The 56,392-nt window shown below is 60.0% G+C and carries 54 protein-coding genes, 1 tRNA gene and 1 pseudogene (2 of these 56 cut by a window edge); 43 read left to right on the top strand and 13 right to left on the bottom strand.

Going from position 1 to position 56,392, the window contains the following annotated elements:
• From fdhF to ACR0LZ_RS00800, 4 genes are all read left to right on the top strand, one after another.
• On the top strand, positions 1–593 hold the 3' portion of the coding sequence (gene fdhF / locus ACR0LZ_RS00815; protein ID WP_480747862.1) for a formate dehydrogenase subunit alpha. Its footprint begins 2,188 nt before the window's first position; only the last 593 of its 2,781 coding nucleotides appear in the window; its start codon lies beyond the left edge, outside the window; its stop codon occupies positions 591–593.
• A gap of 355 nt (positions 594–948) precedes the next feature.
• Positions 949–1,095, top strand: coding sequence for a DUF3489 domain-containing protein (locus tag ACR0LZ_RS00810; protein WP_480747861.1), 147 nt, complete (start codon positions 949–951; stop codon positions 1,093–1,095).
• Between the two features lie 711 nt (positions 1,096–1,806).
• Positions 1,807–2,655: a 3-methyl-2-oxobutanoate hydroxymethyltransferase gene (locus tag ACR0LZ_RS00805; protein ID WP_480747860.1), complete on the top strand. Its 849-nt coding sequence runs from the start codon at positions 1,807–1,809 to the stop codon at positions 2,653–2,655.
• Between the two features lie 4 nt (positions 2,656–2,659).
• Entirely contained in the window at positions 2,660–3,337 is a 678-nt protein-coding gene (locus ACR0LZ_RS00800; RefSeq protein ID WP_480747859.1) for a class I SAM-dependent methyltransferase, read from the top strand.
• A gap of 2 nt (positions 3,338–3,339) precedes the next feature.
• Here ACR0LZ_RS00800 and ACR0LZ_RS00795 read toward each other — a convergent pair whose 3' ends face one another.
• Entirely contained in the window at positions 3,340–3,789 is a 450-nt protein-coding gene (locus ACR0LZ_RS00795) for a MerR family transcriptional regulator (protein WP_480747858.1), read from the bottom strand.
• An 879-nt stretch (positions 3,790–4,668) separates the two neighbouring features.
• On the opposite strand from ACR0LZ_RS00795, the gene ACR0LZ_RS00790 reads away from it, so the two are divergent.
• From ACR0LZ_RS00790 to ACR0LZ_RS00745, 10 genes are all read left to right on the top strand, one after another.
• Positions 4,669–6,030: an FAD-dependent oxidoreductase gene (locus tag ACR0LZ_RS00790; RefSeq protein ID WP_480747857.1), complete on the top strand. Its 1,362-nt coding sequence runs from the start codon at positions 4,669–4,671 to the stop codon at positions 6,028–6,030.
• Between the two features lie 50 nt (positions 6,031–6,080).
• The gene (gene dctP, locus ACR0LZ_RS00785; RefSeq protein ID WP_480747856.1) at positions 6,081–7,097 is read left to right on the top strand and encodes a TRAP transporter substrate-binding protein DctP; all 1,017 of its coding nucleotides are present in this window, start codon (positions 6,081–6,083) and stop codon (positions 7,095–7,097) included.
• A 54-nt stretch (positions 7,098–7,151) separates the two neighbouring features.
• Positions 7,152–7,655, top strand: coding sequence for a TRAP transporter small permease subunit (locus ACR0LZ_RS00780; RefSeq protein ID WP_480747855.1), 504 nt, complete (start codon positions 7,152–7,154; stop codon positions 7,653–7,655).
• A gap of 4 nt (positions 7,656–7,659) precedes the next feature.
• Complete coding sequence (locus tag ACR0LZ_RS00775) at positions 7,660–8,973, top strand: TRAP transporter large permease (protein ID WP_480747854.1); 1,314 nt, start codon at positions 7,660–7,662, stop codon at positions 8,971–8,973.
• A 7-nt stretch (positions 8,974–8,980) separates the two neighbouring features.
• Complete coding sequence (locus ACR0LZ_RS00770) at positions 8,981–10,546, top strand: CoA-transferase (protein WP_480747853.1); 1,566 nt, start codon at positions 8,981–8,983, stop codon at positions 10,544–10,546.
• 12 nt (positions 10,547–10,558) lie between these two features.
• Positions 10,559–11,299: an enoyl-CoA hydratase/isomerase family protein gene (locus ACR0LZ_RS00765; RefSeq protein WP_480747852.1), complete on the top strand. Its 741-nt coding sequence runs from the start codon at positions 10,559–10,561 to the stop codon at positions 11,297–11,299.
• The gene (locus ACR0LZ_RS00760; RefSeq protein WP_480747851.1) at positions 11,299–12,045 is read left to right on the top strand and encodes an enoyl-CoA hydratase/isomerase family protein; all 747 of its coding nucleotides are present in this window, start codon (positions 11,299–11,301) and stop codon (positions 12,043–12,045) included. Before ACR0LZ_RS00765 ends, ACR0LZ_RS00760 begins: the two co-directional genes overlap by 1 nt.
• A 21-nt stretch (positions 12,046–12,066) precedes the next feature.
• Positions 12,067–13,611, top strand: a complete 1,545-nt coding sequence (locus tag ACR0LZ_RS00755; protein ID WP_480747850.1) for an AMP-binding protein — start codon at positions 12,067–12,069, stop codon at positions 13,609–13,611.
• A 22-nt stretch (positions 13,612–13,633) separates the two neighbouring features.
• A complete protein-coding gene (locus ACR0LZ_RS00750) occupies positions 13,634–14,737 on the top strand; it encodes a glycine cleavage T C-terminal barrel domain-containing protein (RefSeq protein ID WP_480747849.1) in 1,104 nt (367 codons plus the stop codon).
• A 65-nt stretch (positions 14,738–14,802) separates the two neighbouring features.
• On the top strand, positions 14,803–15,450 hold the full coding sequence (locus ACR0LZ_RS00745; RefSeq protein WP_480747848.1) for a GntR family transcriptional regulator: 648 nt from the start codon (positions 14,803–14,805) through the stop codon (positions 15,448–15,450).
• Between the two features lie 540 nt (positions 15,451–15,990).
• Here ACR0LZ_RS00745 and ACR0LZ_RS00740 read toward each other — a convergent pair.
• Entirely contained in the window at positions 15,991–17,040 is a 1,050-nt protein-coding gene (locus ACR0LZ_RS00740) for a helix-turn-helix domain-containing protein (protein WP_480747847.1), read from the bottom strand.
• A gap of 114 nt (positions 17,041–17,154) precedes the next feature.
• On the opposite strand from ACR0LZ_RS00740, the gene ACR0LZ_RS00735 reads away from it, so the two are divergent.
• The 4 genes from ACR0LZ_RS00735 (at position 17,155) to ACR0LZ_RS00720 (ending at position 22,745) form a co-directional block, all read left to right on the top strand.
• The gene (locus ACR0LZ_RS00735) at positions 17,155–18,555 is read left to right on the top strand and encodes a DUF1254 domain-containing protein (protein ID WP_480747846.1); all 1,401 of its coding nucleotides are present in this window, start codon (positions 17,155–17,157) and stop codon (positions 18,553–18,555) included.
• Positions 18,556–18,572: 17 nt separating this feature from the next.
• Entirely contained in the window at positions 18,573–20,069 is a 1,497-nt protein-coding gene (locus ACR0LZ_RS00730) for a DUF1254 domain-containing protein (RefSeq protein WP_480747845.1), read from the top strand.
• 531 nt (positions 20,070–20,600) lie between these two features.
• Positions 20,601–21,452 carry a helix-hairpin-helix domain-containing protein gene (locus ACR0LZ_RS00725; protein WP_480747844.1) on the top strand — a complete coding sequence of 284 codons (852 nt, stop codon included), beginning with the start codon at positions 20,601–20,603 and terminating at the stop codon, positions 21,450–21,452.
• A gap of 177 nt (positions 21,453–21,629) precedes the next feature.
• The gene (locus ACR0LZ_RS00720) at positions 21,630–22,745 is read left to right on the top strand and encodes an NADH:flavin oxidoreductase/NADH oxidase (protein ID WP_480747843.1); all 1,116 of its coding nucleotides are present in this window, start codon (positions 21,630–21,632) and stop codon (positions 22,743–22,745) included.
• A 321-nt stretch (positions 22,746–23,066) separates the two neighbouring features.
• On the opposite strand, the gene ACR0LZ_RS00715 is transcribed toward ACR0LZ_RS00720, so the two are convergent.
• On the bottom strand, positions 23,067–23,213 hold the full coding sequence (locus ACR0LZ_RS00715; RefSeq protein WP_480747842.1) for a hypothetical protein: 147 nt from the start codon (positions 23,211–23,213) through the stop codon (positions 23,067–23,069).
• A gap of 239 nt (positions 23,214–23,452) precedes the next feature.
• Between ACR0LZ_RS00715 and ACR0LZ_RS00710 the strand changes: the two genes are divergently transcribed.
• The 6 genes from ACR0LZ_RS00710 to ACR0LZ_RS00685 all read left to right on the top strand — a co-directional run bounded on the left by ACR0LZ_RS00710 (position 23,453) and on the right by ACR0LZ_RS00685 (position 27,553).
• Positions 23,453–23,836 carry a DUF6339 family protein gene (locus ACR0LZ_RS00710; protein WP_480747841.1) on the top strand — a complete coding sequence of 128 codons (384 nt, stop codon included), beginning with the start codon at positions 23,453–23,455 and terminating at the stop codon, positions 23,834–23,836.
• Between the two features lie 451 nt (positions 23,837–24,287).
• Positions 24,288–24,740, top strand: coding sequence for a ParB N-terminal domain-containing protein (locus ACR0LZ_RS00705; RefSeq protein ID WP_480747840.1), 453 nt, complete (start codon positions 24,288–24,290; stop codon positions 24,738–24,740).
• Positions 24,741–24,950: 210 nt separating this feature from the next.
• Complete coding sequence (locus ACR0LZ_RS00700; protein WP_480747839.1) at positions 24,951–26,330, top strand: site-specific DNA-methyltransferase; 1,380 nt, start codon at positions 24,951–24,953, stop codon at positions 26,328–26,330.
• Positions 26,327–26,713: a DUF5681 domain-containing protein gene (locus tag ACR0LZ_RS00695; protein WP_480747838.1), complete on the top strand. Its 387-nt coding sequence runs from the start codon at positions 26,327–26,329 to the stop codon at positions 26,711–26,713. Before ACR0LZ_RS00700 ends, ACR0LZ_RS00695 begins: the two co-directional genes overlap by 4 nt.
• A complete protein-coding gene (locus tag ACR0LZ_RS00690; protein WP_480747837.1) occupies positions 26,703–27,095 on the top strand; it encodes a DUF5681 domain-containing protein in 393 nt (130 codons plus the stop codon). Before ACR0LZ_RS00695 ends, ACR0LZ_RS00690 begins: the two co-directional genes overlap by 11 nt.
• Before the next feature lie 26 nt (positions 27,096–27,121).
• Positions 27,122–27,553: a hypothetical protein gene (locus ACR0LZ_RS00685; protein ID WP_480747836.1), complete on the top strand. Its 432-nt coding sequence runs from the start codon at positions 27,122–27,124 to the stop codon at positions 27,551–27,553.
• Positions 27,554–27,720: 167 nt separating this feature from the next.
• Here the strand turns inward: ACR0LZ_RS00685 and ACR0LZ_RS00680 are convergent, their stop codons facing one another.
• From ACR0LZ_RS00680 to ACR0LZ_RS00655, 6 genes are read right to left on the bottom strand one after another with little or no spacing between them, the layout of a single operon-like run.
• Positions 27,721–29,094 carry an FAD-dependent oxidoreductase gene (locus tag ACR0LZ_RS00680; RefSeq protein ID WP_480747835.1) on the bottom strand — a complete coding sequence of 458 codons (1,374 nt, stop codon included), beginning with the start codon at positions 29,092–29,094 and terminating at the stop codon, positions 27,721–27,723.
• The gene (locus tag ACR0LZ_RS00675; protein ID WP_480747834.1) at positions 29,075–29,941 is read right to left on the bottom strand and encodes an isocitrate lyase/PEP mutase family protein; all 867 of its coding nucleotides are present in this window, start codon (positions 29,939–29,941) and stop codon (positions 29,075–29,077) included. Before ACR0LZ_RS00675 ends, ACR0LZ_RS00680 begins: the two co-directional genes overlap by 20 nt.
• On the bottom strand, positions 29,938–30,558 hold the full coding sequence (locus tag ACR0LZ_RS00670; RefSeq protein WP_480747833.1) for a cysteine hydrolase family protein: 621 nt from the start codon (positions 30,556–30,558) through the stop codon (positions 29,938–29,940). Before ACR0LZ_RS00670 ends, ACR0LZ_RS00675 begins: the two co-directional genes overlap by 4 nt.
• Positions 30,555–32,618: a hydantoinase/oxoprolinase family protein gene (locus ACR0LZ_RS00665; RefSeq protein WP_480747832.1), complete on the bottom strand. Its 2,064-nt coding sequence runs from the start codon at positions 32,616–32,618 to the stop codon at positions 30,555–30,557. The genes ACR0LZ_RS00670 and ACR0LZ_RS00665 overlap by 4 nt, the downstream gene beginning before the upstream one ends.
• Positions 32,615–34,309: a hydantoinase B/oxoprolinase family protein gene (locus tag ACR0LZ_RS00660; protein ID WP_480747831.1), complete on the bottom strand. Its 1,695-nt coding sequence runs from the start codon at positions 34,307–34,309 to the stop codon at positions 32,615–32,617. Before ACR0LZ_RS00660 ends, ACR0LZ_RS00665 begins: the two co-directional genes overlap by 4 nt.
• A complete protein-coding gene (locus ACR0LZ_RS00655) occupies positions 34,306–34,872 on the bottom strand; it encodes a tautomerase family protein (protein ID WP_480747830.1) in 567 nt (188 codons plus the stop codon). Before ACR0LZ_RS00655 ends, ACR0LZ_RS00660 begins: the two co-directional genes overlap by 4 nt.
• Before the next feature lie 144 nt (positions 34,873–35,016).
• On the opposite strand from ACR0LZ_RS00655, the gene ACR0LZ_RS00650 reads away from it, so the two are divergent.
• The 8 genes and pseudogenes from ACR0LZ_RS00650 to ACR0LZ_RS00615 all read left to right on the top strand — a co-directional run bounded on the left by ACR0LZ_RS00650 (position 35,017) and on the right by ACR0LZ_RS00615 (position 42,297).
• Positions 35,017–35,817: a GntR family transcriptional regulator gene (locus ACR0LZ_RS00650; protein WP_480747829.1), complete on the top strand. Its 801-nt coding sequence runs from the start codon at positions 35,017–35,019 to the stop codon at positions 35,815–35,817.
• Positions 35,817–37,223 (top strand): 3-isopropylmalate dehydratase large subunit, encoded by a 1,407-nt coding sequence (gene leuC / locus ACR0LZ_RS00645; protein ID WP_480747828.1) that lies wholly within the window; start codon positions 35,817–35,819, stop codon positions 37,221–37,223. The genes ACR0LZ_RS00650 and leuC overlap by 1 nt, the downstream gene beginning before the upstream one ends.
• Positions 37,223–37,834 carry a 3-isopropylmalate dehydratase small subunit gene (leuD, locus tag ACR0LZ_RS00640; protein WP_480747827.1) on the top strand — a complete coding sequence of 204 codons (612 nt, stop codon included), beginning with the start codon at positions 37,223–37,225 and terminating at the stop codon, positions 37,832–37,834. The genes leuC and leuD overlap by 1 nt, the downstream gene beginning before the upstream one ends.
• A gap of 84 nt (positions 37,835–37,918) precedes the next feature.
• On the top strand, positions 37,919–38,932 hold the full coding sequence (dctP, locus tag ACR0LZ_RS00635) for a TRAP transporter substrate-binding protein DctP (protein ID WP_480747826.1): 1,014 nt from the start codon (positions 37,919–37,921) through the stop codon (positions 38,930–38,932).
• Between the two features lie 57 nt (positions 38,933–38,989).
• Positions 38,990–39,490: a TRAP transporter small permease gene (locus ACR0LZ_RS00630; RefSeq protein ID WP_480747825.1), complete on the top strand. Its 501-nt coding sequence runs from the start codon at positions 38,990–38,992 to the stop codon at positions 39,488–39,490.
• Positions 39,490–40,797 carry a TRAP transporter large permease gene (locus ACR0LZ_RS00625; RefSeq protein WP_480747824.1) on the top strand — a complete coding sequence of 436 codons (1,308 nt, stop codon included), beginning with the start codon at positions 39,490–39,492 and terminating at the stop codon, positions 40,795–40,797. Before ACR0LZ_RS00630 ends, ACR0LZ_RS00625 begins: the two co-directional genes overlap by 1 nt.
• A 63-nt stretch (positions 40,798–40,860) precedes the next feature.
• Positions 40,861–41,130 (top strand): annotated as a pseudogene (locus ACR0LZ_RS00620) (recombinase family protein); the annotation flags it as partial.
• Between the two features lie 15 nt (positions 41,131–41,145).
• Positions 41,146–42,297 (top strand): recombinase family protein, encoded by a 1,152-nt coding sequence (locus tag ACR0LZ_RS00615; protein WP_480748084.1) that lies wholly within the window; start codon positions 41,146–41,148, stop codon positions 42,295–42,297.
• 728 nt (positions 42,298–43,025) lie between these two features.
• Here ACR0LZ_RS00615 and ACR0LZ_RS00610 read toward each other — a convergent pair.
• Entirely contained in the window at positions 43,026–43,910 is an 885-nt protein-coding gene (locus tag ACR0LZ_RS00610; protein ID WP_480747823.1) for an HAD-IIA family hydrolase, read from the bottom strand.
• Positions 43,911–44,225: 315 nt separating this feature from the next.
• Here ACR0LZ_RS00610 and ACR0LZ_RS00605 point away from each other — a divergent pair, with 315 nt between their 5' ends.
• The 10 genes from ACR0LZ_RS00605 to ACR0LZ_RS00560 all read left to right on the top strand — a co-directional run bounded on the left by ACR0LZ_RS00605 (position 44,226) and on the right by ACR0LZ_RS00560 (position 54,202).
• Entirely contained in the window at positions 44,226–45,002 is a 777-nt protein-coding gene (locus ACR0LZ_RS00605) for a DeoR/GlpR family DNA-binding transcription regulator (RefSeq protein ID WP_480747822.1), read from the top strand.
• The gene (locus ACR0LZ_RS00600) at positions 44,999–46,039 is read left to right on the top strand and encodes an ABC transporter ATP-binding protein (protein ID WP_480747821.1); all 1,041 of its coding nucleotides are present in this window, start codon (positions 44,999–45,001) and stop codon (positions 46,037–46,039) included. The genes ACR0LZ_RS00605 and ACR0LZ_RS00600 overlap by 4 nt, the downstream gene beginning before the upstream one ends.
• Before the next feature lie 41 nt (positions 46,040–46,080).
• Positions 46,081–47,337, top strand: coding sequence for an ABC transporter substrate-binding protein (locus tag ACR0LZ_RS00595; protein WP_480747820.1), 1,257 nt, complete (start codon positions 46,081–46,083; stop codon positions 47,335–47,337).
• 64 nt (positions 47,338–47,401) lie between these two features.
• Positions 47,402–48,295, top strand: a complete 894-nt coding sequence (locus tag ACR0LZ_RS00590) for a carbohydrate ABC transporter permease (protein ID WP_480747819.1) — start codon at positions 47,402–47,404, stop codon at positions 48,293–48,295.
• Positions 48,292–49,101 carry a carbohydrate ABC transporter permease gene (locus ACR0LZ_RS00585; protein ID WP_480747818.1) on the top strand — a complete coding sequence of 270 codons (810 nt, stop codon included), beginning with the start codon at positions 48,292–48,294 and terminating at the stop codon, positions 49,099–49,101. The genes ACR0LZ_RS00590 and ACR0LZ_RS00585 overlap by 4 nt, the downstream gene beginning before the upstream one ends.
• 3 nt (positions 49,102–49,104) lie before the next feature.
• On the top strand, positions 49,105–49,899 hold the full coding sequence (locus ACR0LZ_RS00580; RefSeq protein WP_480747817.1) for a phosphodiesterase: 795 nt from the start codon (positions 49,105–49,107) through the stop codon (positions 49,897–49,899).
• A gap of 156 nt (positions 49,900–50,055) precedes the next feature.
• Positions 50,056–51,603, top strand: coding sequence for a Na/Pi cotransporter family protein (locus tag ACR0LZ_RS00575; RefSeq protein ID WP_480747816.1), 1,548 nt, complete (start codon positions 50,056–50,058; stop codon positions 51,601–51,603).
• Positions 51,604–51,858: 255 nt separating this feature from the next.
• Complete coding sequence (locus ACR0LZ_RS00570; protein WP_480747815.1) at positions 51,859–52,092, top strand: DUF3489 domain-containing protein; 234 nt, start codon at positions 51,859–51,861, stop codon at positions 52,090–52,092.
• Positions 52,092–52,529, top strand: a complete 438-nt coding sequence (locus ACR0LZ_RS00565; RefSeq protein WP_480747814.1) for a DUF2924 domain-containing protein — start codon at positions 52,092–52,094, stop codon at positions 52,527–52,529. Before ACR0LZ_RS00570 ends, ACR0LZ_RS00565 begins: the two co-directional genes overlap by 1 nt.
• Positions 52,526–54,202, top strand: coding sequence for a recombinase family protein (locus ACR0LZ_RS00560; protein WP_480747813.1), 1,677 nt, complete (start codon positions 52,526–52,528; stop codon positions 54,200–54,202). Before ACR0LZ_RS00565 ends, ACR0LZ_RS00560 begins: the two co-directional genes overlap by 4 nt.
• Before the next feature lie 280 nt (positions 54,203–54,482).
• Here ACR0LZ_RS00560 and ACR0LZ_RS00555 read toward each other — a convergent pair.
• The 3 genes from ACR0LZ_RS00555 to ACR0LZ_RS00545 form a co-directional block, all read right to left on the bottom strand.
• Positions 54,483–54,557, bottom strand: a tRNA-Gln gene (locus ACR0LZ_RS00555).
• A gap of 90 nt (positions 54,558–54,647) precedes the next feature.
• A complete protein-coding gene (locus tag ACR0LZ_RS00550) occupies positions 54,648–55,640 on the bottom strand; it encodes an NADPH:quinone reductase (protein WP_480747812.1) in 993 nt (330 codons plus the stop codon).
• A gap of 83 nt (positions 55,641–55,723) precedes the next feature.
• On the bottom strand, positions 55,724–56,212 hold the full coding sequence (locus ACR0LZ_RS00545) for an SH3 domain-containing protein (RefSeq protein WP_480748083.1): 489 nt from the start codon (positions 56,210–56,212) through the stop codon (positions 55,724–55,726).
• Positions 56,213–56,384: 172 nt separating this feature from the next.
• Between ACR0LZ_RS00545 and ACR0LZ_RS00540 the strand changes: the two genes are divergently transcribed.
• Positions 56,385–56,392, top strand: partial view of a 2-hydroxyacid dehydrogenase gene (locus ACR0LZ_RS00540; protein ID WP_480748082.1) — the 5' portion only. 979 nt of this gene lie beyond the right edge of the window; the window shows 8 of its 987 coding nt (coding positions 1–8); its start codon is at positions 56,385–56,387; the stop codon falls past the right edge of the window.

Below are 56,392 nucleotides of genomic sequence, written 5' to 3'. Positions count from 1 at the left end.
ATTACACCGACGTGTCGCAGGTGTTCGACGAGATGAAGCTGACGATGAAGTCGCTCAACAACATCACTTGGGAGCGACTGAAGACCGAAACCATCACCTATCCGTCGCTCAGCGAGACCGATCCGGGTCAGGCGATCGTGTTCGGCGACGGCTTCCCGCGCCCCGAGGGCCGCGCCCGGTTCACACCCGCCAGTGTGATCCCGCCCGACGAGGCGCCGGACGCGGATTATCCGATGATCGCCACGACGGGGCGCCAGCTGGAACATTGGCACACCGGGTCGATGACCCGCCGGTCGCTGGTGCTGGACGCGGTCGAGCCCGAGGCCAACTGTTCGATGAACCCGCGTACGCTCAAGCTGATGGGGATCGAGCCGGGCGAGATGGTGCGCCTGACCACCCGGCGCGGATCCATCGAGATCATGGTGCGCGCCGACCGGGCCATTGCCGAGGACATGGTGTTCATCCCCTTCGCCTATGTCGAGGCGGCGGCGAACATCCTGACCAACCCGGCCATCGACCCCTATGGCAAGATCCCCGAGTTCAAGTTCTCGGCGATCCGGGTCGAAAAGATCGAGGCTATCGCGGCGGAATAACTCTCCTCCTCCTGCCGCGTGACGGGCGGTCCCTTCGGGGGCCGTCCTTTTTTGTTCGGCCATGTGCCGACTTTCAGGTTTGCGGTTTTCTGGTTCGTCAAACCAACGCGGTTTTCCCCCTTGGCGCTTTATGCGGGCATCGGTCAGGAGCGCGTCGGGAATCCAGCAACGAGTCAGATGCCCACAAAGCACGGCCGAAGCCATCCGCAAACACGTGCGGGGCGTTTGTTCTGAGGTAAAAACAGGAACTCGGCAGGACACCTGTGAGGTCGCCCAACCTTCACTTTGCCCAAAGATGAGGATGATAACGATGGCAATTGCATCCGGAACAAAAACTAAAACGTGACCTGGCAAATTGGCCCGGAACAGCCCCGGGGGTCAGCAACAATTACAGAGACTGCTGTCCCGCAAGACCGGCGCCACAACTGCGCAGATTCAGAACGCCTTTGGCTGGCAGCCACATTCTGCGCGCGCGGCGATTTCGATGATGTGCAGGATGTGACAAACCGTTGAGCGATCAGGATATGACAAAGGAACGGTCTACCAGATCCCTGAACGGGAAGAGTGTATCCCACCTTGTATCTCATCTGTCGGACGACTGAGATACACAGCCGGAGAAAGGGGAGGATTTCCCCTTGTTTTGCGGGTCTTTCAGAGAAAGTGGCTGTGCACCCAGTCCTGAGCCAACCAGTCTCGGCTGTATTTTCCCTGTTAACAGGGAAAATACAGGGAAAAAGTGCCAATCCTGCGAAGATTTGAGCTCGTCTCCTTGATTTCCAGTAAGAAAACAGTGGCTTAGGCGTGATTTCCCTAAGTCCATTAACAGGGAATTTCCGCTCCGATAACAGTGAATTTGATGGAACGAACAGGGAAGCGATACCGAGCCCGATCTAAGCGGCATAACGATCTAGCTGCCCAAAATTCCAAGAGCCGACGTTCGAGCGAAGTGCAGCGAACGACTGGAACGAGCCCAACCCGGCCATTGTGTTTTCATGCTGCACGCGCTCGCAGCGCGGGGGGTTTCTGCGGTAGCTGAATTTTCGGCTGCCGCAACGCGGCGAGAAAACTGGCCATTCGATCAGAGCGCAGCAAAATTCTCTGTACGAAAACCAAGACACGGGACCAGGTGGTAGTTCGAAAAGGTTTGCGAATCTTACATATATGTCAGATAGTGGATCTCATCCAACAAAACTCAACCGGATGGGAGGAATTTATGACAAAACGCAGAAAGACTCGGCTCAAGCACCTTGCCGAAAAGGTACAAAAGGGCGAGCGCATCGTTGGCATGGAGTGCCATGACACCCCCAGCGCGATTATGGCCGAGGAATTAGGCATGGATCTGCTCTGCTGTGGCAGCCCCGGCCCGATGGGCATGATGGGTCACAAATCCATGGCCACCGTGGATTTCGAGGAACAGCTCTACATGCTCGAAGGTGTGCTGCGTGGAGCATCGTCGCCGTTCATCATCTGCAACATGCCAAACACGACGGCCTGCATCTCGGTTGAGGAATCGGTTCGCAATGCCGCAAAGGTCGTCAAGTTAGGCGCCGATGGCGTGCATATCGAACCCTCGCTTGGCACCGTTGGTCATATCAAAGCCATCGTCGATGCCGGTATTCCCGTCGTGGGGCATTTTGGAGTTCAGGGCGAACGTGCGGTGATGAACTCGGGCCATGCGCCGGCCGGACGCACCGCAGAAGAGGCATCGGCCATTGTCGAACTGGTCAAGGCATCGATTGATGCGGGTATTTTCGCGGCTCTCTTCGAGCACACGTCGGTTGAGCTGACGAAATGGTGCTACGAAAACTTGCCCGTTGCAGTGGCCAGCCTTGGCTCCGGTCCACACGCGCATGGAATTTTTCATGTATCCAGCGACATCATCGGGTGTTCGGTCTTTCCCATTCCCCCCAAACGCGAAGTGTTCGGTGACGTCTGGGGCGAAATGCAAAGAGCCTACTCAGCCTATTTCGAAGCAGCCACGAGTGGGCAGTTCCCCAAGCCGGAGCTCAGCCATGAAATGCACGCTGGCGAGTTTGAGAAATTCGTCAGTACGGTGCATTGAGCCCATGAAGGGCGCCAAGCGGCTTGATCCACGTGGATTGATGCAATGGTTGGCGACCCTCCCCGAAAAGAACGGGGCCTGCGTCGAATGTGGCGCAGGTCTTGGAGAGCTGTCGGCATTCCTAAAACCCTACTTTACCACTGTGGTGGCGACGGACGTGGCGCCACCCCGATTGCAACAGACGCCGGTCAAGGTTGTTAAGGCAGCTGCCGAGAAGCTTCCGGTGAGAGAGCAGAGTGTCGATTTGCTGTTTTCCATGCAGGCGCTACACCACTTTGATCTTTCGGCACATCTTGCCGAAGCTCAACGAGTTGTGCGAACGGGTGGCGTTTTCGCAGCATTGGCGTGGGGCGAGATTTCACTGCCTCCGCGTGTACGGGCTGCATACCAAACTCTTTTCGAAGTCATTGGCCCCCATTGGGAATGCGCGCGCGAATGGGTGATTTCAGGATATGAGGGGTTGTCGCTTCCGGGCACCGTGATCGAGGTGCCTGCTGCAATGATGCGGCGCCAGATGACTTTACCTGCCCTTGAAGCAGAGTTTGCAAAATGGAGCGCAGTGCAGAATGCACTGCGAGCAGGAGTTTCGCTTGAGGAACCTGACTACGACGAGATGCCTTTCTCCGACGACGCCGAATTCGATGTGTTTTGGCCGATCGTTGGACAGGTCTTCCGCCTCTAAACCTAATCCCAGATCAAGGCGGCCACTGGGTTTTCTTCTGCCATGCGGTTCATGGGACAGTCCGGGCAGGTCTTGGAGCTAGGGACATTCTCACAGCCCTTGCACTCCTGAACTGATTTCTCGGCATCCATTATTGTCCGCCGGAGTGAAAGTGCCCGCTCGGCCTTTCGGCTCAACTGCTCAGCCAGGTCTTCGAGCAAGGCGCCAACGGAGAGACAAGAAGAATTCCCGGTTGAATGCTTTGATCGTTCCTGCGCGATCTCCGCGACGGTTTCCAACGGAATATCGAGCGCACGCAACTGTCGCATGAGCTGTGCAACCGCGAGGTCCTCTTCATCATATTGACGCGTACCGCCTTCAGATCTGCCAGGCGTAATGATCCCAAGCTGCTCGTAGTGGCGCAGCATTCGCTCGGTTAGACCAGTTGCTTGTACCAATTCGCCAATTTTCATGCATCGGTCTCGTCTAGTTTTTTCCTGGATCTGGCATCGGCGTCAGATAAGCAACAATATAGATGTGGACTATGTAAGGTCAAATAGGGCTCAGAACCGCCTAACGCCCGCGTGGCAATGCCGGTGCAACAGGCTGATCGAGACCGGTCATCCGGGGGATCGGGCCAAGTCTTTGATCTTGTATCATGTTGCTCAATGCGTGGTCATAGGCAAGTCAGGAGCCGTAGTTCGCGCATGGGCGGCAAAACCGAAGTGTGAGCCCATCCTGTGAATTTGATTTTCTCGCTGCGCGCGCTCGCAGCACAGATTTTGCCGCGCGCGCATCATCTTTAGTACGACAATGCAGCGAGAAGAGCGGCCATTCGTGCCAGGCGCAGCGAGACTTCTTCAGGCAAGGAACGAGTCGCGGACTGAGCGAGCATCTAGTTAATTGACTGCAGTGTCTGGTTTGCTTTGCATTGCGGTATTTCGCTTCAAGAGAAATGGCACAAGGAAGGTCCTCTCCTTTGTCGCCGACACACCGTCGCAACGTCCCCGCAGCGGCCATTCGATATCTCGTTGCGCAATCTCAATCTGTCTGAAGTTTCACAGTGTGTTCTATCGCAAAGGATAGTTCCGAACGCCAAGGACATCCGTCCTGGAACCGAGGGAATCAACTGGCCACTTTCCGGCGTTGGCATCTGAAAGCAGAAACCGTGAGCCTGGAAATGTGCTGAAGGGTCGTTCCTTACAGAAGTTCCTTGTTCGATTATTCTTCATGTTTTCAAACCCATAGAGACTGCCTTGCGCTGGTAATTAGGAGCGCTGCCAGATTCATTGACCGAACTATATCTAATGATATATCAGATGAGGTATCAATAATTCGAACAGGGCGACGCCATGCTTTCCGACGATTACGCGATTCAAGGAGTGCTTAACGAAGCAGCGATCCCAAGCCTGGGCCAGTTTGACGTGATCGTTGCCGGTGGTGGCGCTGCGGGTGTCTCGGCAGCAACGAACATCGCCCGAAAAGGGCATCAGGTTCTCATGATCGAGCGCTACGGTTTCTGCGGCGGTGGAGCGGTTGCCGGTATGTCGGGCACGATTTGCGGTCTCTACATGTCCAGCGATCGGAACGCCAATCGTGCCGAGCAAGTCGTGTTCGGTTTTGCCGACGAGTTCCGCAAGCGGTTGATCGCGCGTGGCGGTCTTACGGAACCGCAGCGCTATGGCAAGACCTGGACGGTCACGCATGACCCGCACATGTGGCGCGAAAACGCGGACGACTTTTTGTCCGATGCAGGCGTGAACATTCTCTACCATTCCCGCGTCGTGGGCGTGCTGCGAGATGGGGCTGCCGTGCGTGGCGTGATAGTTGACACGAAATCCGGCCTGGCCAGGATTGAAGCCAAGCTGGTTGTTGATGCCAGTGGCGACGCCGATGTCGTGCACCGCGCCGGCTGGGCGACCACCAAGGGGCAGGACGGCACCATCCAGAACCCGACGATGATCTTCCGGTTGGGCAATGTCGATGTGGGCGCTTACCTGGAGTACTGGGGCGATAACACGATCAGCCCGGCACACGTCGTCGAGGCGTTGATCGAGGCCGAGAACAGCGGCAATTACCATCTTCCGCGCAAGAAGATCTGGATCTTTCCGACCTCGCGCCCGAACGAGCTCATGGTCAACGCCACCCGCATCCTGGGCCGTGACGGGCGCGATCTGGATGTGACCAACCCGGTTGATCACACAGAAGCAGAAATCGTCGCCCGCCATCAGGTTCGGGAATATGCGCGGTTCCTAAAGGACAAGGTGCCGGGCTGTGCTGACAGCTATGTCGTCGATACCGGGGTCGAGGTCGGTATTCGCCAGACCCGCTCGATTGTCGGGGTCAAACGTCTGACCAACCAGGACGTGGTGGGGCGCCACAAACATGCCGATGGTGTCGTGCGCTGCCCCTGGCCGATCGAGTTGCATTCCGGCCAGAAGCCCAAGGTCGAATGGCTGCTGGACGACTATTACGAAATTCCTTTCGGCACGCTCATTCCCGAGATTGGCGAGAACATCATCGTCGCCGGGCGCTGTCTTTCCGCTGAACACGAGGCCTTGGCCTCTGCCAGGGTCACTGCACAATGCTTTGGTTATGGCCACGCGGCGGCTGTGGCAGCGGACATCGCGCTGCGTGACGGCGTCGCCCTGCGCAACATCCGAGGCGAAGACGTTCGCGACATCCTGAACCGCGAAGGGGCCGCACTGGACTGATTTTGCGGACTTTCCAAAAGCAATCAATGTCCAACCCTAGGAGGAAACCCATGAATTTTGCAAAATCCCTGATGGCTGGTGCTGCAGCGCTGGCTCTGTCGGCGACAGCGTCGCTGTCGGACAGCTACGACTGGAAACTCCAGTCATTCTGGGGCGGCGGATCTGCGCCTCAACTCGTCATTGAACAATTCGCGGCTAACATGACTGCGGCCTCGGGCGGGGACATCAACATCACTGTCCTTCCCAACAAGGCCATTGTCGCCCACAACCAGACGCTGCAGGCCGTAGGCTCGGGCATTCTCGATATGCAAAAGAGCACGCCATGCTACTATGCCGGTGTCGACGCGGCCTTCGGCCTGCTGTGCGAAATGAACGCGGGCTATTCCAACGTCTATCAGTTTCTCACCTGGTACTATCAGGGCGGTGGCCTTGAACTGGCCCGCAATATCTATGCCGAGCATGGGCTATACTTTATCGGGCCGGTGCCGTGGGGCGTGGAATCCATCCCCATGAAGGAACCGATCCGTACGGTTGCCGAATTTGAAGGCGTGAAGATACGAATGCCTGAGGGGCCGTCTTCCGATCTTTTCCGGGCAATCGGAGCGGCGCCCGTTTCGGTGCACGGTTCCGAGGTTTACACCTCGCTCGAAAAGGGTGTGATCTCGGCCACGGACTGGTCGACGATTTCGATCAACGACGGCGCGGGCCTGCATAATGTCGCACCCTACGCGATCTATCCGGGCATCCACTCGATCCCGATGGGCGACGTATCGATGAATCTCGAAACCTGGAACAGCCTGGATGCCAAAACCCAGACCCTTCTAGAACTTGGTGTGCGGACGTTGGCGCTTGATATGCTTCAGACTTTCGAAAAGGCAGACGCCGAGGTGCTGGCGGCGGCCGAAGAAAAGGGCATCACCCTGATCGACTGGGCGCCGGAAGAACGCGCCAAGTTCCGCGCGGCTGCACAGGAAATCTGGGCAGCAACGGCGGCAAAAAGCCCCCACGCCCAGGAAGTCTACGAAAGCCAGATCGCCTGGCTGAAATCCATCGGTCAGATCGACTGATCTCTTCCAACTGCCGGGCCGTGATCGGCCCGGCTTTTTTCTTCGAGGACCACCATGGAACTGCCAGAGCCCGATGCGCGCAGCCCGTCTCTCCCCTGGGTGCTGAAACCGGTCGAGATTGCCAGCTATGGCTTTGCCATCTGCGTCGCCATCATCGGCTTTGAGGTGGTGATGCGTTACGGCTTTAATGCACCGCGGATTTGGGTGCAGGACATGGTCGTCATGCTGGTTGGGGGCTGTTTCGCGATTGGCGGCATCGTTGTGCTTTACGAAGGCAGCCATATCAGGATTACCGCGATCTACGACAACGTGCCTGAGCGGGTGCAGCGGTGGCTGGACTTGCTGGCGGCCATCGTTGCCGCAGCCTATCTGGCATTGGTGGGCTATGGCGCATGGGTCAATGCACGCCTGTCGATCAAACTCAATGAAACAACCGGAACCAGTTGGGACTCGCCCTTGCCGATGATCCTGAAATCCGTGTTGCTGGTCAGCGCGGGCATCATGTGCGTGATCGCCGTGACGCAAATCTTCCGTTCGATGAAACGCCTGGTGGCATAGGATCATGGGTATCGGACTGATCACGCTGATCCTTGTCATCGGCATCCTGTTTTTATTGTTCGCGGGCGTGCCGCTGGCCTTTTCCACGGGGATCATGGCCGCAGCCCTGATCCTGATGGAGTTCGGCCCGACGGGTCTCAGCCTCATCGCCACCCGCATCTACGATCTGATGGCGGATTTTTCCTTCGTGGCGGTGCCGCTCTTCGTGATGATGGGGCTGGTTCTGGAGAAATCAGGGGTCACCAACGATCTGTTTCGTGCCATGTCGATGCTGGGCGGCAAGATACGCGGCGGACTGGCGGTTCAGACACTGGCGGTTTCGGTTCTGCTGGCCGCAATGTCCGGCATCATCGGCGGCGAGATCGTCCTCTTGGGCCTGATCGCCCTGCCGGAAATGCTGAAACGCGGATACGACAAGAAATTGGCCGTGGGCGTTGTTTGTGCCGGGGGGTCCCTCGGTACGATGATCCCGCCGTCGATCGTGCTGATCGTTTATGGGCTGACCACGGATACTGGTGTGGGTGAGCTGTTCCTTGCCGTGCTACTGCCCGGCTTGATGCTGGCCGGCCTATATGTGGTCTATGTCATGGTGACGGCGACGATCTGGCCGGACAAGGCGCCGCCGCTTCCGCCTGAAGAACGCGACATGCCACGCGCCGAGAAGATGGCGGTTATGCGTGGTGCCATCTTGCCTGTCGCCGTGGCCGCCTGGGTGCTGACCTGTATCTATACCGGCATCACGTCCTTTATCGAAGCCGCCGCCATGGGTGTCATCGGCGCGCTGATCTCGGCCGCGGTCAAGGGCACCTTCTCGCTCGGTCTCATCCGGGACGTCTGCAATCAGACCCTGCGCATCTGTGGCATGATCATGTGGATCGTGTTCGGCGCAACCGCCCTCATCGGCGTCTACAATTTCTTCGGCGGTGCGGCCTATGTCACCTCGGCCATCAACGGGCTCGACTGGTCGCCGCTGGCGATCCTGATCGTGATGATGCTGATCCTCTTTGTGCTTGGCATGTTCATGGACTGGATCGGCATCCTGCTTCTGACCATGCCTATCTTCGTGCCGATCATCATCGGCTTCGGCTATGACCCGATCTGGTTCGGCGTTCTGTTCACCATGAACATGCAGATGTCCTATCTGACGCCGCCCTTCGGCCCGGCCGCATTCTACCTGAAAGGTGTCGCACCCGACGACATCACGATGGGCGACATCTACAGCTCATTCTGGCCGTTCATCTTCCTGCAGGCGCTGGCCATCGGACTGCTGATCGCCTTTCCGCAAATCGCCCTCTGGCTGCCATCCGTGTTGATGTGAGGATCCCATGAGTAAGATCACCGAATTCGAAACCGCCGTTGCCGACATTCCGTCCGGTGCCATGCTGGCCATCGTTGGCGTCATCGGCTGGATCGTCCCGGAAAAGCTGCTGCGCAGCTTGGGGCAGCGTTACCTTGATACCGGTGCGCCGGGCGATCTGACGCTTTATGTCCCCTGCTTCGGGGGCGACAACGGCGCGATCAAGGGCATTGATAACCTGATGCACGACGGCATGACCAAGCGGTTGATCACCGGGTCGTTCATCAACCCGCCCGATCCGAAGACCGGCGAACGCCCCCGGTCGATGGGGCAGGTCCGGGCCAACAAGATCGAGGCCTACACCTTTCATATCGGCGTCATGATGCATTGGCTGCGCGAGATTGCGCGGCGCAGCCCCGGATATCTGACCGAGGTCGGCATCGGCACCTTTGTCGACCCCGATCTGGATGGCGGCAAGGTCACACCGCGTACCACCGAAGACATTGTCGAAAAGATCGATTTCCGCGGCAAGCCGCACCTTTTCTTTCCGAGCCAGCATCTCGATTACGGCATCATCCGGGCAACGTCGGCCGACAAACACGGCAACCTGTGTTTTGAGGACGATCCCCTGGTGTCGTCCAACCTGGCGATCGCGCTGGCGGTCAAGGCCTGCGGCGGCAAGGTGATTGCCCAGGTCAAGCGCACCTATGAACCCGGCGAGCGCCATGCGCATATGGTCAAGGTGCCCGGGGTCCTGGTCGATCAAGTGGTGGTCGATCCTGACCAGCAACTGGTCACCGGCATTCAGGACGACGCCCGGTTCCTGGGCCAGACGCGGATGGACCCGCGCGAGCTGCAACCGCTGAAACCCGGTGCGCCGACGGTGATTGCCCGCCGTTCTGCCAGCATGATCAATAAAAATGAACTGACGATCTACGGGTTCGGCGCCTCGTCCTCGATCCCGACGATCTTTGCCACCGAAGGCCGGTTCGATGGCGATGGCATCTATGACTACCCCTCCACCACCGAGCACGGCTCATACGGAGGCATCGTCACCTCGGGCTGGCAGTTCTCGGCCAATTACAACCCCGATGCCCTGCTTGATGGCGTAACCCAGTTTGATGCGATCCATGCGGGCCTGTGCAAAACCTGCGCGCTGGCCTTTGCCCAGTTTGATGCTGAGGGCAATATCAACGTCTCGAAATTCGGGAGCGCCAATCCCGGATCGGGCGGGTTCATCGACATCGCACACAACGCCACCAACCTGATCTTCAACGGCACCTTCACCACCGGCGGGCTGAAGGTCGACGCCACAGGGGGCAAGCTGACGATCCTGCAGGAAGGCAAGGTTTCGAAATTCGTCTCAAGTGTCGAACAGATCACCTACCCGCTGCTGACCGGTGTGCGTGAGCGTGGTCAGACCGCCCATTTTGTCACCGAACGTGCCGTCTTTGCGGTGACGCCGGACGGTCTGGAACTTCTCGAAGTTGCCCCGGGGATCGACCCGAAAGCCCAGGTGCTCGACTTGATGGGCTTTGCGCCGGTGCGCGTGCCCGATCAAATCCCCCCGATGGATCCGAAACTCTTCACGTAAAGGAAAACCTTCATGCTCGAAATCACCCGTGATGGCGCTGTCGCCACGTTGTCCATCGACCGCCCCGAGGTCCGCAACGCCATGAGCCTCGGGCTTGCCCACAGGATCGCCGAGGTCACGGCGGAACTGGACCGCGACCCGGAGATCAAGGCGATTATCCTGCGCGGCAAGGAACATGGCTTCTGTGCCGGCAGCGACCTGAAGGAACTCGCCACGTTCAACCTCGACCAGATCTCCGCGGCAGAACGTGAAAAAGCTGCCGTGGCCCGCTCGTTCTGTTTCATGGATACGCCGGTGATCGCGGCGGTGGACGGGTTCACCATGGGCGGCGGCATGGTGTTCACGGTGTCCTGCGACGTGGTTTTCACTGCGAAGAACGCCCGCTGGCATTTGCCCGAGGTGGCGTTGGGCTGGAACCCCGGCTGGGGTGTCCAGGCATTCCTCGCCCGTTGCGGGCCTTATGTGACCCGCCATGTCTGCTGGGGCGTCGATCCGTTCGATGGCGAAGAAGCCGTTCGTCTGGGATTGGCGGATTTCCTTGCCGAGGGCCGCGCGGCCGAGGCAGCGCACGAATACGCGACCAAGCTCACGGCACTGCCGGAACACGCCGTTACGGCGACCAAGCGGCTTTGTGCACCGGCGGCGGGTGAAAACAGCCAGGTGCTCGATCTGATGGCCAACCAGATGTTTCATGAAAGCTGCAAGCACGAGGTCGCCAGGGCCTCATATGCCCGGTTTGGAGTGAAAATCTGATGACGGAAGGCCTGCGCGAGATCGATCACGGGGCGGTTCTGACCCTGGCGCTGGATCGGCCCGAGCGGCGCAATTCAATGGATCTTGCAGTGACACGGGCGCTGGCCGGGGCGCTAGAGCGCGCCGCCCGCGATGAAGGTGTCAATGCAATTGTTTTGCAGGGATATTCGCATGGCTTCGGAGCAGGCAGCGATCTCAAGGCTCTCTCCGGTCAGAGCGTCGGAGAAATGATCGCAGACGAACGCGAAATGGCGGCGCTGGCCCGCAGCTTCAATCGTCACCCGAAACCGATCATTGCCGCTGTCGACGGGTACGCCATCGGCGGTGGCGCGGTCTATGCTGCATCCTGTGACGTGGTTTTTTCCAGCGCGGATGCAAAATGGGCCCTTCCAGAGGTTCCCATCGGCTGGAACGCCGCCTATGGCATTGCCGCGATGCAGGCGCGACTGGGGGCCTATACGGCGCGGCATATCCTTTGGGGGGCAGAAGGGTTTTCCGGTGAAACCGCATATCGGATCGGGTTAGCGGACTTCCTGGCCGAAGGCAGCGCGGCCAAGGCCGCACTCGACTATGCCACCCGGCTGGCTGCGCTACCGGCCCACGCGGTTGCGGCAACCAAACAGCTGTGCGCGGGGCCGATTGACCGGGATGCGGTTGAGATGGACGACCGCGCGATGGCGTCATTCGAGCGTTGTCTCGCAACCGGAGCCGCACAAGCCACGCTTCGGAAGTTCGGCATGGTCTGAGGGTATTGTGGAAAGAATGGAATGACCGATCCACTGACACTTTATCGACTTTTCGAGCGCGGCCGTACCATCGGTACCGGGCGCCGCATACGGTGCTTTGGTCCGGACCGATCGGTTGTCGAACAAAGCTATGATCAGTTCGCCCACGATGTTCTTGCCTTGGCAAACGCGTTGCAGGCGCGTGGTCTCGAACCCGGCCAACGGGTTGCGACGCTCGCCGCAAACGGAATTCGGCATTTGCAGCTGATGTGGGCCGTGCCGCTGGCGGGCGGCGTGTTCCACGCCATCAACACGCGTCTGCCGGTCGAGGAAATCGCCTATATCCTTGAAGACGCTGACGACCGCTTATTGTTCATTGATGCCGAATTCGCCGATTTGCTTGCTGAATTGCGCAAGGCCCGCCCTGATCTGGATATCTTGTCTCTGAGTGAAGGTGCGGGCGGAGACGTCACCAGTTTCGATGCCCTTCTGGGGTCTGGCCCGCCGAACCCTGATGCGATTGAGGCTGCGGTAACCGATGAAAATGCCCCAGCCGTGCTCTGTTATACCAGTGGCACCACGGGGCGGCCCAAAGGTGTCGGCTATTCTCACCGCGCGCTGACGCTGCACGCCCTGACCGAGGCAATGGTCGATGGCTACGGCATCAGTCATTCCGACAATGTGCTGCTCATGGTTCCTTTCTGCCACGGCGCAGGCTGGGGTGTTCCCTATTCGGCATTCATGTGCGGGGCGGATATCTCGGTGCTTTCAGGGCCGATCCAGGCAGATCAAGTTCCGGACATCCTGACCCAGCAGAAGATCACCTTCACCGGCGCCGTTCCCGAGGTGATTGCCCGCATTGCCCCGGAAATCGCCTTGCGAAAGGCAAACCTCACCGGGCTGCGTATCCTGATGGGCGGCACGGCACCGCGTTCTGAAACCTTGTCGATCCTCAGGGCGGCAGGTGTCACCTCCATGCTGTGCTGGGGCATGACGGAAACGCTGAGTGCGGCGACGATGCAGCACTTGCCGCCCGAAGTAGGCGAGGTCCCGCCAATGCAGGGCCAGCCGCTGCCGCTGACCGAACTTTCGCTGGCAGAGTCCGAAGATGGAACGCAGGAACTGCTGGTTCGCGGCCCGTGTGTCGTCGAGCGGTATCACGGCCAAAAGGGCTCGGCGCGACAGGCCGGTTGGTTCGCAACCGGTGATACGGCCGAGATTGACCGAACCGGCACCCTGCACCTGCAGGACCGCAAGAAGGACCTGATCAAGTCCGGCGGCGAGTGGGTTTCCCCAGCCGCGCTGGAGAGGCAGATTTCGCAGATCGCCGGAGTGGAGGAATGCGTCGTCATCGGTGTGCAACATCCGCGATGGGGAGAACGACCCCTCTGCGTGGCCGTGGCCGGAGAAGCGATCGAGATCGAGCGAATTTCTCGAGAGCTCATGTCAACCGGTCGGTTCGCGAAATGGCAGCTTCCGGATGATGTCGTCACTCTCAAAGCGTTGCCTCGAACGGTGCTGGGCAAGCTCGACCGTCAGGCGTTGCGCCAGACCTTCAAAAACCACTTTCAACCAAACCCGGTTTGACCGGAAAGCAAAAGGCCCCAAGATGCCGGAAATCGCCCCTCATACCCGCTTGCGCCCATCGCCCTATTACGAGGCAACCCTTGCAGAAGGCGTCACCTCATTCACGCCCTATAACCAGATGCTGATCCCACTGGGATATGGCGATGCCGATGCGGAATATGACCGGTTGATGAACGGTGTCAGCATGTGGGACGTAGGCGGCCAGAGGCAGGTTCAGATCAAGGGACGCGACGCTGCGCGTCTCGCACAGATCCTTTCTCCGCGCGATCTTTCCGGACAGGTGGTTGGCCAAGGCAAGTATGTACCGATGTGCAATCACGCCGGAACTCTTATCAATGACCCGGTTGTCAACAAGCTGGACGACGAACTGTTCTGGTTCTCGATCGCGGACAGTGACGTCAAACTTTGGGCGCGCTGCATCGCTGCCGAACGCGGATTTGAGGTGGACATCACCGAACCCGACGTTTCGCCGATGGCCGTTCAGGGCCCGATGGCGGCAGATGTCGTGGCGTCGATCTTCGGGGATTGGGTGCGGAACCTGAAATACTTCTGGTTCGGCGATGCCGAGATCGGCGGCATTCCGGTCAAGATCGCCCGATCCGGATTCTCGAAACAAGGCGGCTTTGAGATTTACCTGATGGACGGATCCCGCGGAACCGAGCTTTGGAACATCGTGCGTGAGGCGGGCGCGCCGTTCGGGATCGGTCCGGGATACCCAAACCCCTGTGAACGGATCGAAAGCGGCCTTTTGTCCTACGGTGGGGATTCCGATGATGCGACCAACCCTTTCGAGGTCCGGCTTGGCAAGTATGTTGATCTGGACGTGGATGACGGCGTGATCGGCATCAAGGCACTTCGCCGGATCAAGGACGAGGGTCCAAGGCGTCACCAGCTGGGTGTGGTTCTTGAGGGCGAAATGCCGTCGCCGAACCATGCGCGGTGGTACGACATCCAGGTTGGTGGGATCAAGGTCGGTGACATGACCAACGGCACCTGGTCGCGCAAGCTTGGCCAAAACATCGGCTTCGCTCTGGTTTCCCGGGTGTATCGCCCGGGCGACCATGTCGAGGTGCGAAAAGAGGGGCGTGTGCTTGGCGGCACCCTGTGCGAGCTGCCATTTTCCTGATTTGGGTCGGATGAAGTGGACAAGGCATGGGGATTGCAGGCAAATATAGAGATATGGACAAGACCGTGAAAACCCTTTCAGACGCCGAGGCCACCTTTCAGAAGCTTGAGGAAATGATCGTCCTGACCGAGTTGAAGCCGGGCGTGATGTATTCCGAAAAAGAGCTTGCTGAAGTCGTCGGATTCGGCCGAACCCCCGTGCGCGAGGCATTGCAGCGCCTCGAATTCGAGGGCCTTGTGGTCATCAAGCAACGCCGTGGCATTCAGATTACCGAAGTGGAACCGGATGTTCAGTTGCGGTTGCTCGAAATTCGGCGCCCCTTGCAGAACTTTGCCGCCGAATATGCGGCAATCCGGGCCACAGAAGAGGACCGGCAGATCATGAGGACCTTCGGTGAAGAGTTGTTAGAAGTCAGTAAGGCTCCGCCTGCCTCGCGTCCCCAGGCCCTGTCGGCTGTTAGAACGGCCCATGACCTGGTTGTCGAGGCATGTCACAACGAATTTTCAAAGAAAACGATGCGTGTTGTCCAGGGATTGTCGCGCCGTTTCTGGATTTTCCACATGAAGAAAGAAGACTTCAACATTGCGGCCGAGCTGCACGCTCGGTTGCTGCTTGATGTCGCAAACGGAGACACGACGGCGGCCATTGCCGCTTCAAACGCATTGGTCGACTACCTCGAAGAATTCGCTCGGGAAACCAAGGAATGGAAGTGACCGGCCCTTCTTTCTACGTGCCAGTTTTGCGAATTGCCATGATGCTTACCCCATCGCGGCATCGACAGACCAGCAGAAACGACTGCTTCTTGCGTCATGACCTGCGACAACGTCTGCTTCACACGCATTTGTAATCATTAGCGCTCTGTGCTGCATCAGTAGGTCTGGGCTCTCTCCCGCCATGCGGTGCCGCAGCGATCCGCGACACCATCGCGCTTCGAGACCGGCCTTTCGCAAGGTTTCAGCACTTGCCTGAAAAACATCTGCAAATGCACGGATATTTCGAACCTTCAAGATGATTGCGCGCCGTTGGTTAATCGACAGCGGGCATTCCGCCCGGGGGCGGCGGATTCAACGACTGAGCCCAATCTGTGCCTTGGTGATACCCGCGGCATTCGTTGCTATGGGCGGGGAGCTAACATTCGCTGCGGATCGAGCGAACGTCTGCTGAGTGGGACCAGCGGACATTTGCCGCGGCTGCAAGGCAACGGCCTTTCTGAAATTGGCAGCCGATTTTCGAGTGCTGGATGCCTCGTGCCATTAGGATGTCAAGCTCAGGGTCCTGTTTGCAACTTCTCGATAAGCGCTTGGCGTCTGATCAGTCACCGCCGCAAAAGCGCGACCAAAATGGGCGACCGACGCATATCCCAAAGCGACGGAGATATCGGTGATGCTGGCATCGGTTTCGCGTAACAACTCTTTGCCACGAGTCACTTTGGTACGCCTAGCGATGACCCTGAAACTCTGGCCCTCGTTGGAAAGCACGCGCTGGACATGGCGGCGCGACATGTTCAGTGATCGGGCCACTCGGTCTAGACTGACCACCTCATCAAGGAGTTGCACCCGTATGGTTTCCTCGATGGCGTCCGGCAATGTGCGAGGTGGGCCCGTATGCCGACTACGCAGAATGTCGCAGAAGAGCGACCTGTGCTTGTCCGGTTGCGGGGAGCGGCGAGGCGCGTTCCAGAGCTCGACTGGCACCCGGCATGCTGTTCCAGACTGCCCAAGCCTGACCGTTGATTTCAAATGTTGCTCTATCCGGCTTGTCGCGCGGAGCGAGGGAACGTCGAGGTCGATCGCACCACCTCGCCAATCCTTTCCGAGGTAGAGAGCGACACAGTTCTGCAGAAGGCCGGCCGTACAGTAGGAAACATTCTGATAAAGCTTCGCACCCGCCACAGAATTGTGGACCCGACAAACAACAAACTCACCTTCGCGGCCGATGGTCATGCGCTCGTTTCGGCCATGAAGGAGGATCGCGGATTGCATTCGGTGCATCGCCTGACTGAGTGTCGGCGCTGACGTCACATATCGGCCCCACGTTCCCCAGGCCTCGACAGTAAGATGCGGAGAAAGTTCTAGCCCGAGACTCTCGACACCCAATGCCCTTCCGCCAGCGTCTAGAAATCCCATCAACTGGTCCCAATGGATGTAGTGCTCTGGGTTGACCTCGATCCCCATGGGCAGATGGGCGGCTTCAAACACGCCTTTCAACTTGGTTCGGCCAAGCTCGGAGGCCAAGAATTCCGGCATTCCAGCGAGTGTACCCGCCTGCACCATTCCGGGTATGTTGCCTTCCCTCAGACGCATATCTCCTCCGACGACTACCGTCACATTCGCCAATGATGGCGCAAAATGGGTGGCGCAAAAAGTTGATTTCTGCATGCTCATTTTGACTGAAATTTCATACCGAGGGCTTATGCAATGAAACTCAACTCTCTTGTTGCGGCATTGCCGATCGCGCTGATGGCAGGTGCTGCCGGTGCCGAGATGACCGACACACAGCGCGACATCGTGGTGCGCCGCGCGTGCGAGGCGGCGATCTGGGGCATGCCGGCGGTTGGCGTCTATGACATCGAACTGGCCATTCAGCGCGATGCCGGCGCCGCGCCGGGAGTTGTCGCCTACATGAGCGCCCCGATGGATTCGCGGCACGGGTTTCTGACTGCCAACGATGTGACGCCCTACACCTTCACCGGGCTGTCGGTCAAAGACGGCCCGATGGTTATCGATGTTCCTCCTGCTGGGGACAAGGCCGCATTCTTTGGCACGATCACGAATGCCTGGCAGGTTCCTTTGGCCGATGTCGGTACGACGGGAACCGACCAGGGGGCGGGAGGTAAATACCTCGTCCTTCCGCCCGGTTTTGACGGCGCTGTCCCGACCGGGGACTACATCGTCCTGCATTCCAACACCTATGGCGTACATTTTGCTTTCCGTCCGGTAGCCAAGAACGGCGGCACTCACGCTGATCAAGCGGCCTATGCCCAGACATTGCAGGTCTATCCCTTGTCACAGGCAGATAACCCGCCCCCGACCGCGTTCGTCGACGTCAAGACAAATCCGGTCAACACGCTGCCGGTCTATGACGAAACCTACTTCACCGACCTGAACACCGTGATCCAGCGTGAACCGGTGCTGGAGCAGGACAAGGTGATGATGGGCATGCTGGCCTCGCTCGGCATGGTGCGCGGGCAGCCGTTTGAGCCGGACGCGGAAACGAAAACCGCCATGCTCGAAGGGCTTCAATGCGCCTATGACACGATGCAGGAACACTTCATCACCAAATCCGTCATTCCTCTGTGGGACGACAAGCAGTGGGGCGTCTGGGCCTTTGCCGAGGGCCAGCCGCAACTTGGGTTCCCCTATGTCACAGATGACATGGTGCTGATCGACGACCGCGCCGGCGGGTCGTATTCATGGATCACCTACCTGCCCAAGAAACTGGGCGGCAGCACCTTCTATCTGACCGGGCTGCGCGACCGCGACGGGCAAATGTTGAACGGCACCGACACCTACAAGCTGACTGTGCCCGCCGACACCCCGGCCGAGGATTTCTGGTCAGTGATCGTCTACAGCATGCAGACCAAGGGCTTTGTCTCCGGTGCCGAACGCGTCGGGCTGGCCACGCCCAACCTGCCGGATATGCAGGTCAATTCTGACGGCTCCGCCGATGTCTATTTCGCGCCCGAAGCCCCCGAAGGCATGGAAAGCAACTGGATTCCAACGGGCGAGGATTTCTTTCTGCTGTTCCGCCTCTATGGCCCGTCCGAGGGGTGGATGGAGAGCGGCTGGAAGCTGCCTGACCTTGAGAAACAAAACTAATAGAGCGGGATACTAAGATGGGAAATAAGACAATGCGGACGATGCTCGCTGCGAGCGCACTATCAGTTGCGATGACGCTTTCGCCACTTTCGGTGGCCGCCGAAGAGGACGGCCGTTTCATCGAAAACGAAACCATCGAGTCCCTATTGGGCACCTTCGAGTTTTCCAAGGGCTTTGCGACGCCGGAAAGCTCTCAGCGCTTGATCGACATGCGTCTTGCGTATCGGGCCGTCGAGGTGATCCAACAGAATACCTTTGGCGCCTCGCTCTACGCCATGCGCAAGGGTTATGCCGACTTCGGCGCCGGAAAGCCCAATCAGGTCATCGTGTTCAAAGACCTGATGGACGCAAAATCCGAGTTCCTGACAGCAAACAACACCACCGTCTATGCCATGACGTTCCTCGACCTGAAGAACGACGGGCCAACCGTGGTCAATGCGCCACCGGGTATGCTCGGGTTTTTCAACGACATGTGGATGCGCTATGTCGGCGATGTTGGCAATGCCGGACCCGACAAGGGCGAAGGCGGCAAGTTTCTGATCCTTCCGCCGGGATACGAGGGCGACGTGCCCGATGGCTATTTTGTGTTCCAATCCAAAACCTACGGGGTCTGGATGGCGCTGCGGGCCTTCCTTGTCGACGGGTCCACCGACGCAGCAAATGCCAACTATGAAAAGCTCGAAATCTATCCGCTGTCGCAGGCCGATAACCCCGATCCGACCGAGTTGATCAATGGCTCGGGCGAGGTGATATACACTGTCCACTCCGAGAACTACGGGCTGCTCGAAGAACTTGGGCACCTTGTAGAAGAGGAGCATCCCGACGCACTGGAGGGTGCTCAGAAATTCCTGCTGGCCTCAATCGGCATGGAATTCGGCAAACCGTTCAATCCGTCCGATCGTGACAAGACCATTCTGGAACAGGCCGCCAAGGTGGGTGCGGCTGTCTTGCGCAACAACATGTGGAACTATGTCGGCGACGACAAATACATCTACGAAGATCGCAAATGGTGGAACCCGTTTGTGGGCGGCATCTATACCTTCGACCCGAACAGCTATCTAGACTATGATGCTCAGGCGTTTTTCGCGGCCTACGCAACCGGAGTGACACCGGCAATGGCCTCCAAGAAAGTTGGCATCGGGTCCCAATATCTTTGCACCCATACCGATGGCGAGGGCGTGCCGCTGGACGGAGCAAAGACCTACAAGCTGACCGTTCCGGCTGATGTTCCGGCAAAGGATTTCTGGTCCGTGGTTGTCTATGACAGCGCGAACCGGTCGATGATGCAGACCGGGCAGGAATTCCCGGCACTCAGCAGCTACAGCGACCTAGTGGCAAACGACGACGGGACCGTCGATCTCTATTTCGGGCCAAAAGCGCCCGAAGGCCATGAAAAAAACTGGGTCGAAACGGACCCCGCCAAGGGATGGACAGCCATCGTCCGTCTCTACGGACCGCTTGAACCCTTCTTCGACCAGACCTGGAAGATGAACGATTTCGAGCTGATTGAATAGGTTGGCCAACGATAGTAGCCGTGCCAAAACGTCGGGCACGGCTTCTGGCACCATCTGTCGCCACAACAATTTCCCGTTGACCGCGTGATCTTCAACCAATGTCGCCGCATAGGCGAAGTCGACGGAACAAGGCATGTCCGCATTGGATTCGGAACGGACATTCTCTGCGGCAATCACGAGTGGCTTCAATGGACTGTTCGCACCGGTTCGAGCGGGATAACGGAAGGTCGGGAAAGTCCGCAGTCCGGACCTTGGTGCCTCGCGCAGTGAACTTCCGCTCTTCCGCTCTTTCCGCCCTATTTCAATTGGTAGGCACTTCCTTCAGCCTTTCACCGCCATCCTGCGCCATCCCGCCAACCGTGCTGTCTGACATGACTTGATAAAGGCGCGGATCTACGCGTCATGTCGGGTGGTAAACCAACTGAAAAAGGTTCCGAATTGGAGTGCTTTTCAGATAAAACCAAAAAAACGGTTGCCGAGGTTTTTTGCCATCAACGCGCTTAGGGATAAAAATGATACAAGGGAAATAATATGCCGCCCGGACTATCGCGCGAACAGATTGCGGACCGGTTGGAAGAGGCGGCCGAGCTTCTTGAGCTCCAGGGTGCGAACCGGTTCCGTGTCCGCGCATATCGTCTGGCGGCCGATACGGTTCGGAAACTCCATGAAGAGCCGGCGACAATCCTGAAACGCGATGGGCTGGAAGGATTGACGCGCCTTCCGAACATTGGAGATCGGCTGGCCCGCGCAATCGACGAAATGTGCTATACGGGTCGCTGGGTTCAGTTGGAACGCATGCGCGGCGAGTCTCAGGCGGATGACCTCTTCCAGACCATCCCCGGTGTCGGACCTGAAACGGCGCGTCGCATACACGACACGCTCCACGTCGATACGCTGGAAGGTTTGGAGATCGCGGCACATGATGGTCGGCTCGAAGATGTGCCTGGCATAGGCCCGAGGAAGGCTGCGTCGATACGAGCGACGTTGGGGTCCATGCTTGCCCGCCGTAGCCGGCAAGGACCAGATGACCATCACGAGCCATCAGTGGCCGAACTACTGGCCGTCGATGAAATGTACAGACATCGGGTCGAAGAGGGGGACCTTCGCAAGATTGCTCCGCGACGGTTCAACCCTGATGGAGAAGCCTGGCTTCCAATCCTTCACGTCGATCGGGCAGACTGGTCGTATACAGCGCTCTTCTCCAATACCGCACTGGCGCACCAGCTGGAGCGGACACGGGACTGGGTCGTTATCTATTTCGCGCATGAAGGCGGGCGTGAACACACACGCACGGTCGTTACCGAAACGCATGGCCCCCTTGATGGAATGCGTGTGGTGAGAGGCCGTGAAGCCGAATGCCGGAAACACTACTTCGGCAGCTAAAAGCTGGAGCAGTCGCTTTTGCGCTTGCTTGCCTTTTTCCGTTTTCTTTTTGGGTGATTGTGCGCGCTACGAAATAGAAAAATCTCCTCAGACTTCGACGGGTTGCGTGACTTTCTGCGGAATTTCAGCTTAACGAACACGTGTGCCCAGTACCGAACTGAAAAAGGAAATGATCGAATGAGCCAGCTTTTCTCTCCGTGGATGCTTGGGCCGCTGGAGCTCGAGAACCGGATCGTTATTGCGCCAATGTGCCAATACTCAGCCATTGATGGGAATGCACAGGATTGGCACCTCATCCATTTGGGCAACTTGGCACTGTCAGGGGCGGGACTGCTCATCATCGAGGCGACTGCCGTCTCGCCAGAGGGGCGGATCACACCCGGCGATCTGGGTCTTTATTCTGACGAGAACGAAGCTGCACTGAAACGCGTCATGGACGCGGTAGCCAAATACGCAATTTCCCCCATGGCCATCCAGCTTGCCCATGCCGGGCGCAAGGCCTCTAGCAATGCGCCATGGGATGGTGGGGCACAGATCCTGCCGGACGAACCCGATGGCTGGAAAGCCGTGGCGCCCTCCGCGTTGCCCCATGCGCAGGGAGAGGATGCGCCCTTGGCTCTCGACGACGCAGGTCTTGCCAAGGTTCGGGAGGACTTCGCCGCGTCTGCCAGGCGATCAGTGGCCCTTGGCTTTCGGGGTGTCGAAATTCATATGGCGCACGGTTACCTGCTGCATCAGTTCCTGTCACCCATCGCAAATCAGCGCACGGATTCGTACGGCGGCAGTCTGGAAAACCGGATGCGCTTCCCCTTGGAAGTCTTCGATGCGGTAAAGGCAGTCGTGCCCGAAGAAATCCCGGTTTGGGTTCGCGTGTCTGCCACAGATTGGGTTTCGGGCGGTTGGGATACAGAGGACACAGTTGCGCTGGGCAAGGTTCTGAAGGACCGCGGCTGCGCGGCAATTCATGTCTCCTCTGGTGGCGTATCTCCGAGGCAGGAGATTCCATTATCAGAGGGCTACCAAGTTCCATTAGCCGCAAAGGTGAAAGAAGCAGTCGGATTGCCAACCATAGCCGTAGGGCTCATCACCAACCCGGCGCATGCGGAATCGATCCTCGACAAGGGCGACGCCGATGCAATCGCCCTTGCGCGGGGGATGCTCTATGATCCGCGCTGGCCCTGGCATGCCGCTGCTGAATTGGGAGCAGAGATCAATGCCCCGCACCAGTACTGGCGGTCTCAACCGCGCGAGTACAAGATGCTATTTCAGAACTCCAAGATTGGTCAGAGGTAAATTGGGTCAGGAAGCGCCAGTATGTTCACGCGGGTGGGGGGCAGACAACTTCGATCAAGAATGGTTCACTGCCGGTAAGTCCGGCGGAAAGCGCCTTTGCAATACTTTCGCTGCCAGCTCCCCGTGCCCCGGAACACCGTGACCTTGCGCCAGAAACACCTAGTCCAGCGCTGGATTTTCCACATCAAACGTGGCCTGAGCGTTCCGACCGAAGCTCTTTACACCTACGTTCACCACCCAACCTGACTACCACCGCTTAAACCCAAAGCGAGGTCTGAGACCTCTCCGCTGAAGCAGTGGAAAACTGCTCCAGCGGCAACCTTAACGATAGTCGTTCAGCATCGACTGGATTTCGCTGCTTTGCCGGATTGCATTTAGGAAACTGCCAAGGAACTGATATGCGATTGAATGGCGGTCAACCGATTGCTGGCTGGTTTCGCGGGCGGTGATTGGGCTTTGGCGGTGCATTGCTCAGGGTCTCCGAGGTAAGTGCTGTGTCTGTCTGCAAATCAGACTAAGCCGATGGCAGCACACCGTCTGTGAAGAAGATTACGCTTGTTCAAAAAGACTGCCATGATCGGAGAGGTGGTTCGGTTGATCTGAAAAGGTTCCGGGCGTTTTCCAAGTGGATTTCCGCCTCGGTGATGCCGCCACCGCTCCGGGTATCGGCTGGTTGAAGTAGGCCTGATCGGGCGTGTTGTCCGCATGTGAGACGCTCAACCGGGTATCGTGATGACAACGCGGTGGCGCGTCTGTGGTGGAACGCGTTTATTGCCTGGCGGGTTGATCCTCAGGATCAGGAAGGGGTTCTGCAGGAACTTCTGCGGACCGCGGACATCCGGTCAAACCTTGTCGAACGGCCTATGCTAAGCAACCGGGCGAGCCTGCTGCGCGGCATCATCCGGGCGATGCGCAGCCATCCGGATGTCTACGGTACAGAGACGACCTTCCGTGAATTCATGAAGGCCCTGAACCTGCGCGGGAGCGGGGTGCTTTTTGAATCGTTGTCTGACGCCGAAACCGACAAGATTCTCATGAAATGCCGTGACGATGCCTTGCGCCACGCCCAGGGTTCTAAAGTGGCGGCCTGAGGTTCCGAAGTTCAGCCACATCGGCCGTTGCGACGTTCGCGCAGGTCCCTGCCAACGGTCGGTCTGACCAGGAATCCGCCTGAAGATCGGGGAATGTTTCTCCGGTTTGACCAATGTTGGATCCAATTCCAGCATTGGCCCGTTTCGGACAACAATGCCTCCATTCTGTAGGTAAAGTTGTCCTTGAAAACAGTAAGCTTTTCCCGATATTAGTTCCGTCGAGCCATGTATTCTTGGGCTCACAATCAACGGAGTGACACATGACGAATTCAGCTGCCCGAAAGGGCGGTCGGATTGGTGCGCTCTGTTCAGCGGTGGCAGAGACCCCGCGCCATCTGAAACACGCCGCCGGAGAACGAGATATGCTGAGCAATCTCAAACTCATTTGCGCAACTTGTTTGGCCGCGTCTTTTAACGTGGTCGGATTCTGATGGAGAGAAGGATATCCCAGATGGCATCAGAAAAACTCTACCTCGAAGAACATATGGTGGCACCGGTCCTGCGCGATCGTCTGTTTCGCGTGGACCCCGCGGTGCTCGTGTCAGACTTCCAGCCTGCGGGTGAACTTGACGATGCGGATGTCGCCGAAATCGTTGAAGCGCTCTGCATCATGGGCTTTCTGAACCCGGTTCTGATCGACGCCGAAAACGTCATAGTTGCCGGTCAGGGCATTGTGTCAGCGGCCCTGCAGATCGGTCTCGACGACATTCCTGCATTGCGCCTGGAAGACCTGAACGAAGAAGAGCGCCGCGACTACTTCTACATGACGCATGACTTCTTCAAGTTCGCGGAGGTCGATCCGGAGATCTTCAGGATCGACGCGCAGGGCATCATGTCCTTCACCGCGAGCGGGCGCCGGGCACTGAAAGTACAGGCTGCCGCTGCCGCCCTGGTTGCGGAGTAATCGAAGGGCCGTGCGCCATGGCGCGCGGCTCGCCCAAACAAGGCGAAGTGATCGGTGGGGGGCCTGCCGATCTTGTGCCGGGAAACCGGCCCTTCGCAAAGGACCTGACCGGTCCGGCGTCATCCCCGAAACAGCGCAGACCGGCTCGCAATGACGAGCCCGGAGCTTTGTCCCGGCGGGCTGGTCGCGCGAATCCAAGAGGGCCCTATTATGGCTTCTACAAAAACTGGGGCGCTGCCCCGGACCCTGCCGGAAAGCACCCGGCTGAAGATCACCTATCGCAAGACCGATGATCTTGTTCCTTACGCGGGCAATGCCCGCACCCATACCGATAAGCAGATCGCCCAGATCGCCGCATCGATCCGGAAATTCGGTTTCGCCAATCCGGTGCTGGTCGATGGCGGCGGTGGTATCATCGCTGGTCACGGCCGCGTGGCAGCCGCGAGGTTGCTCGGCATGGAAACGGTGCCAACAATCGAGCTGGCGCATTTGTCGGCTGCCGAGCGCCGCGCCTACGTCATCGCTGACAACCGGCTCGCCGAACTGGCAGGCTGGGATCGCGACATCCTGAAAATCGAGTTTCAGGCCCTGGCCGAGCTTGATCTGGACTTTGAGCTGGAAATTACCGGCTTCGAAACTGCCGAGCTGGATATCCTTCTGGACGACGACAGCGGCGAGGCTGCCGAAGACCCGGCTGATATCGTACCGGAGCCCGATCCGGGCCCGGCAGTCACACGTCCCGGTGATATCTGGCAGCTCGGTCGTCATCGGCTGATCTGCGGTGATGCCTGCGAACCGGCGACATACGCCGCGCTCATGGGCGGTGATCGTGCCCGGGCTGTGTTCACGGACCCGCCGTACAATGTGAAGATCGACGGCCATGTCTGTGGATCCGGCGCGGTGAAACACCGCGAATTCGCCATGGCCGCCGGCGAAATGGATGCCGGCACCTTCACGGCCTTTCTGGAGGTTTCGCTGGGCGCCATGGCGGATGTCAGCCATGACGGCGCCATTCACTTCGTCTGTATGGACTGGCGGCACATGGCCGAACTGCAGTCTGCCGGTTCAAAGGTCTATTCCGAGCTGAAAAACCTTTGCGTCTGGGCCAAGACCAATGGCGGCATGGGCACTTTCTACCGCTCCCGCCACGAGCTGGTCTATGTCTGGAAGGTTGGCACAGCGCCACACACGAACACCTTCGGCCTCGGCGAAAAGGGACGTTACCGGACGAATGTCTGGGACTATCCGGGCGTCAACAGCTTCGGCGGAAACCAGCAGGATCTGGCACTACATCCGACCGTCAAGCCAGTAGCGCTGGTGGCCGACGCGATCCGCGATGTCACCCGGCGCGGCGAGATCGTGCTGGATGGCTTCGGTGGCTCTGGCACAACCCTGATCGCAGCCGAGCGCAGTGGTCGCGCCGCACGGCTCGTCGAACTGGATCCGGTCTACTGCGACGTCACCTGCCGCCGTTACGCGGCGCTGACGGGCCATGATGCGGTCCTGGCAGAAACGGGCGAAAGCTTCGCTGCCGTTGCTGAGCGGCGCGCACAGGAGGCGGTGGCCCCTGAAACGGAGGCGGCAGAATGACAGACCAGACAAAAAATCCGGTGGGCTATATGAGCCCGCCGGAACATAGCCGCTTCAAGAAAGGTCGGTCCGGCAATCCCAAGGGGCGGCCCAAAAAGCCGGATGACATCTACACGCATCTGCAACGTGTCCTGAAACGCCAGGTCAAGCCAAAGGGCGCAGACAGACAGATGCCGATCAGCGAAGCTCTGATCCGGAAGTTGCGCGAGCTGGCCCTGTCGGGCGACAGGCGGGCACTGGCACTGCAGAGAAAGATTCTGGACGAAGCCAGCGTCGCTGACGCCCGGCGCTTCGATCCCGAAGCAAAGAAAAAGGCGATCCTCGATCGGATCCGGCGCGTGGACGCGAAGCTCAAGGACGAAGGAGGCAACGATGCCAGATGATTATGATACCGGCTACGGCAAACCGCCAAAAGCCAGCCGCTGGAAGAAAGGCCAGTCGGGCAATCCGAAGGGTCGCCCGAAGACCCGCTCTGATCTCGTAAACGAGGCTGCAGCGATTCTGTCCGAGCCTGTAGTGGCCCGGACCCCGGAGGGCCGCAAAGTGACCCTGGCCGCCTATGAGGCGGGGTATCTGGGGCTCTGCAAACGCGGATTGAAGGGCCACGTGCCGTCACTGATCGCAGCGATCAAAATCATGCTGGACGTCCAGCCTGCCCTGGATGCGCGGGAACTAAATGACAGGCAGCGTCGTGAAAACATGATCGCCCGGCTGGAAAAGATGGGCATAAAGGTGCCGGACCGTTGGGGTGGCAACGATGCCTGAGTCCCGCCATAAAACGGGCCGCCATTATGGACTTCACAGCCGCGCAACGGCCCCTGTGGGGCCGTATGTTGCCGGTGCAGCCCCCCCGGGGGGCAGCATGCCCGCGACACCTGAAGGGCGGCTCTCACCCGGACCTCGAAAACCCAACGCTTGTTGTGCTTACCGACCGAAACGATCTGGACAACCAGCTCTTCGCAACATTTGGCCGCTGCAAGGATCTGCTTGGCGAGGAGCCCGTTCAGGCCGAAAGCATCGCTGATCTCAAAGACCATTTGAATCGCGAGGTCGGTGGCATTGTGTTTTCAACCATCCAGAAGTTTCGCCCCGAAGCGGGAGAACTCTTCCCTGAGCTGACGTCGCGTTCCAATGTCATCGTGCTCGTCGACGAGCGATCACTGTTTTCAAGCTTCGCAAGCAAACATCTGATCTGCGCGGCCATCATTTGTCCGCAGCAGTAGGGTGACAGGATTTGTCGCCCACAGAAAATACTTAAGATTCGTTAAGGAAGAGCGTTGGCTGCTTTGGCAAGCAAAGCAGCCCCATCAGACCAACCAGATTCTTATCAGTCGGACAGTGGGAGCCTGCAATCCAGTTTTTGGAGTTCGATTCTCACCAGCGCTTCGCTTCAACCGCAAAATGCCTTACCTGCAATCCGCCCCAGAACAGCCGCTGCAAGCAGTCCGTTGCCTGACAGATAGCCGCTGTCCGCATTCCCTGAGACACCGCAGGCAGCACCACCGCCAGCGAACAGGTTGGGGATGGGCGCTCCTGTGCGGGTAAGTACGCGCGTCTCTCCATCAATCCGCAAGCCGCCTTGGGTGTGAAACAGAGCGCCGGTGACCCTCACGCCGCAATAGGGCGTCTCAAGGCGGAGCTTGCCGAAGAAGCGGCCGAATTCATCCGTGCCGCCTTCCGGGATATCGCTGATGGTTTTTTCAAGCGCATCGGTGGGCAGGCCCAGCGTCAGGGCGAGATCGCTCAGAGTGTCGGCGATTTGCACTGCCCCCTGTGCTTCGGCACGTTTGAAATCCTCGAATTGCCGAGCGATGCCCGCAATGCGTGCATCGAAGATTGCAAAGGCCTCGCCACCCGGTTGCGAGAGCACGGCACGGGCAGCCTCGGAGTAACCCTGCGCTTCATTCCAGAAGCGCCGACCGGCCCGGTTCACCTGCACGCCACCTTCCGTGATCGTCGCCCAAGTAATGAGGATGCCATGCGGGTGGGCTACGTTGCCGTGACCCTGGTAAGCACCCAAATGCTGGGTTGCTGCGCCTATCTTTTCGGCCCAGAGCACGGCTTCACCCCTGTTTCCATCGTGGCCGAACCACAGACCGTCGGCGATTTGCGGCATATGTCTGGCGACCAGAGCGCGGTTCCCGCCGAAACCGTTACAGGCTAGGATCAGGCGCTTGCAGCCGATGGTTTCGACTCCGCCATCGGGGCGGCGCGCGGCGACTCCGTGGACAAGGCTCTCCGCGAAGTAGAGGGTTTCCGCCCGCCGTTCGCAGACAATGTCGATGCCTGCCCGCTCGGCGGCGCTGCGCAGCGCGTCGATCAGTTCAGTGCCCGCACGGGTCGGCAGCCCGTGCATACGGCGGCTGGAATGGCCGGGATAGTCGAAATCATCCACCACCGAGAACGGCAGGCCATGGGCCTCGGTGAGCCAGTCTATGACGGAGGCTGCATTCCAAGCCAGAAGATCGACCAGAGCCTGATCGTTTTCGCCATGCGCCTTTGCCTGTATATCGGCTGCGAAGCGTTCCGGGTTGTCGTCTATCCCTGCTGCCCGCTGAAGCCTGGTTCCTGCCGCTGGTATCAGCCCGGCCGAAAGTGCAGTGGATCCCGAGGGGAGGGCGTCAGCTTCGATGACCAGAACCTCCTGGCCTGCCTCGCTGGCCGAAAGCGCTGCAATCAATCCGCAGGCGCCCGCCCCGATGATGAGCGTTTCAACCTCGATGTCGAAGCTCTTTGGCGGGGCGCTAACGTTCGGAGCCGTCATAACGAGTGCCCTCCCGCAGCATGTCTTCCGTCCCGATCACCCGGTTGAGGCCGCCGAAGTCGAACATCCTGTTGGCAAAGGGCTTGTTCGACCCATTGCGCGCAAGGCTCTGATAATATTCCTGCGCGGTGCGGGCCAGCGCGCGGACGATTCCACCGGGAAAAATGACGATGGAAAATCCGAGGGCTTCGAGGTCATCTGAGCCAGTGATCGGCGTCGCACCCCCCTCGACCATGTTGGCCAGGAGGGGCACCCGCGACGCAAAGCGCGAGGCGATCGCTTCGATTTGCTCGCGGTCCTGCGGCGCTTCTATGAAAAGCACGTCCGCGCCCGCCTCGAGATAGGCTTCGGCGCGGTCCGCAGCGGCTGAAAGACCTTCGACGGCGATGGCATCGGTGCGCGCGATGATCAATGTTTCTTCAGACGTCCGGGCATCGGCCATCGCGGCAATCTTGCCCACCATCTCGGATGCGGGGATGAGCGACTTGTCGGCTAGATGGCCGCAGCGCTTGGGGTAGGTCTGATCCTCCATCTGCAAGGCCGAGGCGCCCGCGCGTTCATAAAGCCGCATTGTGCGTTGTGCGTTCAGCGCATTGCCAAAGCCCGTATCCGCATCGATGATGACGGGAAGGTTCGTGCGATCCGCGATCAGCGTCATGGTGTCGGCCATTTCAGAACAAGTCGTCAAGCCGATGTCGGGGCGTCCCAGCCTGGTGTAGGCCACGGCGGCACCGCTGAGATACAGTGCCTCGAACCCCGCCGCTTCGGCCAGCGAAGCGGTCAGCCCGTCGTAAACGCCCGGTGCGACGACGATTTTTTCATGCTGAAGGCGTGTCTTGAGGCTCATGACATGCCCTCGATCAGGGTCAGGGCGTCGGCGCAGGTCATCTGATGTGTGACAGTTCCGAGAGACAGCAGGGTGGCGTCATGCACGTCCTGCCGGAATGCCGCGCAGCCATCGGTCAGCATCACGGTTTCGATGTTGCGCAGGTGCGCATCCCGCAGGGTCGAGGCCACGCCACCGTTCGTCACGATGCCTCCTACGATGAGTTGGTCGATTCCGAGCGCGCGCATCAGGTACTCTAGCCGGGTCTGGTAGAACGCCGAATAGGCGACCTTTTCGATCACGAAATCCGCAGGCGGAAGCGTGTCCACAAGCCCGTGCCCGAAGCTGCCCGGCGCGAAGTCTCCCTTGCCCAAGAAAGGGCGCAGTTGCTTCAGGTGCGGTGCGATCAGGGGCTCGCCGTCCTTGTCCGGCACCAGCGTGAACTGCGCCGAGAAGTAACGCCCGCCCCCCGCCTGGATCGCCCGCGCCAGCGGCGCTATGCGATGGGGCAGGGCCGCGATGCTTTCTGCGGTCTGCCCGGCGCGACCATATGCGCCCTCGGGATGGATGAAGTCGTTCTGCAGGTCGATCGTCAGAAGCGCGGTTCGCGCGATATCCCATGTGCCCGGATTGCTCATGACGCGTCCTCCAGCGATTCAATGATGGTATTGCCAAACCGGTCAACTCGACCCTTCAAGTGCGGTTCGATCAGGACAGTCGTGTCGGGCTGCGTCAGGATCGCGGGTCCCTCTATGACAGTCCCCACGGGAAGCGAAAGCCGGTCATAGACGGCGGTATCGTGCCAGCCGTCGGCAAAATGCACCTGCCGGTGACCGATAGGTTCCGCCGGGCCTTCACTGGAGGGGGCCAGCGTGCCGAGGTCGAACTTGGGCCGCTTGCCCGTTACCGCGCTGCGCAGGTTCAGGATGCGCCGCACGCCGTTCTGCAACAGCCTGCCGAAAGTCGCGCCGTAGGCGGCATCGAAAGCCTCCTCGATCTCGGCGCGTGTCGGCGGAGTCACCTTTCCACCTGGCGCGGCAACGCTGATCGGAACCGACACGGTGTGTGTCTGCCCGATATAGGCCATGTCGAGTTCGAAGCTCAACTCGCGCGCCTCGAAATTGGTGCGGGCGGCATCGAGCAGCGCCATGCCCTGGTCGGCATGCGCCTGCATGAAAGCGCCTAGAGCAGCCTCATTCAGAGTGTTCACCAGCGAATTGATTGTCTGAACGAAATCCTGCCGCATGTCGGCAATCACACAGCCCATTGCGGAGGTGACGCCCGGATAGCGTGGCACGATGGCCCGCGCGATCCCGACCTCGGCCAGCATCGCGCCTGCATGGAGCGCGCCGCCCCCGCCGAAGGGCATGAAGGCGAAGCGCTTGGGATCGAAGCCACGCTCGATGCTGACAAGACGGATCGCGCCGGCCATTCGGCTATTGGCGACCCTCAGGATCGCCTCGGCGGCATCAACCGTGGAAAGTTTCAGGGGGCGGCCCACATGTTCATCGATCGCGCGCGCGGCCGCATCCACATCCAACCTTTCGAGCTTGCCGCCGATGGGGTTGTTCGGGTCGATCCGACCCAGCACGACATTAGCGTCCGTCACAGTCGGGCGCGTATTGCCCAGCCCGTAGGCCACGGGGCCGGGGTTGCTGCCCGCGCTTTCAGGCCCGATGTTGAGCAGCCCACCCTTGTCCACCGAGGCGATTGAGCCGCCGCCCGCGCCGATGGTGGTGATCTCGATCATCGGGTTGCGCACCACCATGCCGAAGTCGATGGAAGTTTGGGGCGACAGCATGGATTGGCCTTCAGCGATCAGCGATACGTCAAAGCTCGTGCCACCCATGTCGCCGGTGATGATGTTGGGAAACCCTGCCGACTGCGCGATGTAGCCGGCCGCGATCACGCCCGCCGCTGGACCGGAAAGCGCGGTGCGCACCGGCAGGCGGCATGCGGTCTCCACGGCCATCACACCGCCATTGGATTGCACGATCATGAACTCGCCATCGAATCCGCCCGCCTCGAGCGCGTTCTCGAGCCGCCCGATATAGCCGGACACTTCGGGCTGCAGGTAAGCGTTGAGCGCGGCAGTGGAGAACCGTTCGAATTCGCGGATCTCCGGCAGGATTTCGGACGAGGACGACACATGCTCATTGTGCCAGACCTCGCGCAGGGCAGCGGCGGCGGCATCTTCATTGGCGGTATTGGCATAGGAGTTGGCAAAGAGGACCGCCACGGCCTCGCATCCCTGCTCCTGTAGTGTCCGGGCGGCGGCGCGGACCGCGTCAAGGTCAACCGGGGTTCGAACGGTGCCGTCTGCCAGGGTCCTTTCGGAAACCTCGAGTCGATGGCGGCGGTCCACGACAGGTTCGAAATCCCCGCGCAACCCCCAAGTGCGGGGCCTGTCCCTGCGGCGCATCTCCAGCACGTCGCGCAGGCCTTCGGTACAGATCACGCCCGTCGTCGCGCCCTTGCGTTCCAGCAGGGCGTTGGTCCCAGCAGTCGTCCCATGCACGACCACGGCAATGTCCGACAGGTTCGGGACTTCGCGCCGGATGCCATCCAGAAAACCGCCCGACTGGTCGGGCCGTGTCGTGGAAACTTTGGCGACGCTTGCGGTGCCCTCGGCTTCGTTGAGAACGAATATATCCGTGAAGGTGCCGCCGACATCGACACCGATCATGCGGTTGCTCATGCCTGATCCTCCCGCCACTGTCTGCCGTAGGCGGTGTCCGCCTCTGCCGCGCTCACCAGTCCCCGTGCCACGTCGAGGGCTACGGATTTCGGGTCCCGCCCGGATGCGGTGCCATAACCGCCCCCACCCGGCGTTTCGAGGCGAACGGCCTGACCGGCCTTCAGCTTGATGCCCCGCATCTTCGAGGCAAGCGGCGGGCTGTGCCAGCCGTCATCCTGTTCATAGTGAAAAACGTTCAGAGCCCCGTCGCCGCCGCCTGCAATGCCCTTCGGGGCGAATCGTCCGCGTTCCCCGAAAAGAAACGCCTCGGCGCCGTTTTCTTCCAGCACCTCGATCTCGTAGACCGCGCCGAGCCCGCCACGATGCGCACCCGCACCGGCGCTGTCCGGGCGAAGCGCCCATTTGCGAAACATCACAGGGTAGGCGGCCTCGAGGATTTCCATCGGCGGGATCGTTGCCGTCGAGATCGGGGCATTGCCGTGGTTGAGCCCGTCCGTTTCGATCGAGCCGCCATGCCCGCCTCCATAGAAGCTGAACATTACCCACGGCTGACCGTTCTTGCGCTTGCCCGCGATGGACAGTGCATTGATCGTGCCGTAGGCGTTCGCGACGACGCGGTCCGGCGCGGCCTGGGCGAAAGCGCAGAAGACCACGTCGATCATGCGCAGGATCGTTTCGGTGTACCCGCCCGTCGGGGCAGGGAATTTCGCGGCAAGCAGGCTCCCCTCCGGCACGATCACCTCGATGGGACGCATGACACCCGCATTGGCTGGCAGACCCGGAAAGACATGCTTGATCGCGACATAGGCCGTGGCCACGGTCGTTGGCAGGGCGATGTTCACGGGGCCTGCGCACTGGGGCGACGACCCGGAGAAATCCAGGGTCATCCGATCTCCGCTGATCTCGAGAGCGATCCTTATCTTGAGCGGTTCGTCGATAATCCCGTCATTATCGAGGTAATCCTCCGCTTCCCAGCGGCCATCGGGCAGATCCGTCAGTTCAGACCGCATCAGCGCCTCGGCGCGGTGGCCGAGCGCCTCGAGTGCCGCGGTGATCGTGTCGGCGCCGTATTCATCCAGAAGCTCGTCCATGCGCCTGACACCGAGATCGAGCGCGCCAAGCTGGCCGTTGAGATCGCCCATCGCCGACTGCGGCAGGCGCGTGTTGCGCAGCAGGATGTCGACGATGTCCTGGTTGATCTCGCCCTTTCGGGCGAGTTTCACCGGCGGCAGGTTGAAGGCTTCCTGAAAGACGTCCGTCGCTGCCGGGTTGTAATTGCCCGGCACTGCTCCGCCGAGGTCATGCCAGTGGCCCACGGACGCGAGATAGCAAAAGAGCTTCCCGTCGCGGAAGTAGGGCCGCACGAGACGCATGTCTGACAGGTGCGTGCCGCCGATATGGGCGTCGTTGAAAATATAGATGTCGCCGTCTTCCAGATTGCCGTCTGCCGCGGCCTTCTCGATCACGGCCTTCACGGCAAAGGACATCACTCCGACAAAGATCGGCAGGCCGGATTTACCTTGCACGAGCGTGTCGCCCGACATCGCGTGATAGATGCCGTGACTGGCGTCATGTGCTTCGGCGATAATCGGGTTGAAGGCGGCGCGAAATAGCGTCGCGTCCATCTCGTCGGCGATCTGCTCCATGCGGCCCGCAAGAACCGACAGGGTGATGGGGTCAATCTCGGTCATGCGTTTGCCCTTGTTTCTGCCATGTCGTTCCAAACCTCTTGCCGCGTGATCTTGCCGTCCGTGACCTCGAACCGGTCGATGAAGCGGATACCCTCGAAGGTGCTGCCGTCGTGGAATTCGCCGCTGAGCGTGCCGCGGCAGTAGACGATGGCGGTGTTGCCTGCACCCTGCATCGCGTCGAAGCCGTCGAATGTCTTGGCAACGGACCTGTAGCGCGGCTTCGACCACGCGATCAGTTCGTCGAGCTTATGCATGGGCGCCGTTCCCGGGAAGGTCATGGCAAAGCCCTCTCCGAGCATGTCGCGCGCGACTTCGATCTCGCGCGCTTCCATTGCTGCAAGGTAGCCCTTCACAACTTCGATGGGGTCAGGGCGCGCCTCGGCCGGACTGCGCCGTATGCGGCCCCGGTAATAATTCTCGGTCGGCATGTCATGGATCATCACCGTCACAAGTTCCGGGGCTGCGGGAACGACGAAACGCACGGCATCGGTCAGAGCTTCGCCAAGACGTTGTTTTTCCTGACTGTCGTAGCCTTCCAGAACGTGCAGTTCGACGATCGGCATCATTTCCTCCCTGCAAAACCTGTATTGTTTGTAATACAAATAATGTATCTTGCCAGAGAAAAATTTTTGTACATCAGAGATGCTAATCCTTGCTTTTGGAGGGAACGCATTTACCCTCCGCCTGGAATGATCGGGGAATCACAGTTGCAGACGGAAGCGGTTCAGATACTGCCGGAAGGGGCCAAGGCGCGTCGCGTCTATCTGTCGCTGCGCGATCAGATCACTGGTGGAGTACTGCGCGATGGCGAATCCCTGCCCGGTGAACAGAAGCTCGCGGAAACCTTCGGGGTTAGTCGCGTCACCGTCCGTCGCGCGCTCAATGCACTCGCGCAAGGCGACCTGATAGAGCGCCGTGCAGGCAGCGGGACAAAGGTGCGTGCGCTGCCTGACAGCGGCCAGCGCGCCGCAATGGATTTCAACACGCTTATGCCGCAACTGGTCGAAATGGGGCAGCAGACCACGGCGCGGCTCCTGTCGTTTTCCTACGGCACAGCACCTGATTTCGTGACGTCGGCCATGAAGCTCGGCAGCGACACCAAGGTCCAGATCGCCACGCGCGTCCGCCTTGCGGTGGATGTTCCCTTTTCGCACCTCACGACCTACGTACCAGCCCAGATCTCGCAAAACTATTCCGAGAACGACCTTGCTACCACGCCTCTCTTCAAGCTGCTGGAGCGCAGCGGCGTCCAGATCAAGGAGGCGCACCAGTCGGTGAGTGCGACGCTCGCGGGCCCGGATGTGGCTGAGGCGCTCGAGGTTGACGTGGGCTCGGCACTTCTTTCGCTGCGTCGCGTCGTGCGCGATGTTGATGGCAACGGCGTGGAATACCTGTCGGGACTTTACCGGCCCGACATGTTCCGTCTCGAGATGCCGCTGACGCGCGTGGGGCAGGGGGCGGCCCGACACTGGGAGCCCGCTATCGGGCAGAGCGGGAGAGAGGGTTGATGCGCAAGCCGGAGACCATGCTCGACAAGCTTTGGGCGGCGCATGAGGTGTTGCGTCGCGAAGATGGCGTATCGCTGCTCTGGGTCGACCGGCATCTGGTGCACGAAGGTTCGCACCACGCTTTTGCCAAGATCGCGGAACGCGGCCTGCCCGTGGCCGAGCCAGGGCTGACCTTCGCCGTGGTCGATCACTATGCACCTACACGCGAACGGTCGAAGATCGCAGATCCCCGGATCGCACGGATGATAGACACGCTGCGCCGCAATGCCGCGCAGCATGGGGTACGGCTCTATGATCTCGACGATCCGCACCAAGGCATCGTGCATGTCGTGGGGCCGGAAGAGGGCCTCACGCTTCCGGGACTGCTCATCAACTGCGGCGACAGCCATACGTCCACGCATGGCGCTTTCGGGGCGTTGGCCTTTGGTATCGGCGCGACCGAAGTGGCCCATGTGCTCGCCACACAGACGGTGTGGCAGCGCAAGCCCAGATCGATGCGCATAACTGTCGATGGCACGCTCGGCGCGGGCGTCTCGGCCAAGGATATCGCGTTGGGTTGGATCGCAGAACTGGGGGCGGACGGTGCGCAGGGTTATGCCGTGGAATACGCAGGCAGCGCCATCCGAGGTTTGACGATGGAGGGGCGCATGACGCTGTGTAACCTGTCGATCGAGGGCGGTGCGCGGTTTGGCATGGTGGCGCCGGATGCGACGACCTTCGCCTATATCGAGGGACGCCGCTTCGCGCCGAAGGGTGCCGCCTGGGATGCGGCCTGCACTGACTGGCGCTTGCTCGCCAGCCACGCGGATGCAGTATTCGACCGAGAGGTGACGCTCGACGCCGCCCGGATTTCCCCGACCGTGACATGGGGTACAAGCCCCGAACAGGCGTTGCCGATCTGCGCGGCGATCCCCGACCCGGCAACTCTGCCCTCCGAAAAGGCGCAAGCCGCGCGGGCGGCACTCGACTACATGGCGTTGAAACCGGGGCAGAAGCTGGAAGGCACGCCGGTCGATCAGGTCTTCATCGGCTCCTGTACGAACGGGCGGATCGAGGATCTTCGCGCCGCCGCAACGGTACTGCGCGGTCGCAAGGCGAAGGTGCCGGGCCTGATCTCGCCGGGCTCCGCGCAGGTCAAGGCGCAGGCAGAAGCAGAGGGGCTTGACCGCGTGTTCACTGAGGCTGGCCTCGATTGGGTCGCTTCCGGGTGCTCCATGTGCGTTGGCATGAACGGTGATCTCGTCGAAGAGGGCAAACGGTGCGCATCCTCCACCAACCGTAATTTCAAGGGCCGGCAGGGGCGTGGAGCGCGGACGCACCTGATGAGCCCGGCCATGGTCGCTGCCGCCGCCGTGACGGGGACTCTGGCGGATGTGCGCCCGCTTCTTGTCGGAAGGGCTGACTGATGGCCGGGTGGCGCATACACAAGGGCACGGCGGTCAGCCTGCCAGTCGCGAACATCGATACCGATCAGCTGATCCCCGCGCGCTTCATGTCGGTGCCGCGCTCCGAAGGCTACGGGCCCTACCTCATGCATGACATGCGCCGCGACGAGACGGGCAAGCTGCGCGCGGACTTCCCGCTGAACGCCTGTCCCGGCGCCAGCGTGATCCTTGCTGGTCGCAACTTCGGCAGCGGATCCTCCCGCGAAGCGGCGGTTTACGCCCTTGTGGACGCAGGGCTTCGCGCGGTCATCGCACCCGGAATTGGCGACATCTTCGCCTCGAATGCGGTTAACAACGGTCTCTTGCCGGCAAGGGTCGGCGCGGAGGGCCACGCGGTTCTGGAGGCAGCGCTTTCAAAGGGCCCTCGGGACATCGCAATTGACATCGACAACCGCTGCATAGAACTCGGCGTCACCAAGGTGGATTTCGCGCTAGATGACAGTTGGGCCACAAAACTCGTCAATGGCTGGGACGATATCGACCTTACGCGCAATCACGGGCCTGCCATCGCGGCGTTCCGGCGCACTCGCAATCAAACCGCAGCCTGGGCAAGGCCCGCAGATACGGATTGAAACCAGCCGCATGACGCGGCAGCCACGGCCTGAGAATGGCCTTCCACACGGGGCGGAAACCCCACAAAAGCGGAGGACGACAAGATGAAGATGAGATTACTGGGCAGCCTGCTGGCAGGGGCCACGCTCGTAGCGGGCTCGCTCAAGGCCGAAGAGACGATTACGGCGGTGCATGCCTTCCCGGAGACACTGATCTATACGCAAAGCTTCCTGAGCTTCGTCGACAAGGTCAACGCGGCGGGCGAGGGCGTTGTCCGGATCGATGTGCGCGGTGGCCCCGAGGCCATCGGCATGTTCCAGCAGCCCGATGCCGTGCGCGATGGCGTCGTGGACATGGTCTATACCCCCGGCTCCTTCTACGGCGGCGCACTGCCCGAGAAAGACGCCATGGTCGCTTCGAACCTCACGGCAATCGAAACCCGCGAGAACGGCGGTATCGAACTGATCGACCAGATCCACCAGGAAAAGATGGGTCTTAAATACCTTGGCTGGTTCGACAGCGGTGTCTGCTACAACCTCTGGACCCGCAACGAGCCCACATTCGATGCCGATGGCAATCTCGAGGTCGAGGGCCTCAAGCTGCGCGGCAACAACGTATACAACGCGTTCTTCACCAACTATCTCGGTGCACAGGTCATCGACCTTCCGACCGGCGAAGTCTATTCGGCGTTGCAGCGCGGCGTGGTGGATGCCACCGGCTGGACGCAGATCGGCCTGATCGACCTCAAGTGGAACGAGTTCCTCAACTATCGCATCGAGCCGTGCTTTTTCTCGACCGACCTTGGCGTGATCGTGAACAATGAAAAGTGGAACTCGCTGTCCGAAGAGGCTCGCCAGATCCTCCAGGACGTTGCCATACAGCACGAAAAGGACAGCGTGGAGGCCCTGCGCATCAAGCGTGACGAAGACTTCGCGGCACTTGAAGCGGCCGGCATGAAGGTGGTGTCGCTGGAAGGCGAAGCCAAGGCGAATTACCTCGCCGCCGCCCGCGAAAAGACGTGGGAACGCATGAAGGAAGTCATGGCGGAGCAGCCGGGCGGTACCGCCAACTATGACCGCCTGATCGAGCTCTTCTACGATCTAGACGCAGCCAACTAAGCTCTTTTGCAGGCTCGCCGCACTGGCGAGCCTGCCCGTTTCCCGGAGCCTTCCGCGATGGTCAACACAACTTACAAGGCGGCGCTCTACGGGATGGCCGGCGTTTCAGGGTTCATGCTGGTCTGGATCATGGTGTCAGTCATCGTCTCGGTGGTGATGCGCAATCTCGGCATGCAACCCTTCGCGTGGCTCTTCACATCGGCCGAATACGGTCTTCTCTACATGACGATGCTCGGTGCGCCCTGGCTGGTGCGTGAAAAGGGGCACGTGCACATCGAACTTCTGACCGCTGCCCTGCCCGACGGCCCCCGACGGCTTCTGAGCCGCGCGGTCGCCGCAGCCTGCGTGCTGGTCTGCGCGATCCTCACGTGGAAGGGCGTCGAACTGGTGATGACCAACATCGAACGGGGCGATTTCGACACGCGCGCCTACTACTTTCCCCGCTGGCTTCTTACCGTTGCCTTTCCGCTGTCCTTCGGCCTCATGGCGATCGAATTCTCGCGTTTCGTTGTCGGAGACGAACTGATGCACAGCGGCGAAGCGGGGATACACGAATAATGGAATGGTTCGAGGCACTGGCGCTGCTGCTCGGCACGATCATGCTGCTGATGGCCGTCGGCATGCCGATCGCGCTGGCCTTTCTCGCGGCCAACATCCTCGGGGCCTGGATCTTCATGGGCGGTGAGCGCGGGGTGATGCAGCTACTGAACAACGGGTTGGGTTCGCTCACCACATATGCCCTGATGCCCATCCCGCTGTTTCTGCTGATGGGCGAGATCTTCTTTCATACGGGGCTCGGTGGGCGCATGTTTAACGCCATCGACAAGCTCATGGGCCGTCTTCCGGGGCGGCTGAGTTACGTCACGGTTCTGGGGGGCACGGCCTTTTCCACGCTCTCTGGCTCGTCCATGGGCTCAACTGCCCTTTTGGGCTCGCTCATGGTGCCGGAGATGAGCCGCCGGGGCTACAAGTCGCACATGAGCATCGGTCCGATCCTCGGCACCGGAGGCCTTGCGATCATCATCCCCCCCTCGGCCCTCGCCGTTCTTCTGGCGACGCTGGCGCGGATCGACGTAGCTGCACTGCTGATCGCCGGGGTGATCCCCGGCCTGATCCTCGCGGGTTTCTACATCGTTACGATCTGGCTGCAGACCCGACTCGATCCGTCAGCCGCCCCGGCCTACGATGTTGAACCGATGGCCTTCCGCGCTAAGCTTGGCCTTGTGCTGCGCGAAGTGCTCCCGATGGTGAGCGTCATGGCCATCGTCATAACGCTAATGATCCAGGGCTTCGTTACCCCGTCCGAAGCCGCAGCCTTCGGTGCGCTCGGCGCGTTGATCCTGGCCGCGATCTTTCGGTGCCTGACCTGGGACGCGATGAAGAAATCTGTTGTTGGAGCGCTCAAGGTCACGCTCATGGCCTATCTCATCGTCTTTGGCTCTGCCACGTTCAGCCAGCTTCTGGCCTTCTCGGGGGCGTCGCGCGGGCTTGTGAACTGGGCGACAAGCTTCGATCTTGCGCCGCTGGCCATGCTTCTCGTGATGTTCGCCGTGCTTTTGCTGCTCGGCATGTTCATGGAACAAATCTCGATCATGCTGCTGACGGTTCCGATCTTCTTTCCGCTCGCGCAGACGCTTGGCTTCGATCCGATCTGGTTCGGGCTCATCATGTTGCTGTCCCTCGAGATCAGTTTCACCACGCCGCCCTTCGGGCTGCTGCTCTTCGTGATGAAAGGGGTGGCACCCCCCGGCACGACCATGCGCGAGATCTATTCGTCTGCCTTTCCGTTCATCTTCTGCTCGCTTTTGCTAGTTGGTCTGCTCGTCGTCTTTCCGCAACTAGCCTTATGGCTGCCGTCTCTATGACCAGGCCCAAAAACAGATCGCGTAGTAGCTCGCTCTCGCAGAACCGCTCACCTTGATCGGCCTGCCTTGCAACGTCTGATGCAGGCGGTGGATGAGAAACGCGTGGATCAGATAGTGGTGTACAAGATCGACCGCCTGACCCGATCGCTGGCCGACTTCGCCAAGCTGGTTGAGCGACTGGATCAAGCGGATGCGTCGTTCGTCTCGGTGACCCAGAGCTTCAATACAGCCACCAGCATGGGCCGCCTGACGCTGAATGTGCTGCTCAGTTTTGCGCAGTTCGAACGGGAGGTCACGGCAGAACGCATCCGGGACAAGATTGCGGCCTCTAAGCGCAAGGGGCTCTGGATGGGAGGCAATGTCCCGCTCGGCTATGAGGCAGACGGAAGAACACTGAGGATCGACGAAGCCGAGGCTTTGACCATCAAAACTCTGTACGATCTCTATCTTGAGAACGGTCTGATTCGGGTGGTGAAAGAGCGCGCGGAAGATCTTGGTCTGAGATCGCGCCGACGGGTTCGCGGGGCAGGGCGCGTCTCCGGTGGAAAGCCCTTTGATCGGGGACACATCCATCACCTGCTGAGCAATCCCATTTATGCTGGGCGCATACGGCACAAGGGGCAGGTCTTTGACGGGCAGCACCCGGCCATTATCGATCCGGATGTCTGGGATCAGGTTCAGGCAATGCTTGAGGGCGCAGCCGCCAAATCCCGGGGAGCCACCAGAAAGGCCAAACGATCCCCGCTGGCCGGCAAGCTCTTCGACGAAACAGGGGATCGGCTGACGCCCAGCCACAGCCGGAAGAATGGCAAGCGCCTGCGCTATTACATCTCTCACAGGCTGGTAAAGGATCGGAGCCGGAAGCATCCGGGGGCTTGGCGCCTGCCGGCTGAGCAACTGGAGAGCCTGATCGCGGATCTCGTCCGTCAGAAATTAGGTCAACCCGACATCGTCACGGCGATGGTCCGAGACATATCCGCTTCGGAGATCGCGGCCAGATCCGATGCCCTGCATGACTTCCTCCAGGCAAAGCAACACCTGCGCCTCGTCGAACGGGGTGACTTGTTCTCCGGCACGTTCACTGTTCTGTTGAATTCTCAAGAACTCGCGATGGCTTTGGATTGTAAGGCAGATCGCATCAATCCAAAGCAGCTTACACTGTCATCGCCGTTTCGGATGCGTCGGCGCGGCGTCGAACTAAAGCTGCATCTCGGTGCGGCGCCGCCTGAGATCGACCGGGCGCTCGTTCAAAATATCGTCAAGGCGCAGAAGTGGATGGCCATGATCATCGATGGGAACACATTCACTGACATCGCAAAGGATGAGGGGACATCAAAGCGCCGGGTGCAGGACGTTGTCGATCTCGCAATGCTCGCACCGGATATCCTTGATGTCATCGCAAACGGCGAACAGCCGGATGGCCTGACGTCCCACTATCTCATCAAGTCAGGCGTGCCGGCTGTCTGGACCGACCAGCGCGAATTGTTCGGCAAGCTGTAAGTCAGAACCTCCCTGCAACTTCCAAACTCGTACCGCCGGAATCGCAAACTGAGACTACGGCTTGAAATTGGCCGGATATGTGCTCACGTTCGCGTCTCTGTCGGAAATCCCGCAGGTCAAGCGTCGGAAAACACGCCACAATACCAGGGCAGTCTCTCGTCAGCTGAAAATACGGGAGTGGGTGGCTGGGCAGGTATGATTCGAACCCACGGTACAAGGTCGTTTCTAATCCTTTGAATTCGCGACACTATTTGCGGCTCGATTTCGGGAATAAGTCTCTGATTCCGAACGATTTTCGGGCTCTGCGGCGGACGCCAATAGCCATGGGATGTTCTGGGCTGCCAAGACTTGGGAAGTGATGAAGCATCTAAAGGATGCGGTAGCACCATTGTCAGAGGGCAACCTGGTACCGTGAAAATCCCCGTCCGAGACTGGGCCCGAAATTCGGCGGGAAACTGGTGTTTCGAGACCGGAAGACGATGCATCCATAGCCGCAAAGCTCCGGAATTGCGGGCGCAATTTCATATTTTATTTATTTATAACAGTAACTTGAGGGCTCTTGGCTGGGCGCATCGGGTTCGAGCCAGCAATACATCTTTTGATCGATCTGAAAAAGATATTTAAAGTCAGTGGATTTTGGGGTTCGTTCCAGTGCTTCGGTTTGGTCGCTAGCAGTTAGAACTAGGTGGGTCTATCGTCACCGCTTCAGTGCGGACGTATGTAGCAGTTCAGATTGCCTCCAGCCTCCACGCCGGAAAGAGATTCGCCCTTTGGCAATAGGTACCGGTGTCCTCCCCGGCAAAAAGCCCATCGCGTGCGACAAGTACGGTGCGCCAGCTGCGGGCCTCTGCTCCCAAGATATCGGTATGCAACGTATCGCCGCACATCGCGATGCGCTCGGGGTCAACGCCCGGCAAAGAGGCTTCGATCATCTCGTAGACTTCGGGAAATGGTTTGCCGAAGAACCTGATATCGGTCACTCCGCCGTCCGCAAGCAGGTGCCCGAAATACCCCGGCTCAAGGCTGAAACGCCCCTCTCGTGGAGCCACCAGATCGGCGTTTGCGATCAAGACAGGCCTTGGATGGCGTCGGAGCGACGCCGTCAAAATCGCCTGACGGTCGTCGGTCCAGGATTCGCTGGACAGAAAAAGAAACCCGTCGACCTTGTCGTAATCTTTAGGGTCATTCTCCAACCTGCAGGTTCCGTAAGGGATATCGGACAGGTTATCTGCCGGAGCCGCTATGCATCCCCACAGGCCGGGTGGCAAGTTCCGGAGGGTGGCGTCGCGGCTTGTCACGATCTCGTCCGTGTCCACCCTCATGCCAAGTCGGTGAAACTTTTCGGCAGCCATCGTATGGTTGTAACTTGCCGCATTGGACAGGATGCGGATCTTGCACCGCATGCTTCTGAGTTGGTCGAGCCGCTCCGAGGCGCCCGGGATCGGCGTCTCTCCGACGTTGAGAACTCCAAATGCATCGAAGACAAAAGCATCTACCTCGGTCGCGATATCAAGCAGCGAACCGATGTCCCGCGTGCGGGTGTCGGTTTGGACGGCCGGGAATCGACCCCTTACGGCTTCGTAGCGATCGAATATGTTTTGAACACTGTCCATGCGTACTCAGTTGTTCGTTTGCTTCCGGCAAAGCCCCGGGTTGTTTCGCCTGGAGCGTCGTAACGACCTTACAACGTGACTATCAAAATGGAAGAAAAAACAACAAAACAACAAAAATTATACCGGCGAGACGGCTGGTTGGGTCCTGTTACTACTGAGGCGAAGGGGGCAATTATCTGTTTTAAATAAAAAATATAGTGCGCGATGATTTAATTGCAATGTGTGGCTTGAAAATAAAGATTCGGGAAATGGAAATTTATGTTGTTTTGTTGCTTTTGTGGGGATAGCCTTATCATTAGGGAGCGGGGGACACGCATGGCCTCGAAAAAACTTCGTCGACGGGATTTGATACAACAGGTTGCGCAGGAGCGTGGCGGTGTGAGCGTGGGTGCGCTCGCGGACATGCTGGGCGTTTCGACGCAGACGATCCGGCGCGATCTCGATATTCTTTGCGATGGAGAAACCCTGCGCCGGGCGCATGGGCGCATCGAACTGGCCGAGGATCGGCTCAACACGCCCTTCGACCAGCGAGCCGGAACGAATCTTGTCGGAAAGCGCGCCATTGGCGAAGCGGTGGCGGCGAAGATTCCGGATGGGGCCACGCTGTTCCTGTCGATCGGCTCGACCACGCTCAGCGTGGCCCGGGCGTTGCACCGCCGCAAGCAGCTGACCGTCATCACCAACAACCTCAGTGCCGCGATGGCGCTGAGCGAAGAGGTTTCAAACCGCATCATTCTCCCGGGTGGTGAGGTCCGCTTGCCCGACCGGGATTTCGTGGGGGAAGAGGTGATCGCTTTCTTCGCGCGATACCGGGCCGAATTCGCGATCTTCGGGACCGCCGGCGTAGACGTGGACGGCGGCCTGCTGGAATTTCATCAGTCGGAAGTCAGGGCCACTGAACAGATGCGTGGGAACGCACAGATCTCGGTGCTTGCCATCGACCGGAGCAAGTTCGGTCGTCTCGCTCCTGCGCTCGGGGGAAATCTTTCCGATATCGACCATATCGTCTGTGACCGCCCGCCCGCCGATCCTTTTCCCGCGCTGTTCCGCGACCTTGGTTGCCGGATCGAATTTGCCGAGGACATCGAATGACCGAGACAGACCCTTTCGTGAAAGTAGAGAATGTCGCCAAGCGCTGGAACGGACAGCTTGGCGTCGAGCACATCGATCTGTCGATCCCGCGCGGGTCTTTCGTGGCGCTCCTGGGGCCATCTGGTTGTGGCAAGTCAACAACGTTGCGGCTCTTGTCGGGGCTCGAGCTTCCGGATGAAGGGAAGATCACCATCGACGGTCGGAACGTGACGGCCGCCGCACCCTCCGAGCGTAACCTGTCGATGGTCTTTCAATCCTATGCGCTTTTTCCGCATCTGAGTGTTGCCGAAAACGTCGTCTTTGGCCTGAAGGTGCGCAAGGTCGCAGCGTCGGAGCGGCGCGAGAAATTGCATCGTGCGCTGGAGATCACGGGACTGCTTGGCTACGAGAGCCGCAAGCCCGGGGAGCTATCCGGCGGCCAGCGGCAGCGCGTCGCACTCGCGCGCGCCATCGTTGCCAACCAGCCGCTGTGCTTGATGGACGAGCCGCTGTCGAACCTCGACGCAAAGCTTCGCGCATCAGTGCGCAAGGACATCAAGAAGCTGCAACTCGACCTTGGAATCACCGTTGTCTACGTCACGCACGACCAGACCGAGGCGATGAGCATGGCCGACATGGTCGTGCTGATGAAAGATGGGCATATCCAGCAAACGGGAGCGCCGGAGGATCTCTACTACCGGCCTGCAAACACCTTTGTCGCGGAGTTCGTCGGTGCGCCGCCGATGGCCCTGCTCGACACCGGTGTACTGCCCGGCTTTGAGGGTGCTTCGAAAATTGGACTCCGTGCCGAGAACCTGCGTGTCACCGATCCGGGCAAGGGTAGACTGACCTGCAAAGTCAGCGAATGCGAATTCCTCGGCTCAGAAACCTTCATCGGTCTTGAACTGAAAGGCACTCGCGGTCTGACCGTGGCCATGCCCGGACTCAAACACATCCCCCAAGGCGAAGCCCTCGACATCACCTTTGCCGATGAGGATCTGCATTTCTTCGATGCTGCTGGTGTCAGAACGACCCAGCCAAATTTTGCGCCGGGCTGATAGGACCCGGAGTCGGACCAAAAACTCAAAGGGAGGAAAACATGACGAAATTCACAAAATTAGGGCTAGCGGCTGCTGCTGTGGTCGGTCTCTCGGCTCCGGCATCTGCCGAGACCGAACTGACGATGTATTATCCCATCGCTGTAGGCGGTGCTTTAACCGAAGTTGTCGACGGAATCGTGGCTGATTTCGAGGCTGCCAACCCCGATATCAAGGTCAACGCGATTTATTCCGGCAACTACGATGATACCCGCGTCCGGGCGCTGTCGGCGCTGGCTTCGGGGGAACCGGCTCAGCTTGCGGTGATGTTCTCGATCGATGCCTACGACCTGATCGAGCAGGACCTGATCGTGGCTTTCGAGGACATCGAAGGTGTGGACCCGGCTTGGCTTGACAGTTTCTATCCCGCGCTGATGGCGAACGGCCGGGTCGAGGGCAAGACCTGGGGCATTCCGTTCCAGCGCTCGACCATCGTGGCCTATTACAACAAGGACATGTTCAAGGCTGCCGGTCTCGATCCGGAAGCTCCGCCAACCACATGGGACGAGATGATCTCGATGGGCAAGGCGCTGACCAAGGATGGCACCTACGGGCTGATGATCCCCTCGACCGGCTATCCTTACTGGATGTTCCAGGCGCTGGCGATCCAGAACGGCAAGGAAGTGATGTCCGATGACGGGTTGACCACCTACTTCGACGATCCGGCTGTGGTCGAGACGCTGGAGTTCTGGAAGTCGCTGAGCGCAGAACACGGCATCATGCCCGAAGGCACGGTCGAATGGGGCACGCTGCGGCAGGCCTTCCTCGAAGGGCAGACCGCGATGATGTGGCATTCGACCGGCAACCTGACGGCAGTCAAGAACAGCGCTGCCTTCGATTTCGGCGTGGCCGAGTTGCCAGCGAACGTCCGAAAGGGGTCGCCCACCGGCGGCGGAAATTTCTACGTCTTCAAGGATACCACTCCCGAAGAGCAGGCAGCGGCCCTCAAGCTGATCGAGTTCATGACCTCGCCTGAACAGGCCGCCGCCTGGTCGATCGGCACCGGTTACATGGGCGTCTCTCCGGCAGCCTATGAGACCGAAGCGCTCAAGGCCTACACCGCAGAGTTCCCGCCGGCGTTGGTCGCCCGCAACCAGCTTGAGCACGCCGTGGCCGAATTCTCGACCTTCGAGACGGCACGAGTCCGCGAAGGCCTGAACAATGCTATCCAGGCGGCACTGACCGGTGCCAAGTCGCCGGCGGATGCGCTGGCCGAAGCGCAGGAAGCTGCCGTGCGCCTCCTCCGGGACTACCAGTAATCCTCCCTGTGGGCGCCCCGTGCGAACGGGGCGTCCGCGAACCTGCAAGACAAGGGAACAGGACATGGCCGATCACGTCACAGACGAACGCCGCAGGCAGGCGGTCTACGGTTGGATCCTTCTGTCACCAGCCGCGATTCTTCTGACGACTTTCGCCTTCTATCCCTCACTCGCGACGCTTTGGTCGAGCCTTTTCAGTCGCGAGACCCGGCGTCGCCCGTCCGAGTTCGTTGGTGCTGAAAATTATACCGATCTGTTTGCTGATCCGACTTTTTGGAAGGTGGTGACCAACAATCTGATTTACGCGGGCGCGACCATTCCGATTTCTATCGCCATCGCACTTGGCATGGCGCTTTGGGCCAATTCAAAGATCCCTGCGCGCGGTTTCATCCGCACCGCCTACTTCACACCAACCGTCCTTCCCATGATCGCCGCGGCGAACCTGTGGCTATTCTTCTACACGCCGGGCCTTGGTGTTCTCGACCAGATCGGCAGCCTTTTCGGCCTGCCGTCCGTCAACTGGCTGGGGCAACCGGAAACCGCTCTCTGGGCCGTAATCATCGTGACGATCTGGAAAGAGGCCGGGTTCTTCATGATCTTCTACCTTGCGGCTCTGCAGACGATCCCCGAGGATCTCAAGGAAGCCGCAGACATCGAGGGCGCCTCGCGCTGGACCTATACGCGACGCATCGTCTTTCCGTTGCTGATGCCGACGACGCTTTTCATCATGGTTAATGCGCTCATCAACTCGGTAAAACTGATCGACCACCTCTTCATCCTGACAAAGGGCGGGCCGAACGACGCCTCCAAGCTGATCCTCTACTACATCTGGGAAATGGCTTTCGCCTTCTTCGATGCACCGCACGCGGCGGCGATGACGATCCTTGTGCTGGTGGTGCTTGGCGTGGTCGCGGGAATCAAGTTCACCATTCTTGACAAGCGGACCCATTACCAATGAGCGGCATTTCCAGACATATCGAAAGCCTTGGCGCGCTCTTGCTGGCGGTGATCTGGATTTCGCCCCTGGTCTTCGCCTTCTGGGCGGCGTTCCACACCACGTCGGACTCGGTAAACTTCAACCTCACCGCGCCGTGGACGCTGGACAACTTCCGCACCGCCTGGGCCGGCGCGCCCTGGCTACGGTATTTCCTGAACACCTTCCTGCTGGTGACGGTGATCCTGATCGGCCAGTTCTTCGTGACGACACTGGCAGGCTTCGCCTTCGCGCAGGTACGCTTTCCGGGGCGCGACTTCGTCTTCATCCTTGTGCTGATGCAGCTTTTCATCCTGCCCGAAGTGCTGATCGTCGAGAACTACGCCATGGTGTCCCGCCTTGGTCTCTTCGACACGATCCTCGGGGTCGGCATGCCATACATGGCGTCGGCCTTCGGCATCTTCCTGATGCGTCAGGCGTTCAAGGGGGTGCCGATCGAGTTGCACGAGGCCGCGCGGGTCGAAGGCTGCGGCTGGTTCGGCATCCTGTGGCGGGTCTACGTTCCGCTGGCGCGCCCGACCTATCTTGCCTACGCGCTGGTGTCGGTCTCAACCCATTGGAACAACTTCCTGTGGCCGCTCATCGTAACCAATTCCCCAGACACGCGGCCGCTGACCGTGGGGCTCTCGATCTTCGGAGCGCCCGAGAACGGCGTCGACATCTCGGTGATCTCGGCGGCCACGATGATGTCGGTGGCGCCTCTGCTGGTCGCCTTCCTCGTTTTCCAGCGCCAGTTCGTGCAAGCTTTCCTGCGCGCGGGGATCAAGTAACGCATGGCGCGTGTTCTGCAGCTGAGCGACCTGCACACCGTTCGCCCGGGGGCGCTGGCCTCAGGCGTGCTCGACACCAATGCCCTTTTGCGTGCGGCCATCGACACGCTGGTTGAGCGGCTCGGCGCGCTCGCGCCACTGGATGCCGTGCTCGTGACCGGGGATGTCAGCGACGACGGGACGCCGGAAAGCTACCAGATCGCACAGGCTGAACTCGACCGACTGAGGCTGCCCGTGCTCGCCATTCCCGGCAATCACGACGCGCGCGAGCCATTTCGCGCGGCTTTCCGCGACATGCCGGGCATGCCCGACGTTGGATGGATCGACTGGGCGCACGACCTGCAGGACGCGCGCATCGTCGGGATCGACACGCTGATCGAGGGCCAAGGCGGCGGTACGGTCCGGCCGGAAAGCCTCGGCCATCTGTCGCGCGCACTTGCCGATGCCGGTGGCAAGCCGGTCATCGTGGCGCTGCATCACCCGCCGTTGCGCACCGGCATCCGTTTCATGGATGCGATCGGGCTGGCGGATGCGGAAGCGCTCAAGGCGGTCGTTTCGCGCTATCCCGGTCCACTGCGGCTGGTGGCGGGCCACGTGCACGGTGTTTTCCACGGGATGCTCGGTCAGCACCCGGTCGCTACCGCACCTTCGACCTGCAGTGCTTTCCGTCTGGACCGGCGCGCGGAGGCGCCGGTCGGCTTTATGACGTGCCCGCTGGGGTGCGCTGTCATCGACACCGTCGATAATACCTGGATCGAATTGCCGCTTGACAATGGCGATGGTCCCCATGGTTTCTGACAGCACGAGAGAGGGCGCTTCCCCCATGACCGGTGAAGACTTCGATGCATGAAAGCCCGCTGATTTTCCTTTTGAACATCGCCGCTGCCGCAGCCCTTCTGATCTGGGCGGTGCGGCTGGTGCGGACCCGGCTTCGAACGCGCTTTCGGACAACACATGCGCCTTTGGTTGCGCCGCTCGACCTCGAACCGGATCGCCGCAGCGCTGACCGGTGCCGGAGCAGCGATCCTGATGCAAAGCTCGACCGCTGTCGCGATGCTGATGGCGGGGTTCCTATCCGCAGGCGCCATCGGAAGCCTGGCCGGACTGGCGATCATTCTCGGGGCCGATTTGGGATCTGCGGTGGTCGCATTGATCCTCAATTCCCGGATTGCCTTCCTGACGCCTATTCTGCTTTTGGCAGGGGTTGCGATCTTTTTGCAGAGTTCCGGACGTCGCCTGCGGCAGATTGGCAGGATCCTGATCGGTCTTTCCCTGATCTTCGTCTCGCTCGATCTCATACGATCCGCCAGCCTTCCCCTGACGGAAAGCGCGGGAGCGAGCGCCGTCACGCTCTACCTTGCCGAAGACGTTGCCACGGCCTTTCTGGTCGGGGCCGTGTTCGCCTGGCTGGTACATTCCAGCGTGGCAGCGATCCTGATCTTTGTCACACTTGCATCGCAGAACATCATGCCAGCGCAGGCCACGTTCGCGATGGTGCTGGGCGCGAACCTGGGCGGTTCGATGATCGCGTTTTTCCTCACACTCAATTCGGCGGCGATCGTTCGCCGGGTTGTTTGGACGAACGTGGTTCTACGGGGCGGCGGGGCGGCGCTGGCGTTGTTCCTTTTGATCCGGTTCGACCTGCCAACGGCGAGCCTTGGCTCAGGGATCGGCCAGCAGGCGCTCGGCTTACACCTCGCCTACAATTTGATCGTGCTGATTGTCTGCCTTCCCTTCGCCCGACAGATGATGCGTCTCGCCGGTTTGGTGATCCCAGATGCACCACCAACCGACGTCGAATTGGTCCGGCGTACAGCACTTGATCCGGCGGCCCAAAACGATCCGAAGCGGGCCTTCGGCTGCGCCTTGCGAGAAATCGTAGAAATGGGAAACCGCATTGAGGCGATGCTCCGTGACGCAATGGGATTGTTCGAGACCTACGACGCCGCCGTCTCGGGACGGCTGCGGCGCGAGATGGAGGCGATAGCCCAGACCTCGCTCGATGTCCGGGTGTATCTGTCGGCTGTTCGCAGCACTGACCCCGAAGAGGACACCGGCACGCGCAGCTTTGATCTTTCGGGCATTGCGGTCAACCTTGAGGCCGGGGCCGACATGATCGCTCGTAAAATGGTTGACCTGGCGGAACTGCGGCATAGGGAGGGCGTGAATTTTTCACCCGAGGGCTCACGCGAACTGTCAGATTTCTACGATCTCGTTCTGCGAAACGTTCAGCACGGCATATCGGTTCTCATGTCGGAAGACATAGGTCTGGCGCGCGAACTCGTTGAGCAAAAACAGGCAGTCCGCGAATTGGAGCAAGACTTGCAAAGACGCCATCTCAAGCGCCTGCGCCAGGGTCTGGCTGAGACTTTCGAGACGAGCGCGATCCACCTTGATTTGCTGAGGGCGCTAAAGGCACTTAATACGTCGTTCGCCATGACCGCCTACCCTCTGCTCGAGAACAAGGGCGAACTTTTGGAAAGCCGCCTGTCGACTGCTTGACCTCAATAAATACGATGCCGCGTCCTCTCGGAGTATAGTCCGCTCGAAAAAAATCCCGGAACTGCGCTCGTCGGAAGCCTGCATTTCCACGTCAGACGGTCATGATTCCACTGGACTTGTGGGCCAAACGGAGCGGTACTGTGGGTGTCGCGACGCACTTGGCGCCGCGCGCCGCCTTCTCCGCCCGGGGCTCCGGGCTTTGCTCAGTAGCAGGATCACGTCGGTCCTGCGTGAACGGAATAAGGAGAAGATGGAATGACAAAGCAGAGCAAACCCAAAACCAAGAAAGCGCAGCTGATCCGGTTGCTGACCCGCAAGGCTGGTGCGGATGTTACGACGATCAGCGACAAGCTCGGCTGGCAGTCCCATACGACGCGGGCGGCGCTGACCGGCCTGCGTAAGGCGGGGTTCGAGATTTCCGCTGAGAAACCGGGGGAGGGGAAACCCCTGAGCTACCGTATCACGGCACAACCCGCGGATGCCGCCTGATGGCCGGCAATGCGGACATCGCCGCGCGTTGGGAAAACCTCGGTCAGATGGACCGGGCGGCCCTGCGCGTGGCCTGGGCGGCGGCGTTTGGCGACGCCCCGCCACACTTCCTGTCGATGATCTTCATGCGCAAGGCGCTGATCTGGCATGAACAGTGTCGGGCCTTCGGTGGCCTGACCACAGAGGTGAAGCGCACAATGAAGGCCGCTGCTGGCGGCAAATCCGTCAAGCCGCCCGCACCCGTGATCAAAACCGGTACGCAGCTTGTGCGGGAGTGGAATGGCCGGCGGTATCAGGTGGAGGTGCGGGACGACGGCTTCCTGATGAATGGCGATCACTACAAATCCCTGTCCGCTATCGCGCTTCAGATCACCGGCACGACATGGTCCGGGCCGCGTTTCTTTGGACTGAACGGTCAGGCAGGGCCTCACTCATGAAGAAGATCCGCTGCGCTATCTACACCCGCAAAAGCTCCGAGGAGGGTCTGGAGCAGGAGTTCAATTCCCTTGATGCCCAGTATGAGGCTTGTGCGGCCTACATCGCCAGCCAGAAGGCGGAAGGCTGGATCCTGCTGCCGGAACGCTATGACGACGGAGGCCTTTCTGGTGGCAGCATGGAGCGGCCTGGCTTGCAGCGCCTGCTGACCGATATCGACCGGGGTACCGTGGATCAGATCCTCGTTTACAAGATCGACCGATTGACGCGTTCACTGGCGGACTTCGCCAAGATGGTGGAACGACTGGATGCCGCGGGCACCTCCTTCGTCTCCGTCACCCAGTCTTTCAATACGGCCACCAGCATGGGGCGGCTGACGCTGAACATGCTGCTCAGCTTTGCCCAGTTCGAGCGCGAAGTGACCGCTGAGCGCATCCGGGACAAGATCGCGGCCTCGAAGAAGAAGGGCCTGTGGATGGGTGCCACCGTGCCTTTGGGTTATGCCGCCGATGGTCGGTCGCTGAAGATCGCGGAGCCGGATGCGGACACCATCCGGACGATCTATGACCTTTATCTCGAGCATCGCAACGCGCGTGTCGTCAAAGAAGCGGTTGATGCCCTCGGCTTGAAGACACCTGTCCGCACACTGATCTCGGGTAGAGTAAAAGGCGGGGCGCCTTTCAGCTATGGTCACATCCACTACATCCTGACTAACCCGGTCTATGCCGGGCGCATCCGGCATCACGCGAAAGTCTATCCCGGACAGCATCCGCCGCTGATTGATCCGGAGGTTTGGGACAGTATCCAGGACCAGCTCGGATCGGATGCGTTGAAGGACCGAACCTTCAAGAAGCGGAACCGGAAGGGTGCCAGAGCCTCAGCTTCACCGCTGGCTGGCAAGATTTTCGATCAGACCGGGGATCGCCTCACGCCCAGCTATTCAAAAACGGCGAAGGGTCGCAAGCTTAGATACTATGTATCGCATAGGCTGGTCCGGGGAACGGCGCCGCGCGATCCGTCTGGCTGGCGGTTGCCGGCTGCGGAGCTGGAAGACAAGGTCGCTAATCTAATCCGCCAGCATCTGAACCAGCCGGAGGTTCTCGCGGGCATTCTGCAAGACGCCACTGCAGACGAAACCGCCAGGGTCGGATCCCGACTATCTAAATTGTCAGAGGGTGACACCGCCGACGTCAAAGATGCGAAACGCCATTGTTTGATCCTGATTGACCGTATCGATATCGCGCCCGGCGATATCCGCATCGCCTTGTCAGGCGAGCCTCTCGCTGATCTTCTTGATGTCGATCCATCGCGCATCGTCGAAGACCTGTTGGTAATCAAAGCCCCATTCCAGCATCGCAAGCGCGGCGTGGAAACCAAACTCATCATCGGCGATGCGCAGCCGGAGATCGACACCACCCTTCTGCGCAACATCGCCCGCGCGCATCGGTATTTTGATCTGGTCCGGTCAGGGAAAACCTTTGCTGAAATTGCTGGGATCGAAGCCGTCTCCAAACGGCGCGTCCAGCAACTGATCGAACTGGTCTTCCTGGCGCCGGACGTCATCCGTGCCGTTCGAGAAGGACGGCAGCCCGTCGGCATGACGTCAGACTGGCTCAAGCGGCATGCCTTCTCGCCGATTTGGACCGAACAGCGCGACGCCTTCGCTACTCTGTAAATCTTCGCATAATCAGAACGTTGCACGCGTCGGTATCCGGCGAACGGATACTTCAGCGCCGTGCCGTGACGCGTTGCAATCTTTCCTGGAAAAAGGGCGATGCTACACCCATCACATGTGCCCAAACTGCTACCGCGGAAATGGCGATTCCAGACTTTTCGAGGAAACGGGCAGAACATCGGAGATCTGTCGGTCTGGGGTAAATTAACACCTCTGAAGGCGCCCGAAACGACGCGCTGAATTCCAGAAATCTACATTATATCAATAACTTAGAAGGTGGTGGCTGGGGTGGTAGGATTCGAACCTACGGTACGCGGTACCAAAAACCGTTGCCTTACCACTTGGCTACACCCCAACGGTGAGCGGCTATCTACGACTCTTGTTGGCGGGGTTCAAGGCCCATTTCGCAAAAAATGTGAGCCTTGGCATTCATTTTTTCCGGTGCTCAATCCGCGGTTTTCAAAAGCACCGCACCGGTGCGTTTTCCGGCCTCGACGGCCTCATGCGCAAGGTGGCAATCGGCGAGGCCGTGGATGGATTGGACGGGGCAGCGAAGGGCATTTGCGTTCAGCGCGCCGGTCAGTTTCGCAATGGCCGCGGCGCGCAGGGCAGGCGGCAGAAGATAGATCAGCGTCATCTCAAGCGTGACCGCTTTGAACATCAGCGGATAGAACGGCAGGGTGGGCGACATCTGCGCCGCCGAGCCATAGGCGTTGATGCGGCCGTTCTCGGCAATGACTTGGGTGTCCGTCCGGACGTTGAGGCCGAATTCGACCTCGACGATCCGGTCCACGGACCGGCCGCCATTGGCGGACAGAATCTGTTGCGGCAGATCGGGGTCCGAATAGTCGACAACGGCATCCGCCCCGGCGTCACGCACGCGGTCGAAACTGGCGGGCGCGGCAGTGGCGATCACCTTGGCGCCGCCCCATTTGGCAAGCTGCACCGCGAGATAGCCGACGGTGCCTGCGCCGCCCTGAACAAGAACGGTCTGCCCCGCCACGTCGCCGCCGGAAAACACCGTGTGACATGCGGTGAGGCCCGGAATGCCCAGAACCGCCCCGGTTTCCAGCGACACTGCATCGGGCAGGCGTACCGCCTGTTCCGTGGGCAGCGCGATCTGCTGGGCAGCGGTTCCGAAAGCGCGCTGCCACTGGCCGTTCCAGATCCACACGCGCTCGCCGATGCGGGTCTGCGGCACGCCGTCACCTACGGCGGAAATCACTCCTGCGCCATCACTGTGCGGAATGATGACGGGAAAGGGCGGCCTGGTGACGCCGGGCCGGGCCCCGGCGCGGGCCTTGACGTCGGACGGGTTCACGCCGGAATACTCCAGATCGACCAGCACCTCGCCGGGGGCGGGTTTGGGCGGATCCAGTTCGGTGAGTGTCAGGACGTCCTTCGCCGGGCCAAAGCTGCTGTAGGTGATGGCTTTCATGTGGTCTCTCCGCAGGGGCTGAGACCGGCACGATAACGCGATATGCGGCGAAGGCCAGACCCCACGGCGCGGCGATTTCGGCCCTATTCGCGGATCTCGTCAGCCGCCACGCCCCAGAGGTTGGTTTTCGGCGTCCAGCCGCGATAGCCCCCGGCCGAGATCCGGCACCAGTCGATGGTGCAGGTGCCAAGTCGGGCGACGACGCCGGTTTCGAACCGGGCGTTGACCTGCGAAGCGGGATCGGGGCGGGAATGGATCGGAACCATGTCCTGTTCGATCAGCACCGTCCTTGCGCCTGACAACAGCGCGTAATGCACCCAGCCACCGGCGCCGTCACGGTCCTGCACGCGGCGCCAGTTGCCGAATTCGGCGGTGATCTGCAGCGGCATGTCGCGGCGTTTGAACACCCAGTCGATTCGGTGGGTCAGCGACGGGCCACGCCGGACGTTGCCCTCGTTGGCTTTCATCGACACGAAACGGGGCAGCGGCAGGTTGGTGACCTGACCGCGTTTTTCCTCGGCGCTCGCGGCGGAAATGCCGAACGCGATGAGAAGAGTCGAAAACAGCGCCAGATACTGGCGTTTCACCGATACCGAATGCCTCACTGCCTGCCTGCTCTTATGCCTGTTGATCCGGTTTTGAAAAAAGGCTGCGTCAATTCAGCTTGGGGTTCTTGTGCCCCGCCTGATCCTGCGCCACGATGCCATGGCGCGCGCAGGATTGCAAAGCAGTGGGAGGGCCGAAGTGCCAAG

The organism is Ruegeria sp. CI1 (assembly GCF_056536925.1).
The sequence above is the reverse complement of the archived record's forward strand: the minus strand, read 5'-3'. Positions and strand labels throughout refer to the sequence as shown.

Coding starts and splice junctions, on each gene's coding strand:
- ACR0LZ_RS00695 (WP_480747838.1), top strand. CDS start 26,327: ATGACAGACCAGACAAAAAATCCGGTGGGCTATATGAGCCCGCCGGAA.
- ACR0LZ_RS00720 (WP_480747843.1), top strand. CDS start 21,630: ATGAGCCAGCTTTTCTCTCCGTGGATGCTTGGGCCGCTGGAGCTCGAG.
- ACR0LZ_RS00680 (WP_480747835.1), bottom strand. CDS start 29,094: ATGACGGCTCCGAACGTTAGCGCCCCGCCAAAGAGCTTCGACATCGAG.
- ACR0LZ_RS00660 (WP_480747831.1), bottom strand. CDS start 34,309: ATGACCGAGATTGACCCCATCACCCTGTCGGTTCTTGCGGGCCGCATG.
- ACR0LZ_RS00790 (WP_480747857.1), top strand. CDS start 4,669: ATGCTTTCCGACGATTACGCGATTCAAGGAGTGCTTAACGAAGCAGCG.
- dctP (WP_480747826.1), top strand. CDS start 37,919: ATGAAGATGAGATTACTGGGCAGCCTGCTGGCAGGGGCCACGCTCGTA.
- ACR0LZ_RS00725 (WP_480747844.1), top strand. CDS start 20,601: ATGCCGCCCGGACTATCGCGCGAACAGATTGCGGACCGGTTGGAAGAG.
- ACR0LZ_RS00600 (WP_480747821.1), top strand. CDS start 44,999: ATGACCGAGACAGACCCTTTCGTGAAAGTAGAGAATGTCGCCAAGCGC.
- ACR0LZ_RS00705 (WP_480747840.1), top strand. CDS start 24,288: ATGGCATCAGAAAAACTCTACCTCGAAGAACATATGGTGGCACCGGTC.
- ACR0LZ_RS00800 (WP_480747859.1), top strand. CDS start 2,660: ATGAAGGGCGCCAAGCGGCTTGATCCACGTGGATTGATGCAATGGTTG.
- ACR0LZ_RS00575 (WP_480747816.1), top strand. CDS start 50,056: ATGCGCCTTTGGTTGCGCCGCTCGACCTCGAACCGGATCGCCGCAGCG.
- ACR0LZ_RS00755 (WP_480747850.1), top strand. CDS start 12,067: ATGACCGATCCACTGACACTTTATCGACTTTTCGAGCGCGGCCGTACC.
- ACR0LZ_RS00590 (WP_480747819.1), top strand. CDS start 47,402: ATGGCCGATCACGTCACAGACGAACGCCGCAGGCAGGCGGTCTACGGT.
- leuD (WP_480747827.1), top strand. CDS start 37,223: ATGGCCGGGTGGCGCATACACAAGGGCACGGCGGTCAGCCTGCCAGTC.
- ACR0LZ_RS00615 (WP_480748084.1), top strand. CDS start 41,146: ATGGGAGGCAATGTCCCGCTCGGCTATGAGGCAGACGGAAGAACACTG.
- dctP (WP_480747856.1), top strand. CDS start 6,081: ATGAATTTTGCAAAATCCCTGATGGCTGGTGCTGCAGCGCTGGCTCTG.
- ACR0LZ_RS00690 (WP_480747837.1), top strand. CDS start 26,703: ATGCCAGATGATTATGATACCGGCTACGGCAAACCGCCAAAAGCCAGC.
- ACR0LZ_RS00775 (WP_480747854.1), top strand. CDS start 7,660: ATGGGTATCGGACTGATCACGCTGATCCTTGTCATCGGCATCCTGTTT.
- ACR0LZ_RS00700 (WP_480747839.1), top strand. CDS start 24,951: ATGGCTTCTACAAAAACTGGGGCGCTGCCCCGGACCCTGCCGGAAAGC.
- ACR0LZ_RS00565 (WP_480747814.1), top strand. CDS start 52,092: ATGGCCGGCAATGCGGACATCGCCGCGCGTTGGGAAAACCTCGGTCAG.
- ACR0LZ_RS00675 (WP_480747834.1), bottom strand. CDS start 29,941: ATGAGCCTCAAGACACGCCTTCAGCATGAAAAAATCGTCGTCGCACCG.
- ACR0LZ_RS00685 (WP_480747836.1), top strand. CDS start 27,122: ATGGACTTCACAGCCGCGCAACGGCCCCTGTGGGGCCGTATGTTGCCG.
- ACR0LZ_RS00630 (WP_480747825.1), top strand. CDS start 38,990: ATGGTCAACACAACTTACAAGGCGGCGCTCTACGGGATGGCCGGCGTT.
- ACR0LZ_RS00765 (WP_480747852.1), top strand. CDS start 10,559: ATGCTCGAAATCACCCGTGATGGCGCTGTCGCCACGTTGTCCATCGAC.
- ACR0LZ_RS00795 (WP_480747858.1), bottom strand. CDS start 3,789: ATGAAAATTGGCGAATTGGTACAAGCAACTGGTCTAACCGAGCGAATG.
- ACR0LZ_RS00570 (WP_480747815.1), top strand. CDS start 51,859: ATGACAAAGCAGAGCAAACCCAAAACCAAGAAAGCGCAGCTGATCCGG.
- leuC (WP_480747828.1), top strand. CDS start 35,817: ATGCGCAAGCCGGAGACCATGCTCGACAAGCTTTGGGCGGCGCATGAG.
- ACR0LZ_RS00735 (WP_480747846.1), top strand. CDS start 17,155: ATGAAACTCAACTCTCTTGTTGCGGCATTGCCGATCGCGCTGATGGCA.
- ACR0LZ_RS00550 (WP_480747812.1), bottom strand. CDS start 55,640: ATGAAAGCCATCACCTACAGCAGCTTTGGCCCGGCGAAGGACGTCCTG.
- ACR0LZ_RS00730 (WP_480747845.1), top strand. CDS start 18,573: ATGGGAAATAAGACAATGCGGACGATGCTCGCTGCGAGCGCACTATCA.
- ACR0LZ_RS00585 (WP_480747818.1), top strand. CDS start 48,292: ATGAGCGGCATTTCCAGACATATCGAAAGCCTTGGCGCGCTCTTGCTG.
- ACR0LZ_RS00715 (WP_480747842.1), bottom strand. CDS start 23,213: ATGCACCGCCAAAGCCCAATCACCGCCCGCGAAACCAGCCAGCAATCG.
- ACR0LZ_RS00740 (WP_480747847.1), bottom strand. CDS start 17,040: ATGCGTCTGAGGGAAGGCAACATACCCGGAATGGTGCAGGCGGGTACA.
- ACR0LZ_RS00560 (WP_480747813.1), top strand. CDS start 52,526: ATGAAGAAGATCCGCTGCGCTATCTACACCCGCAAAAGCTCCGAGGAG.
- ACR0LZ_RS00760 (WP_480747851.1), top strand. CDS start 11,299: ATGACGGAAGGCCTGCGCGAGATCGATCACGGGGCGGTTCTGACCCTG.
- ACR0LZ_RS00770 (WP_480747853.1), top strand. CDS start 8,981: ATGAGTAAGATCACCGAATTCGAAACCGCCGTTGCCGACATTCCGTCC.
- ACR0LZ_RS00805 (WP_480747860.1), top strand. CDS start 1,807: ATGACAAAACGCAGAAAGACTCGGCTCAAGCACCTTGCCGAAAAGGTA.
- ACR0LZ_RS00670 (WP_480747833.1), bottom strand. CDS start 30,558: ATGAGCAATCCGGGCACATGGGATATCGCGCGAACCGCGCTTCTGACG.
- ACR0LZ_RS00595 (WP_480747820.1), top strand. CDS start 46,081: ATGACGAAATTCACAAAATTAGGGCTAGCGGCTGCTGCTGTGGTCGGT.
- ACR0LZ_RS00655 (WP_480747830.1), bottom strand. CDS start 34,872: ATGCCGATCGTCGAACTGCACGTTCTGGAAGGCTACGACAGTCAGGAA.
- ACR0LZ_RS00610 (WP_480747823.1), bottom strand. CDS start 43,910: ATGGACAGTGTTCAAAACATATTCGATCGCTACGAAGCCGTAAGGGGT.
- ACR0LZ_RS00665 (WP_480747832.1), bottom strand. CDS start 32,618: ATGAGCAACCGCATGATCGGTGTCGATGTCGGCGGCACCTTCACGGAT.
- ACR0LZ_RS00580 (WP_480747817.1), top strand. CDS start 49,105: ATGGCGCGTGTTCTGCAGCTGAGCGACCTGCACACCGTTCGCCCGGGG.
- ACR0LZ_RS00780 (WP_480747855.1), top strand. CDS start 7,152: ATGGAACTGCCAGAGCCCGATGCGCGCAGCCCGTCTCTCCCCTGGGTG.
- ACR0LZ_RS00605 (WP_480747822.1), top strand. CDS start 44,226: ATGGCCTCGAAAAAACTTCGTCGACGGGATTTGATACAACAGGTTGCG.
- ACR0LZ_RS00625 (WP_480747824.1), top strand. CDS start 39,490: ATGGAATGGTTCGAGGCACTGGCGCTGCTGCTCGGCACGATCATGCTG.
- ACR0LZ_RS00750 (WP_480747849.1), top strand. CDS start 13,634: ATGCCGGAAATCGCCCCTCATACCCGCTTGCGCCCATCGCCCTATTAC.